Genomic DNA, 53,720 nt, shown 5'->3' on the forward strand with positions numbered 1-53,720 from the left:
TGAAATTGCTCGCCTCGACATCAATAAAGTCGACAACCCGCTGCGCTTCCAAGGCCAATACTTCGACCAAGAAAGCGGGCTGCACTACAACCGCCATCGCTACTACAATCCAGATATTGGTCGTTACCTGACGCCTGATCCGGTGAAGCTGGCGGGTGGCATCAACGCGTACCAGTACGTGCCCAATCCGACGGGGTGGGTAGATCCACTGGGGTTGAACTCGTGTCCAGGTGGGGATGGTTGTAAACCCACTACAGGGTTCGAAAATCCGGTTGGAAAAACGAAGGTTGATGAGCGACAACCAGCAATACCGCAACTGTCACAGGAGCATCGACAGGCGCGAATAGATGCACTAGCTGAGGCAAACGCCAAACGGCGTGTGTTGGAGTCAGAAGATAGATATGACATGCATACTGTCGCCAAACACGGTCCCGAAATCACTGATCCGGCGCTGAAACAGAGGGCAATTGATGGAACCGATCCAAGCACTGGATTACAAAAGCCAGGAGCGAAGGGAAATTTAAGCTCCCAGTTTCATAGTTGGAAAATGCAACTAAGCGCTTTGAACAAAGCGTTGACACGCAAATCGCTTGGATTAGAGCCCTTCAATGGAAAAGACCACAATCAAAACCCCATACTCAAGCTGCAATTACCTGGAGCAGGACGAGGCTATCGACCTAACAAAGCAGACGCTGCAAACCCACACCTTAATGAAGACCTGGATTGGTTCGAGGTGAAATTCGATAAAAAAGATAACGACAGGCCATTTACTGCCTTTCCTGCGGAGAAAAAGTAATGTTGAAAGATCCGTTCCTAAATGAACCATTCGATCCCAACCTCAAATGGCTTATAGGCGTATTTGATGTTTATGATCGAGAGCACGAGCTTGGTAAAGAGCTAGAAAAATACAACCCGAATGAAAAACTGAGCAGAGAGGTGCTCATAAGAAATCACGCGTTGAATTTGGATTACCTTTCCTACAGACATAAATTCGCTTTGATTCAGGCCCTAAAAAGCAGCCTGGATGCTGAAAATTATGACTTTCAAAGCTTATTCACGATTGGCGAAGACGAGGCAGCTTCATGGCCAAGAGCGGAATGGTACGAGCTGGAGAGTCCTAGGGACTTTTTAAATGATGTTTACCAGCTCGCACAGATTATTTGGAAAGACGACCTCCAAAAAGCCAGCCTCGAAGACCAATCCACATGGTGAGTACCACCTGCCTCAATGACGCGCCACAAAGCCAGGCCCACTCGTAGAGAATGGGTGAGCCCGGCAACCAAATCACCGTGTCGAAAGCTCCATAATCATCCGGCTAAGCAGATAAATCCGCGGTGCCACACTCTCCACTTCCGCATATTCCTCTGGCGTATGTATGTTGCCACCGACAATCCCGAACCCATCCAACGTCGGCGTCCCTACCCCAGCGGACAAACTTGCGTCGGCTGCCCCGCCGCTGCCTTCAATGGTCAACTTACGCCCCAGTTCCCCATAGATTCCCTGGGCAATTGCCACCAACTTGTCCGACTCCGGCGTCTGCGGCATTGGCGGTAAACCGCGCAGCAAACGGGTCTTCACTTCGGTCTCCGGGATCAACTTATTCGCTGATACACGGGCCAGGTCTTTCTCGATCCGATCAAACTCTTCCGGCAATGCCGCGCGTACATCCGCCTTCGCAGTGGCTTGGTCGGGGATGACATTGGTGCGGTCACCGGCCTTGATGACCGTGAAGTTGATGGTGGTTTTCTTTTCTTCATCGCCGAGTTTGCCCAGTTGCAGGATCTGGTGCGCCGCTTCCATAGCGGCGTTGCGGCCCAGTTCCGGGGCGACGCCGGCGTGGGCGGCTTTGCCTTTGACTTCGACCACGGCGGTGGCGCTGCCTTTGCGCCAGACCACCAGGCCGTCGGCTGGGCGGCCGGGCTCAAGATTAAGGGTGACGTCGTGGCCTTTGGCGGTGGTGCGGATCAGCTCGGAGGCAGCTTCGGAGCCGGTTTCTTCGCTGGCGTCGAGCAGGAAGGTGATGTGGGCGTAGTCCTTGAAGCCCTGTTTTTTAAGGACTTTGAGCGCGTAGATGCCGGCAACGATACCGCCTTTGTCATCCATCACGCCGGGGCCGTAAGCGCGGCCGTCCTTGATGTGGAACGGGCGTTCGGTGGCCGAGCCTTCCTTGAATACGGTGTCCATATGGGCCATCAGCAGGATCTTGGCTTTGCCGGTGCCTTTGAGGGTGGCGATCACATGGCTGTTGTTGGCGGCCTTATCCGGCACCAGTTCGATGCTGAAACCCAACTGCTTCAATTCATCCACGGCGATGTCGCGCACTTGGGTCAGGCCGGGCTCGTAGCCGGAGCCCGAATCAATATTCACCAGACGTTCGAGCAGCTTAAGGGCATCGGCCTTGTACTGTTCGGAATCGGCCTGGATCTGCTTGTGGGGTTCGGCGCTGTAGGCCGGCACGGCGAAGGACAAGGCCAGGGTCGCGGCCAGGAGGGTACGGGAGAAGGTGAAGAGCATAAACCGATCCTTGTTTTTGTTGGGAGGGGCTGCAACACCCTACCCCACTAGACCGAATGCAACCAACTCCCCTGCACCGAACTCACGCGGTTACGCCCGCTGCTCTTGGCCTCGTACAACGCTTGGTCAGCGTCGTTGAGCCAACGGGTGGAATCAGCATGCGCAGCTTGATACGGCGCCAGGCCGATGCTCAAGCTGGCGCGCAGCGTCGGGTCTTGGGTATACGCCAAGGCGTTGAAGCGATCGCGCAAGGCGTCCATCACTTCGGTGGCGCGGTTCAGGGGCATGCCCGGCAGGATCACGCAGAACTCATCGCCGCCATAGCGCCCGGCAAGGTCGGTGGCGCGCAGGTTCTGGCGCAGCACTTTGCTCAGTTGGCGCAACACGATATCGCCAGTGACGTGGCCGTAGGTGTCGTTGATGGTTTTAAAATGGTCGATGTCGATCAGCGCAATGGCGGCGCCCACCTGCTCGCGACGGCAGCGTTGGAATTCGATTTCCAGATGATCCTTCCAGGCACCGTGATTGAGCAGGCCGGACAAGCTGTCGGTGCGGCTCAGGGCCAGCAATTCGCGTTTGTGTCGGGCCAGCGTCACGGCCTGGCGGTAGCAGATCCAGCCCAAGGCCAGCGGATACAGCATCAAGATTGGTAGGCAGGCATAAAGCTGTACCTCGGTGGTCACCGCGATAAACGCCGGGGCGAACAGCAGCAACGACGTGCCGATGCCCAACGCCTGCGCCACCCAACCGGCCAGCATAAAGCGTGGCCCGCCGATGGCGACGTTGTTCATGGTCATCATGGACAGCGTGGTGACGCTGGGCAGCGGGTTGAAGTGCATCGCGCCGACCCAAAAACCGCCGCAAAAGGAATCGAACAGCAGGTTACGCCGTTCGTTGCGCAGTGAGTTGCTGGCCCGGCGCGACGATTGATAGGCAATGTGCGGCCAGACGAAGGCGTTGATCACCATCCACGCCCACACCCACGCCGGTGGATGCAAGGGGTACATGCCAAATACCACGCACACAAAGCCGAGCGTCAACCCCAGGGCGCGCGATTTATACAACCGTGAAGCGAGCGCAAGTCCATTTGCTCCGGCGGCTGACATGGTCTGGTGTGATCCTGGACGAATGCCTGGAGTCTATCAGGGTAACGGCAATGCGCCACTACCGCTCATAACCCCGTGCTGAAGCGCATCAGTGCGAAAAACCGCGCGCCAACATCAACGCCACACCCAGCAACAGCAGCGCCGTGACCCGCTGCAACAACAGCCGCCGCTTGGGGTTTTCCAGCACGTGCTTGATACGCTGGCCGAAATAGCAGTACAGGCAACCACTGGCAAATTGCAGGGTCAGGAACGTCAGCCCGAGGATCGCGATATCCGCCGCAGATGTGTGCGCCCCGCCGCCTGCAAACTGCGGGAATACGGCGCTGAACATGATGAGGGTCTTGGGGTTGGAAAACCCAGTCAACAGGCCTTTGCCGAACAGGCTGCGCGCGCCCTCCACGTCGGCACCCCGGTTGATCGAGACACCGCTGCTGGTCCACTGTTTATAGGCCAGGTAAAGGATGTAGGCCACCCCCACACACTGGAGGGTCTGGGTGATGGCGGGATTGCCCTTGATCAACGTCGAAAGGCCCACGGCAAAGATCAGGATCGAAATCAGGTACGACACACTGGCGCCGAGCTGCGCCGGGATCGAACTGCGCAGCCCGTCCTTCAAGCCCAGGCCCAACAGCAGTAAGGTCATCGGGCCGGGGCTGAAGGTCATGGTGGCGCAAAACAGCAGAAAGTAGAGAAACGAAGACAGCGTTAACGCACTTGTCATGGCTGGACCTTGGTTGAAAGAAACAACAGTGAATGCAATCCCGCCCCGAAGCCCGTCAGGCATCAGTGATTGCGGTGGACAGGGCGTTGCGATACATCAGCGCCAGATCAGCCAGGGCGGCCCTCGCGGTCTGATGACCGGTTTCAAAACCCACCAGGCCTTTCCAGTGGGTTTCGGCGATGGCCTGCACCACCGCGGCGTAGTCACAGTTGCCGGCATCTTGCATAGCCGCGTTGTAGCTAAAGGAAATGCCTTTGATCAGGGCGTGATACGTGCGCACCACGTGCGCGGGCAAACCGTTGTCGATGTGGGCATGCCCGGCGTCGAGCAAGCAGTAGACGTTACTGTGCGCTTGCAGGTGCTCGAACACCCTGGCGAATTGCGCTTCATCGGTGAAAATTCGGTAGTTGACGTAGTTGGACAGGCTCTCCACGTAGATATCCGTGTCTTTGCCCTCGGCATACCGCGCCAGTTTCTGCACCGACTCCAGATAGTGTTCCAGCGCGACCTTCTTGGCCTCGGGCGCCCTTTGCGGCCCGATGATGCAGCCGCCATGGATGATCAACGGTGCCCCCAAACGGCTGGCAATTTCGATCTCTTTTTCTACGTATTCCACAGCCGCCGCGCGGAAAGCCCCGACATCGCTGCCCAACGGCGCCTTGAAGTTGCTGTGGAACAGCGGCTGAACGCCGCTGACTGCGATCCTCTCCTGCAGGCTGGCGATGCGCGCATCGGTCCAGTCCTCGACACTCTCGCCTGGCAGGCTGCCGTCGATGTACCAGTGGGTGCAGCCACCTTCAATGGCGCTTTGCAGGCCTTTTTCAGCGCCCAGGTATTTGTGCTGGGCCACTGCGATACAAAACGGCGCGCCGGGATTGATCAGTTGGCCTTGCATGGCGTGACTCCTGTCTTCAATGACGCGCAGTCTAGGGCGCTAACCTTGCGCAAGGCAGGTGAAGTAATGCCTAATCCGGCCTAACTTCACCGGTAAAAATGACCGGTAAAATTTCCGAAAAAACCAGGGAGGCTTATGTTTGTATCCGCCATCGCTTTTGAGCCAGGCACGCCCAAGGTGCAGCAGATTGTCGAGGCGTTCAGCCAGGCCATCGAGAACGGTGAGTGGGCACCGGGCAGCAAGTTGCCATCGGTGCGTGAACTGACCCAGACCTTGGGCGTCAGCAAGTTCACCCTCAATGAGGCGCTGGACCGTCTGCGGGGGCGCAACCTGCTGACCTCAAGCCAAGGGCGCGGCTACTTTGTGGCGGTGGACACCGCCCGCCCCGCTTCGGTGGCCTGGGTCGACCTGTTACCTCAGGATTTACTCAGCGTGTTGCGCCGCCCCTTGGTCACCGCCAGCGGCGAGCTGCGCCCCGGCAGTGGCCACTTGCCGGAAGACTGGCTGAACGGCGAAGCCATCCGCCACGCCATGCGCAGCGTGGTGCGCGCCCCATCGTTGCGCATCGCCGGGCTGGGCACGCCCGCCGGTTTTTTACCGTTGCGCCAGGCCTTGCAACAGAAACTGCACGCCGAAGGTCTGTCCGTGCCGGTGGAACAAATCATCACCACGCCCAACACCGTGCAGGGCCTGGACATGCTCATGCGCCTGCTCGTGCGCCCCGGCGATACGGTGCTGCTGGACGCGCCCTGCTACTTCAACTTCCACGCCAACCTCGCCCTGCATGGCGTCAAGGTGGTGACGATCGAGCGGCGCGCCGACGGCTTTGACTTCGCCGCACTTGAACACCTGCTGGCCGAGCAGCGCCCCAGCTTGTACCTGACCACCAGCGTGCTGCATAACCCCACCGGGCACTCCTTCAGCCCCAGCCAGGCGTTTCGCCTGCTGCAACTGACCCAGCAATACCACTGCCATATCGTCGAGGATGACCTCTACGGCGACCTGCACCCCAACCCGCCACCGCGCCTGGCCGCCCTCGCCGGCCTGGGCCAGGTCACCTACTTATCAGGCTTCTCCAAGATCCTCAGTGCCAACAGCCGCGTCAGCTACGTGGTGGCCGCGCCGCAACTGGCGGCGAACCTGACCAATATGAAGTTGATGAGCGGCGGCGTGACCTCGGAACTGCTCGAGCAGATCGTCTATCGCATGCTCAGCGAAGGCAGCTATGCCAAGCACCGCAAGCGCATGGTGCAGCGTTTGACAGAGTCAGCAGGGCGCGTCGAGCAATGGCTCAAACGTTGTGGCTGCGAGCTGCCGATGGCGTATGAAGGCGGGATGTTTATCTGGGCGCGCCTGCCGCCGGGAGTGAACGGTGAGCGGCTGGCCCAGGAGGCGTTGAAACACAGCATGGTGTTGGCGCCCGGCGCGTTGTTCGGCTACGACCCGGCGCACCTCAACTCGATGCGTTTTAATGTGGCCCACAGTGATGAGGCGCAGTTGCAGCGAGTGTTCGAGGCGTTGCTGCTCAAGGCCCTAAACGCCCCTTGAGCATGCTGTGATTGAGCAGTGAGGTGTTGTGTCAGTGACTCAGCAGCCGCCCGCCAGGCGTTCACGCAAGAATTCCACCAGCGCCTGCACCGGCCTGGCGCTTTGCCGATGTTGGGGATACACCGCCGACAGGGTCAGGGCTTCGGGGGCGAAGTCTTCCAGAATGGTCACCAAACGCCCGTCCCTCAATGCCTCGGCGACGATAAACGTCGGCAGGTAGGTGATGCCCAGCCCGGCAATCGCCGTGTCGCGCAACAACTCGCCGTTATTCACGCGCATCCGCCCGCTGACATTCACCGAGTGCAACTTGCCCTTGGTCTGGAAACGCCATTGCACCTGGCGGCCGTGGCCATAGGGCAGGCAATCGTGGTCGGTCAAATCTTCGGGCTTGAGCGGCGTGCCGCGCTGGGCCAAGTACTCGGGGCTGGCGCAATACACCCGCTGCACGCTGGCGATGCGCCGCGCGATCAGGGTGGAGTCTTCAAGCGTGCCGATGCGTAACACCAGGTCGTAGCCTTCGCCAATCAGGTCCACCGGGCGGTCACTCAGGTCGACTTCCACCGACACGTGCGGGTGACGTTGCAGGAACGAGGGCAACAGGCAGCCCAGGTGGGCCATGGCAAACGAAAGCGGCGCGCTGAGGCGAAGGGTGCCGCGCGGTTCGCTGTTCTGGCCGGCAATGCCCTGCTCCACTTGCTCGACGTCATTGAGCAAGCGCATGGCGGCTTCGTAGTAACTCTGGCCCAGTGGCGTGACGTCCAGGCGGCGCGTGGAGCGGTTGAGCAGGCGTACGCCGAGGCGATCTTCCAGCTGGATCAAGCGGCGGCTGACGAACTGTTTGGACAGGCCCAGCTGCTCGGCGGCGGCGGTGAAGCTGCCGGACTCCATGACCTGGCAGAACAGGCGCATGTCTTCGTAGGGGTTCATTGTCGCTTCTCAGTGGACGATGGCTTGTTTTATAACCGGCCCGTCGCAGCACCACAAATCAAATGTGGGAGGGGGCTTGCTCCCGATAGAGGTGGATCAGTCACTGTGACTTTGGCTGACACACTGTCATCGGGAGCAAGCCCCCTCCCACAAGGGATTACCTACCTATTCGGATCGTGAGCAACGTAGGAAAGCGTAGTTGCCGAAGTGCTGGTATTTGACCTGCGCCTCAGGAACGGCCGCAGATGCCATAAATGTGTCCACGATGGCCCACCGATCACGGACCATCGCTGGCGTCGATAGTCACCATCAGCGCAATGAAGTTCTCTTAAAAAAACCAACGGGTAACATCAACCCCATGCCAAACGGCACCCAACTAAAACACTTGGAGCACACCCCCATGAAACGCCAACTCTTGCTTAGCCTCGCTTTCTCAGTACTCGCTGCAAACGCTTTTGCTCACCCTGTTGTCGCTGAAGGCGGTGCGGATCGTCTGCAGGAGCGCGGACTGGCTGAAGGCGGTGCGGATCGTCTGCAGGAGCGCGGACTGGCTGAAGGCGGCACGGATCGTCTGCAGGAACGCGGCCTGGCTGAAGGCGGCGCGGATCGTCTGCAGGGCAACAATGCATAACCCCGCACTGTTAGCGGGGCACCCCAAACCGGCCTGATCAGCCGGTTTTTTTCGTCTGCGATTAATCCAGGTTGCGGTCTATCCACAACACCGCCTTGCCGATCTGTTGCCGGGCCTCAATGCGCGCATGGACCTGCTGTACAGTCTCAAGGCTGTAATACCCCTCAATGTCCACCGTCAGCGCCCCCTCGAGCATCGCTGCAAATACCGCATTGGCACGCCGTTGCACGGTCGCCCCATCGGCCATATGGTCGGCCAGCCGTGGTCGGGTCAAAAACAGTGAGCCCGCCTCCCCCAGTTCAATCGGGTCCAGGTCCGTCAACGAGCCCGAGACGTTGCCGTAGTTGACGATCAACCCGCGTGTGCGACAGGCGCGGAAGCTCTCACGCAAGGTGTTTTTGCCGACGCAATCAAAAACCACGTCCACCCCTCGCCCATCCGTTGCGTGCAGTACCTGATCGGCAAACCGGTCATACATCCACGCTTGGTGGGCGCCACGCTGAAGCGCAATCGCACATTTCTCGACGCTGCTGCCGGTGGCAAACACTGTCGCCCCCACGCGTCTCGCCATTTGCACCAGCAACTGGCCGATGCTGCCGGACGCGGCGTGAATCAGGCAGGTGCTGCCCGCGTGCAAACGGGCCACATCGTCCATCAAGTAGTGCGCCGTGCAGCCCTGAAACATCGCCGCCGCTGCTTGATCGAAGCTAATAGCATTGGGGATTTGTACGATCTTTTCGACAGGCACACTGGCGTATTCGGCATAGGCGCCCCAGGCAATGCACCAAGCCACACGGTCGCCCACGGCCAGGTGACCCACGCCCGGACCGACTTCCACCACCACACCGGCGCCCTCCATGCCCAAGGTGCACGGCAGGCGCACCGGGTAAGTCACTGAACAGGCGTATTTGCCCTGGCGCGTGTGAATATCCATGAAATTGATCCCGGCGCAGGCCACTTTGACCAGCACATGGCCCGCCGTGACCTGGGGTTTGGCAACGTCGTGGCGCAGGTGGGCGACTTCGGGGCCGCCGTAGGCTTGCAGGGTGATGGCTTTCATCGGGGAACAACTCCGTTTGCACTGGGAAGCGGCCATGGTAAAAGGACAGACTCGGTAGGAATATTCCCCAATCTCTCCCAGCCTCTGTGCGGAAATAACCCGATGTTCGACTGGCAGGATCTGTATTACTTCACCGTCTTGGCCCGCACCCAGTCACTGTCGGCGGCCGCCCGTGAGCTGCAGGTGGAACACGCCACCGTTGGACGGCGGGTCGACGCCCTGGAAAAAGCCCTCGGCGTGAAACTGATCGACCGCCTGCCACGCAGCCGGCCACTCACCGCTCAAGGCCTGGCGCTAGCCGGATTGGCCGCAGGCATGGGCGAGATGGCCACCGAAGTCATGCGCCTGTCGCGCGTGGCGTCCATCGAACTGGCCGGCACCGTGCGCGTCAGTTGCCCGCCGTCCATTGCCAACCACTGCATCGCGCCTCATGTGGCGCGGTTGCGCGCCCAGTACCCGCAGTTGAATCTGGTGCTGATGCCATCCACGCAACTGGCGGCACTGGACAAAGGCGAAGCCGATATCGCCTTACGCACGGTGCGCCCCGACGAAGACGCACTGGTGCGCCGCAAGGTCGGCGCGGTGCGCTTCGGGCTGTATGGCGCGCCTGAATTCAAACAACTGCCGGCCAGTCAATGGACCTTCATCGCCTACGACAGCAGCCGTAACCACTTGCCGCAGCAGGCGTGGCTGCACCAATTGCGCGGACAACGCCCGATCGTATTTGCCGCCAGCGACCTGATCACCCAACAAATGGCCGCCCGCGCGCACGTCGGCGCGGTGGTGTTGCCGACTCTGGTGGGTGATCACGACCCGCTGTTGGTCCGGTTGCCCACGGCCAGCGAAGGGCCTATGCGCGATATCTGGCTGACGGTGTACCCGGATATACGCCGTTCGCCGTCGGTGAAGGGGGTGATGGAGTTTCTCGTGAGGTGCATCGAGGGCGAGGATCAGCTGCGCCGCTGAATCTTATGCGGCCCATGAACCCTCGGGTATGACCGGATAAAGCCTTCCGGCTACCCACTCAGCGCTTGGACGGTCAGGAGGGAGGGGATCGGCACACACAACAGGGCGCGCAATGGCGCCCTGTTGTGATACCCGGTTTATAGATCAAGTACAGTGCGTGTCAGCAAGGTACGTCGTTTGAGCAGGAGAGCGTGTTCTTTCACGTTACGGATGTATTGGGCAGCGGAGCCATCATGTCCTCGCGAATAACCTGGAGCGTAGGGCTCAGCGACCGGTAATGATTGTTGGGAACACCTCTGACGGTAATCACTTTGCCATCTTTGGTGAGGAGTGTTGGCAATGCAATATTGCTTCCTTCTGCGCCAGACCCAGACAAGGGCACCTTGAGTGCCGACTTGAACACGACCGTCCTTCTGTTAGTGCCAGCCGTTTCACTCAGAACGAGAGTTACATCGCCGGAGGCATTCGTAGACGTTAAGACAACTTCCGCGTCAGTGTAATCAAGGGTGACTAAGCTCTTGTTGGCATCGTAGATGATAACGTCCGCGCTGCCCTTCATGACGACGTACGAATTGCTCTCGCCTGTCCAGTTTTCCGCCGTGTCGATCGCAGCATTGTAGGCTCCCCGGACGACCCCTCCGCCATTAATAACTATCGTATTCTTACCCCTGCCAGTACTGACATAATCATTCTGTCCGTTAAGGGTTATTTGATTATCTCGGTCGCTGCCTATCACGCGACTTTGCCCGCCCTTCATCGTCGCCACATTGGAAAATGACTGGATGTTTCCTGAACTTTGATAGGGTTGTCGGGCTGGCTCACGCGCGCCCACTGAGATTAACGATTCGGCGAGGTCAATCGTCAGTTCAAGGCGTTCTCCTCTCAGATCGGAAATACCCCGGATGGCGCCTGGATCGACGGCGGTCATAATCAATGTATTGTTTCCATTGCCAGCGTCCAAGTCAGGCATAAAGCGGGGGGCATTTAAAACCCTGTGAACAGGTTCGCCCTCGAGCACACTTTTATACTGGCTGATGAATCGGGTAAATAGATCATTGGGGCTCATCATAAAGACATCATCTTTATCTCCGCCCTTGATTGTCTTTTTGCCCCCGCCCAGTAAAAACAGGTTAGGTCTACTCTTTACGCCCTCCACGGTATCATTGCCTCCACCGAGGCTCCATATCAGGCCCTTGCCAGGCCCGGCGGTGCCATCAACACGGTTGAACTCATTGCCATTGCGCGATACCGGCACCAGAGAAACAGCTTCATCCGGTAGGGTAAGAGAGTCGTCGCTATCATTCAGCGCGGTGACCGCTGACGGCGTAGAAGGCGTAAAGGAGTTTACGGCTCGGGTAGGGCCGACTAAGACGGCGGAAAGATCATCAAAAAAGGACGTTGACTCTCTGACAGGCTGGGAAACCACCACGTCCACATTGCCAAAATAAGCAGTTTGATAGGTTTGTTTCAAATCGCCATTGAGTAATTTTGTCAACTCAACACGACTGCTTTCTATGTAGCGATCCGTGTGGAGTTTATCAAAGTACGGTTTCATAATATCGTAGTCGAGAGGGACTCCCCAGAACGCGTTCCAACCGGCGTTCAACCGTTGCCCTGGTGTCAAATCTATAACGTCGTCAATATCGTCAACCGCACGCACCGCGGTGTAAATCGCCTGCCCTGTCATCAATGCCGCAGCTATCCCAATACCTACAGCCCCAGCATGCGCAGAACCTCTGTACATGGCGATGGTCAAGGCAATGGATGACAGCGTGCTAGCAATCGAGAGTGCGCCAGCAACATAGTGATCCTGTTTTATTTTTGGTTCTGTAGCGGCGGCGGCGGCGTTAAAAGCGTTAACCGCACTCCTGATGTCAAATACAATGCCGGCTAATCCTACTCCCGCACCACCTAGCTTTAGGTTTTTGCCAATGCTGGTAGCGGCGAATGCCTCGGCTGATTGCCCGGCCTTTTCAGCCAATTTGCTCGATAGCTTATTCAACGCAACCTCAGCGGCCATGCTCCCATAGTCAGTTGTCAGCGCCCCGGCATCAAAAAGGGCGTCCGTCGTATTCCCGTTCTTGAAGTTATCGAAGATGCTTCTAATACTTTGATAGGTGCCAAACATCTGCATTGCGGCCCCTGATGCTGCGGTCTTCGAATCGCTCGAAGGCGCTTGCGAGCGCTTAAAATCAGCAGGCAGTGTTTTAGTAAGAGGGTCCAGCAGCGTAGTTAACTCAATCACCTCGCGAGACGCATCGGCGGGCACGTATATCAACGCGGGGCCCGTGGGATCGCGATGCGTTCCTAGCTCGACGTATGCAGCAATCAGGCGCTCTTTGGCGGGCCCCTGAACGGCCTTGATGCGGCTTGAATATTCGACGACATTCAGTTGGGCAGCATTGATTAGCTTCTTGCCATCCGGGTCATTGGGGAGCGCTGCTTCAATGGCCTTGCCATTGATGCGCAAACCCATCTGATAAGCCTCCACGCGGGTGATCTCGGCAGTGCCGATGCGTAAGGCGGGCAACGTGGCGTCGAGTGCTTGTAGCCTCTGAACTTCAGATCGGGCAAAGGGAGCAGGCTGCGGACGATGAGGTGTACGGCCTGTATCGATAGCGTTATCCAGTTGACCATCTAAAGGAACGAAGTGGGTCACTGCCAGCTTCGACAGTTCTGCAGTCACTGCGGGATCGAGTTTGCCGTCGTAGATCAAGGCGGTTAACGATTCCGCCATAAAGTCCTTCGGACTGTTGCTTGCCACGTCACTGAGTTTCGCACTCGCTGCGGCATCAATACTGGGGGGCGAATGGGCGGCATTCAGATAAGCGACCGTGTTGCTTTCGTAGTTAAGGACAGTGGCCAATTGGTTGACCAACAGCGCTTCTTGTTTTGCCAGGGCAAAGTCGTTACCTTTTTTGGCACGCTGCTCGGCTACCCGATCAGCAACGCTTTGCTGACCTTTTGAGGCCATTTTTGCATCAAAAAAATCTTCACCTATTACCAGGGTAGGGGGAGAGCCTAAATACAGTTTAGTATGACTCTCGGTATTCTCCGGGCTGATAATTACCTCGAGTTTACTGATGTGCCTGGCCAGCGTTGGTCGGGCAGTAACAAGCGTCGCCAAAGCACTGTTGAGTGCGTCGGCCACCTTCTTCTGCCTGTCGGGGCGAGGCTGGGAGTAAAGTTCCTTAGTCGTGACTTCTACGCCGTCGATTGTGGTGGAAGGTAAAAACTTTAGTCCACTCATCCCGCCGACTTTGTCGACGCTTTGTGCCAGACGAACGCTCTCCATCCATTCGAAAACATGGGCGTAGCCACCAGGCGGCGGCAGCGCCGCACTAACCGCTGCGCTTAATTTGGAATACAGCGTACTCATTTCAGCGTCGTGAATGGAGTTGGCGTAGTCGGCACGATAATGCTTAATCGAAAGTAGAGCCTGCACCCCATAATCGTACTGCTGAACGCCGCGGGTGGAATGAAGTTTGCTCACACGGCTGAGCACATTATTAAAGTCATCAAATTGGCGGCCTGCGTTTTTTGCAAGGTCGGGATCACGGGTGAGCGCTCCGCCAGTGGGGACATCGGCCGTATCGATCAATGTGCCCGTATCTAAGTCTTTGAGGGCCACTGAATACATGCCTTCAATACGCTTGCGGTCAATACGGTGCGCGGTTGGCAATACGCCGGAAAACTCACTGAGTTTAACTTCTGGATCGGCGCGATTTTCGCCAAAAAAACGATAACTAGGAGGTTTAAGCACGGTAAAGAACACCTTCATTCCCTTCGCCATGTCGGCCGACGACGTGAAGGTTGCATAGCCAAAGTTAGGATCATAGAAATAATACGAACGTTCACCTGTGGGGCTGATACGGACCCCGGTCACCATCGCATGCCCCTCTATCTCCAACATCAAACTTGTTGTTTGAGTGGCCGCCTCCAGTCGTGGTGCAATGACGGTGTATGAACGTTGCTCTATGACGGTCGCTCCGCCCATGGGGTTATGATAGGGATTCTCACGTTTAACCACCTGGTGCAGGTCGATAATTTGCTTAATCATCAATCGAGATTCAGGATGTTCTGGGTTGGCCGCAGCGAAATGAAGGTTTTCAACAAACGCTTTCTGTTTATTATCGAGCGTCGCAAGCGCCATCACGTACGAGAGGCCAGCACAATTACCGTCGCTAAATAAATCGGCCCGGCTGAGATAGTGAGATTGGGTGTGAGGCATTACTTCAGCCCCAGCCCCTTTCATCATGTCTCGATATTTTACAACCCCATCCGTGACCCAACCCGTTTGTAAATATTCTATGCGCTTTACTGCCCTGCCGACTTCCTCTGGTGTCGGGTTGCCGCCCACGACCTGGTCGACGATTTGATTAATCGTTAGATCAGAGGCGTACCCCTGTACTGTCGAGGGTCCCGTTTCAAAGCCCCTGTTATAAGCTACACGATCGTCATTTTTTGCCATCTCCATCTTTACTTCGAAAAGACGTTCTTGACCTTCCCGTACCGCCCTTTCTTGCTTTCTCTGTGCAGCTCTTTGTTGTTCTGTCTGAGTGGCGGTTTTGCGCCAAAACTTCCAATCATTAAGCGGCTGGCTTGCGCGCTGCCCCTGCGTATTGCCTAGATCGCCCCCGCTTTCCCGATAGCTGTCTTTCGCCGCCTGAATCTCTTCCGGGTAATAAATACCGTCGGGACGGTTCTGGAGCACACCTCTGACCAGCGCCCAATGCGTGAACGCGCGATCCTGGGCTTTTTCCTGTTCGATACTGTCGGTCGCCGTCACCGCATCAGTATCAGCAAATGCCATGATCGCGTTAAAACTCATCACAGCACTGGCGCCGGGTTGCATTTTCTCTATTCGATTGACGGCCGCACTCAGCACGGTCCATTCACGTGACCCGTAGACGATGTCGAAAGGCAGGCCTTTGACCAGGAATTCTGGGGCTGCGGTAGCCAACAACAGACGTGCCGCCACCGGAGCAAAAGAGGCATCAACGTTGTGCGCTGCCCTCAGATGGTCCGCCAGCCGCTGGACAATGGTTGCAGGTGTCGCGCCCCAATTGGCAGACTGGCTCAGTTCATAGCCTGCAACTTTTTCCGGGTTTTTGTCGGCGTTCTCGCGAAGTCGGAGCATGGTAGTGCGCTGATGACTGTCGAGTGCCGCAAGCTTGTCATTTACCACAGGCACCGGCAGAGGATTGCTCATCACCTGGATCAGGTTGCGAAGCTGCGCCTGACTTTGCGGTACGTTGATCCCTCTGTCGGTGAGGAACTGTTTGGTACTAACCCACCGCTCCGCGGGCAGCGAGAGGTGGGTGCTGTGGGAAGAGCCAGCGCTAAGTCTGACGTGGTGAAGCTCTAAAATTGCAACGATGCTAAGGGCAGGAGAAGTCTCGACCTTGGCCAACAGTTGTTTGAGACCGTCCACTACCTGTTGCTGATTACCTCTCTCTTCCAGCGTTTGTCGTTGGGCTTCCAACGCCTGCCGCGAACGGGCGGCAGACGGTGTCATCAGGTCAAACGTTTTGCCTGCGGTTAGCGCTTCAGCACGCTGCCGAGCCGCCTCAGGCGACACACGGAACGGCTCCCCGTAGAAGGTGGCAACGGACTCGGCAGGTGCAGTTTCATGCTTGATGTTAGCCAGTAGTATTTTGTCATCGGCGTAAGCGGGAACCACCAATCGACCGGCGTGAAGTAATGGCCCAGAAACCTGAGCCCAGCCCGAATCGTCATCCAGCGTGAATGTTTTAATTTGGCCGTCAACAAGAGCTCTTAGCGTTCCTCCACTAGGATATAGGCGGAGTATGGCGCTGGTGTCCAGTTTCTGTTCTTTAACCCACGCCAGAAAATCCGGGTTTTTCAGCGCGTCATTGTACAGGCGCCACCATTGCCCGAATAAGGAACCGGCAGGAATATCTATGCGCGCGCTCTGAGGCGTTGTTCCTCCTCGTGCGGTTAATAGCCCCGAGGCATAACGAGCGACCAACTCGGTTTCGCTCGCGCTGTCCGTCGCATTGATGTCGTTGCGCCCCTGCGTCTGCATTTGTTGAGTTTGCAGAGCGGTTAGCGTGCGGTCTGCCGGCCTTCTCAACGGATTGTCGAGGTCGGAGTCAACAAAGGTTTTGCTGGCCGCAAGTGTTGCGGCGCGCCGGTTGGCGGCGTCTGGGCTGAGTTCGGGTGTTTCGCCATAAAACTCGCCCACCCGCTCAAACGGCACACTGCCTCGGCTAAACGCTGCGTCCGTGTGGATCGTTGATGCCTTAGGCGCGGCGACCTTTGCGGCAGCCCATATAGACTGCGAGACGTAGGCCCATTCAAAGTTTTGCGCTTGAGTGAATGTTTTGAGTTGCCCATTGACATTGGCTGAGAGCGTTCCGTCCTGAGGAGAGAAACTCACCGTGGCCATATCGATACCATTTCTCTGCGCCCAACCCACATAGATCGGGTTCTGGAATGCAGTACGCAGCTGTTGCCACCAGCGGCCAAACAGCGAGTCGGGAGGAATCTGCGCAATGTGAGCTTCACGAGGCGTTTGCCCGCCCCGTGCATAGCTCAGCATTTCACCATAGAGAACAGCCAAGTCACTGTCAGCTGCGGCCTGCACTGCGTAGCGTGCACGTTGATCGAGGAGTTCCTGGCTACGCTGTTCAAGCACCTGAAGGTTGCGCGAGGCAGGCGACCTCAGTGGATCATTGGCATCCAGAGGGACAAATGCCGAGGTTGCTTCAAGTTGTGCTGCCCGCGCTGCAGCCTGATCCGGGGTGATGTCGTGTTGCTCGCCATAGAAGTCGGCGATGACCTCAAAGGGCGCGGTACTGGCATTGAAGGGAGGTTGGGTGCTCAAACTGTCTGTTTGAGGCGCCACCGCTTTCGCAGCTTTCACTATAGGCTCGGATATTTGAGCCCAGCCGGAATTGTCAGTTTGGGTAAATCGTTTGAGTTGGCCATTGACCGTGGCAGAGAGGCCACCATCTGCGAAAAGGGTCACTGTAGAGGTGTCAATACCGGTTTTTTTTGCCCAGTCGAGATAGTCGGGGCTCTGGAGCGTGTCGTAAAAGTGCCGCCACCATTGGCCGAAATTGGACTCACGGGGAATACCTGATATCACGCTACTGTTACGCTGTTCCCCGCCCCGCGCTTCGAGTAATGCCAAACGGTAGGCGTCCGTCAGTTCTTTATCGGCTGCTTGCATCGCCACGTATTGAGTGTATCGCTGCTCACGGGTATGGAGTGCATTCTGCTGAACCTCCAGCGCCTCCCAGGTATGCTCAGTCCCTACGCTCGCCGAAAATGTTGGGTTACGCCTCAACGCTAACATGTGCACTCTTACAGCTTGCTCCGTTTCGAAGCTGTAGTCCTCGCCATAAAAAGCGGCCACATACTTAGAAGGGGCTGCGTCATTGCTCAATGACGGAGGAATATCGACGTGGGGAGCCCCATGAAACATATACTTACCCGCCGCAACAATCTGCTGTGACACATCCCCCCAACCCGTGTTATCCGATGGGCTGAAACGCGTCAATACGCCGTTGACTTTCGCTAGCAGAGTTCCGTCGCTCGCCAACCTCATCTGGGTGCCAGGGTCAATCCCATTGCGTGATTTCCAGCCCAACAACTCCGGACTCTGCAGTACGTTGTTGAAGTGCCTCCACCACTGACCAAAGCTTGACTTGGGCGGAATGTTTTCGACCGTAGTTTGCTTCCAACTAAGGCTTGGGTTGTTCTGCAGAATCGTCAGCGTAAACAGCACGACAAGCTGATTATCAGCTCTTTTTTGATCGGCATACCTGACCTGATGTGTGCTCAGTGCTTCTTGAAAACGCTTGAGCGCTTGTGAAGAGCGATCGCCGGGTTGCCGGGACAAGTCATTGAGGGCGAGCGCAGAAAATGCGTTATTTCTGGACAACTCATCGGCCCGCTCCCGAACGACGTTCTGCGTGATAACGGAGGGGAGTGGCGGACCATAAAAATCGCAAATGACAGCGGCGGGGGCTGCATTACTTTTAAACGAGGCGTCTACAGGCAAGGCCGTGGCACCAGGCGCAACGATTTTGCCGGCAGCCCGTATGGGCGTGCTCACTTGCGTCCAGCCAGAGTCATCACCCAGCTGGAAAAGCGTGTGCTTGCCATTAACCTGCCCGCTGAGGCTGCCGTCCTTGGGCGAATAGACCACAGTGGACATATCAAGCCCAACACGCCCCACCCAGTCCAGGTAATCCGGGCTTTGGAACGTGCTGAAAAAGTGTTCCCACCAGGCTGTGAACGTAGCGTCTTTTGGCAAAGAAACAGGGGCAGTCAGAGACGGCGTCGGTGAGTTTGCCGCTTGGGTCAGTACCGAGCTTAAGCGCAGTGCAAGAGCACTGTCACCTTTGGCCTGCGCCTGAGCCGGCGCGCGGGTCGAGTCGGCACCCGGCAGGACCAGGGTCTGGTCCGTGTCGGCAAAAGAACGCTTGGAGCGCAGAATTGTTTTCTCGCGAGCGTCTCCCTCGGGAAGCGCCGGTTTACCCTTCGCACCGGGTGTTTTCTGCTCATCTGATATCGAAGTTTGCGATGGAACCTCAGCCCCACCCTCTGGCAAGGGCGTGCTGACATCAGCCGATTGAGGAGGTAATTTATCCACCGTTTCAGGTGTTACAGCGGGAATTGTTTGCGACAGCTGGTGAGTATGGGCAGTGCGAGTCGTCGTGGAGATCATTGATTTATTACCGAGATATGAAAAATCGCTGTTGGAGGCTGAATTCGCGCCTCCATGCCAAAAATTCATACGACAGAGAATCTCTATCCGCACTCGAGAAAACCAGCAGATACCATTGTCTAGATATGTCCTACTGAGGCCATTGCCAACGCCCACGGCCGCTCGCCGAAACTCCTGCTTTTTCTTTCGGAAATTCCCTACCTCTTTCCCCCAGTTTCACCAAAACCTTCGTCACACTTAATTGTGAAAATCAGCCAGCCCCAGACGCTCACGGCGAAATACCTGTCAATTATCACAGTAGATGGCCCCTGCAATGCTGTTGAGTCCGTAGCGGTAAACCCACCACGCAAGGAGCATCACCCTGGCAGTCGTCGAAACCTACAAGGGATATCAAATTGAAGAGGGGCTAACGGGAGGCCGTTACGAATGGAAGGAGAAAGGGTTCATTTGGCAACCCCACCGGGTTGCCGACGTGACCGAGCGTCTCGCCGCCTGGATGCGCAGCTGTTGCAGCACCGCTGACCACAAAAAGTCGGCTTTCCAGGGGCTTGATGGATTATCGAGCGGGTAAACAAGCCGTCCAGGAAGTGGTACAACAGGTGCCCTTGCCTACCCTTCCTTAAGGCCGCCGCTCATGACGTCCAAGCTCGAACAACTCAAGCAATTCACCACTGTGGTCTGCGACACCGGTGACCTGGAAGCCATCAGCCGCCTGCGCCCGGTCGACGCCACCACCAACCCGTCGCTGCTGCACAAGGCCGCCGCTATCCCCGAATACGCCGAACTGCTGCGCAATGCCGTGACCCTGTCCAAAGGCGATGTAGGCCTGGCCTGCGATCACTTTGCTGCATCGGTCGGTGCCGGGATTCTCAAGGTGATCCCTGGGCGCATCTCCACCGAAGTCGACGCGCGTTTGTCCTTCGACGAAGACGCACTGTGGGCCAAGGCCAACCAGTTGATCGCGCTGTACGACCAGGCCGGTATCGGCCGCGACCGCGTGCTGATCAAGCTGGCCTCCACCTGGGAAGGTATCCGCACCGCCGAACGCCTGGAAAAGGCCGGTATCCAAACCAACCTCACGTTGCTGTTCTCCTTCGCCCAGGCCGTGGCCTGCGCCGATGCGGGGGTGTTTTTGATTTCGCCGTTCGTAGGGCGCATCTACGACTGGTATCGCAAAAACACCGGTCTGGACTATACCGGCGCTGAAGATCCAGGCGTGCAGTCGGTGACACGCATCTACAACTACTACAAGGCCAACGCCCTACAGACCGTGGTCATGGGCGCCAGCTTCCGCACCCTCAGCCAGATCGAACAGCTGGCGGGTTGCGATCGCCTGACCATCAGCCCCGACCTGCTGCAAAAACTCGACGAAGACCGGGGCACACTGGAACGCAAACTGGTGCCGGGTGCCGAAGGCGAAGCGCGTCAGCAATTGACCCAAGCGCAGTTCCGCTGGGCATCGAATGAAGATGCAATGGCGACCGAAAAACTTGCGGAAGGCATCCGCCAGTTTGCGCGGGACCAGGAGAAGTTGGAGGCGGTATTGACCGCTTTATAAGCACTGAGTGTCGCATGACGAAAGGGTTTAGAACGGCCCCATCGTCATCACCCGCTCATCAATAAACCCGCGCAGCATTCCAATCCGTTGCGTGTAAGCATCACTCAAGCAACTCACCCGTGCGCCGCACGTTCGCCGCAGTTTGAGCCAGGCAGCCTGCCCGTCCATCAGTGAGCCGCGCGTTTAGTTGCGTTCACCCAACCCACGGGCGGCCAGCGCACCGAGTATCCCGCCGACGATCGGCGCCAGCCAGAACAGCCAGAGTTGCGACAGGTACTCACCGCCGGCAAACAACGCCGGGCCAGTACTGCGAGCCGGGTTGACCGAGGTGTTGGTGACGGGGATCAACACCAGGTGAATCAGGGTCAGCGCCAGGCCGATGGCGATCGGCGCAAAGCCGGCAACCACACTTGGCACAGTGACCCGCATGATGATCAGCACAAAAAAGAACGTGGCGATCACTTCGGCCAGCAACGCGGCCAGCATGTCGAACTTGCCTGGGCTGAGCGGGCCGTAACCGTTGGCGGCAAAACCGCCCACCGCGAAATCCGGCTGCCCGTTGGCGATCTGGTACAGTGCCGCCGCGGCGACAATCGCGCCGACCACCTGCGCCGCGATGTACGGCAGCACATCAACGCTGCGAACGCGGCGCCCCGCCCATAGGCCAATCGTCACCGCCGGGTTGAAATGCCCACCGGAAATGCCGCCTACCGCGTAAGCCATGGTTAACACGGTGAGACCAAACGCCAGGGAAACGCCGACAAACCCAATACCCAGCTCCGGGAATGCCGCCGCCAGAATGGCGCTGCCACAGCCGCCGAACGTCAGCCAGAAGGTACCTAGAAACTCTGCGGTCAAACGCTTTTGCACAATCGACTCCATTGCTTTCCAAGTGCCACGGCCCTGGTTCAAGGTCGTGGCAATCGCCGTCGCCACGGGATGTGGCAGGCCCGGCGCGACGGTAGCAATGGGCATCAAAACGCCCTGTAAGATTTTCCTGTTTTTACTCAATATGCGGCGTTTTGCGCATCAGTTGCGCGCCACACCCTGCCCATACCGGTGAATCGCCAGGCAGTAACCCATCAACGCCACCGCAGCCAGCAAGCCGCCCGCCGCGCCGATCCAGGCGAAGCCGAAGTGGCTGCCGACCCAACTGCCCATCAGAGCGCCGCCGCCGATACCGATGTTGTAGATACCGGAGAACATCGCCATGGCCACGTCGGTGGCGTCGGGTGCCAGCACCAGCACTTTGGATTGCATGGCCAGGCCAAAGCCCATGATTGCCATGCCCCAGAACACGCTCAAGCCGACCAGGTACGACTCGGCACCGCTCAACGGCAGCATCAGCGCCAGGCACGCGGCGAGCAGGAACACCGTGCTGACCACAAACAGGTGCGGGTTGAAGCGGTGCACCAGGCTGAACAGCAGCGAACCGATGATGCCCGCGCCGCCGAACACCAGCAGGAACAGGGTCACCACATTGCCGCTCAGGCCGGCAACGCCTTCGACAAAGGGCTCGATGTAGCTGTAGGCGGTGAATTGCGCGGTCACCACCATCGCGGTCAGCACGTAGAGCGCCACCAGCGCCGGGCGCTTGAACAGCAACGGCAGGCTGCGCAGGGAGCCGGAGTTCTGACTCGGCAGCGCCGGCAAGGTACGCGCCAGCCAGAACACCAGGGCGGCGGCGAAGGCGGCGATCACCAGGAACGTGGTGCGCCAGCCCATGGCTTCGCCGAGCAGGCGGCCCAGCGGAATGCCCAAGACCATCGCCAGTGAGGTGCCGGTGGCCAGCAGGCCGAGGGCTTGCACCTGTTTACCTTCCGGCGCCAGGCGCACGGCCAGGGAAGCGGTGATCGACCAGAACAGCGCGTGGGACAAGGCGATGCCGATGCGGCTGACCATCAACAAGCCAAAGCTGGTGGCGACGCTGGAAAGGATATGGCTGGCGATAAACAAGCCGAACAACACGATCAGCAGCTTACGCCGCTCAACGTTACGCGTGAGCAGCATCACCGGCAGCGAGGTCAGCGACACGATCCAGGCATAGATGGTGAGCATCAGGCCAACGCTGGCGATGGGCATGTCGAAGCTGGCGCCGATGGCGCTGAGCAGGCCAACAGGCACGAATTCGGTGGTATTGAATACAAAGGCGGCCAACGCGAGGGCGATGACCGGTTGCCAGTTGGCTTGGGGCGTTGCGGCTGAAAGGCTCATTGACGGGCGAGGTACTCTGGCGGTGATCAAACGGCCACGCAGGACAAGCGCCGCCGCCGAACATTCTATAGGTTTCTCACCCCGCTGTTGACGCGGATCGTCGCCCGCAGGCTTAAGGCGACGTCATAGTGATCACATAGTTACCCGACTGAATCGGCTGACCCGCGTTGTCGACCAGCAGGTATTGCTGGTCGTAATAGCGCCCGTTGCCGCTGTCTGCCACCAGCTTCACATGGGCAGCATTGACGCTGGGCACCGGCGCCACATTGCGCACATCGAAGTGGCTGCCCCGGCTGGAAATGGCGCACCCGGTCAGTTCCATCACCGCGCCGCTGCGCGCATTTGTCGCACACCCAGGCTCCACGATAGCGCCGGTGAAGTGAAGGGTGCCCTGCCCCACTGTCTGTGCCGCCGTACAGGCACCCGCCCAGAGGCAAAACAGGCCGGTCACTACCGAAATACCTTTAACGTTCATGCCGACACTCCTTATTGGGCTCTCAATAAGGGTAGTCGTCTGCCCGGGCGTTAACTTGAGGAGATTCGGCCAAGGGTGTGATCTAGATCACGGATCCACCTGCCCCATCATCTCGGGAATGCTTTGCGGCCGATTGGCATAGCGCTGGGCCAACGCCGCACACACCATCAGCTGGATCTGGTGAAACAGCATCAGCGGCAGGATCAACACGCCCATGGTCGCGCCAGCAAACAGCACCTGGGCCATCGGCACGCCGGTGGCGAGGCTTTTCTTCGAGCCGCAAAACAAGATGGTGATGCGGTCTTCCTGATTAAAGCCAAAGGCCTTGCCCAACAGCGTGGACGCCACCAGCACCAGCGCCAACAGCACGCAGCACGCGATCACCAGACCGCCGAGTTCCCACAGCGGGATCTGGTGCCAGATACCTTGGTTGACCGCTTCGCTGAACGCGCCGTAGACCACCAGCAGGATCGAGCCCTGGTCGACGAATTTGAGCCAGGATTTGTTACGGCCCACCCACTCGCCGATCCAGCGGCGGGCGATCTGCCCGGCAACAAACGGCAGCAGCAGCTGCACGCTGATTTTCAGGATCGCATCGACGGTAGAGCCGGCGTCACCGTGCACGTTGAGCAGCAGCGTCACCAGCAACGGCGTGAGGAAGATGCCGAACAGGCTGGAGGCCGCTGCGCTGCAAATCGCCGCCGGGATGTTGCCACGCGCCAGGGAAGTGAAAGCAATCGCCGATTGCACGGTGGCCGGCAATGCGCAGAGGTAGAGCATGCCCATGTACAGGTCTTTGCCGATCAGCGGCGACAGCAGCGGCTTGAGCGCCAGCCCCAGCAAGGGGAACAGCACAAATGTCAGGCTGAACACCAACAGGTGCAGGCGCCAATGCCCAGCGCCGACGACGATGGCCTGGCGCGACAGCTTGGCCCCGTGCAGGAAGAACAGCAACGCGATGGCCAGGTTGGTCACCCAACCGAAGGCCACGGCAGTCTGGCCGCTGGCGGGCAGCAATGAAGCGAGGATCACCGTGGCGATCAACGTCAGGGTGAAGTTGTCGGGCAAAAAACGTGGGCGGGTCATAAACAAATCTTCCAGGGGTTGCCAAGCGCATCGCTGCGACTCTAACGTAACCCCTTATTACCGACTAACGCCAATGAGCCAGTAAATGCCGCCTAAAGGACATGAAAAGACAGTCCGCCGCAGTGTGCCCGGGCTTTCCAGCCTGCCACGGCCGGTGTATGGGCGCACTGAATCGTTGCCCAATCGTGCGCTGACCCGGCGACACAGCCACCCGTGGGTGCAACTGTCCTACGCGATTTCCGGGGTGCTGGAGATCCAGACCAGCGTCGGCCGCTTCGTCGCGCCCCCCCAGCGTGCGGTGTGGATCCCGGCGGGCATGCCGCACCGGGTGTTCAGTTCACCGCACACGGAAATGCGCAGCCTGTACCTCGACTGCAGCGTTACCGCCTGGGCGGCCGAGCGTTGCCAGGTATTGGCGGTGAGCAGTTTATTGCGCGAGTTGATCCGCAGCTTCAGCGAGTTGCCGGTGGAATACACCGAGGATGGGCCCGATGGGCGTCTGGCCCAGGTGGTGCTGGACCAACTTGCGGCTGCGCCCCAGGTGGACTTGATGCTGCCGCTGCCCCACGACGTGCGGTTGCGGCAGATCTATCGCAGCTTGAATCTGCACCCGGAGCAGCAGACGACTTTGGGGGATTGGGCCTGCAAGCTGGGGGTGAGCGAGAAGACGCTCAGCCGGTTGTTCTTGAACGATACCGGGCTGACATTTCGCGCGTGGCGCCAGCGGCTGCGGCTACTAAGTACCCTGCCGGCCCTGGAACAAGGTGAGCGGGTCACGGATGTGGCGTTGGGGTGTGGGTATGAGTCGACGTCGGCGTTTATCAATGCGTTTCGTCAGCAGTTTGATGCAACGCCAGGGGAGTTCTTCCGTTGATGCTTGGGCGATGAGGATCAACGGTGGGAGCAACTTGCTCGCGCCCATGCGCCTGTTCAAAAAAGTAATCCTTCCAACTCGCCGCCTTGTTCTTCCCCCAGTTCCTGCAATTTCTCGGCATTGATATACGTACGCTGCGGCACGAAGGTGAAGTCGATTTCCGGGGCCTCCTGCTTCCCACCGCCGCGAGTCGCCCAATGCCTTCAGGCGCCGCATCATCCTGGCGCTGCTCAATAGCTAGTTGAATACTTGGCCGACGTCCTTGAGGACAGCGTTAAGCATGTGGGAAAACGGCCCAGTGATAAGAATCGTACCGTTGACGCTGTTGCCCTCTTCCCAGGCCACGCCACAGTTATAGATACACGTCTGGGTGGGCCTCTGCGTTTCCTGTGGGGTTTGATGGGGGAAACGCTAACAAGGCCATTGGCGAATGGACGTCGACACTGAAGCGAGCGCCTCTCGCGCAAAAAATCCCCATGGGCGCCGCTCGGCTGGTATTGTGCCGCGCTTTGAAATGCACCTGCCGACCTGCGAGGAAATGGACGTTGAACACTGACGATAAAATGACCGGGGACCTGTTCGAGGTGGATAAGCGCCTGTCACTCAAGCCCGTGGTGGACTTCAATTCCTACCTGCGCAGCGCGTTCGGCGACGGCCCCTGCACCTGCGTGCGCTGCGCCGCCAGCCATGGCGATGAAACCGGCTACGCGTTCCAGCACACCTTCAATTTCGACGGTAAACCGACCCACCGCCGCTTCGCCTCCACGGCGGGCAGCGATGTGTTGATCAAGCTCAAACAAGCGTGGCTGTCGTACACCAAGGCCGAGTTGCCGCTCAGTGGCGTATTGGTGCTGGACACGGTGAAGGAGTTCGTCGAGCCGCCGTTGCACAAGCGCCTGGCGCCGCTGTTTCTGGCCAGTGGGTTGGTCAAGGATGTGGAGGGCAACTTGCACATCCAGCCCCAAGCCACTGCCTAACCCTCGCTTCCCCGACCCTTGTGGCGAGGGAGCTTGCTCCCGCCGGGCCGCAAAGCGGCCCCAAAACAAAGGGGCCTGCCGTGCAGTCCAACGGGAGCAAGCTCCCTCGCCACAGATACCGCGTTGTCGCCTATCCGTTACTTACGTGCCGCCTCCCACGACTTGAGCAAATCGTTGTAACTCACGGTCTCCCCTTTCGGCTTCTCATTGGCCAGTTTCGGCTTCGGCGCGCCCGGCTGGTCGAACCAGTACTGCGCGTCACGCTCGGGGTTCATTTTCGGGCCGCATACTGGCTGCACTTTGGAGCGTTCCAGGCGCGTCATGATCGCGTCTTGCTCCTTGGCCAGGTTGTCCAGCGCCTGCTGCGGGGTTTTCTCGCCGCTGGCGGCGGCCGCGATGTTGCTCCACCACAGTTGCGCCAGGCGCGGATAGTCCGGCACGTTGGTGCCAGTCGGGGTCCACTCGACCCGCGCCGGGCTGCGGTAGAACTCCACCAGGCCACCGAGTTTTGGCGCCAGGTCGGTCATGGCCTGGGAATTGATATCGGACTCACGAATCGGCGTAAGGCCGACGATGGTTTTCTTCAGCGAGACGGTTTTCGACGTCACGAACTGCGCGTAGAGCCAGGCCGCGAGTTTCTGTTTCTCGGGGGTGGATTTGAGAAAAGTCCATGAGCCCACATCCTGATAGCCCTTCTTCATGCCCTTTTCCCAGTAAGGCCCGACGGGCGATGGGGCCATGCGCCATTTCGGCGTGCCGTCGGCGTTCACCACCGGCAGGCCCGGCTTGGTCATGTCGGCGGTAAACGCGGTGTACCAGAAGATCTGCTGGGCAATGTTGCCTTGGGACGGCACTGGGCCGGATTCGGAGAACGTCATGCCCGCCGCTTCCGGTGGCGCATAGGCTTTCATCCAGTCTACGTATTTCTGCGTGGCATAGACCGCGGCCGGGCCGTTGGTGTCGCCACCGCGGGTCACGCTGGAGCCCACTGGGTGGCAGTCTTCTACGCGAATGCCCCACTCGTCCACCGGCAAACCGTTGGGCAGGCCTTTGTCGCCGCCACCGGCCATGGAAAACCAGGCATCGGTGAAACGCCAGCCCAGGGATGGGTCTTTTTTGCCGTAGTCCATGTGCCCGTAGATGCGCTTGCCGTCGATTTCCTTGACGTCTTCGCTGAAGAATTTGGCAATGTCTTCATAGGCCGACCAGTTCACCGGTACGCCGAGGTCGTAGCCGTATTTTTCCTTGAACTTGGCTTTCAGCTCCGGGCGCTCGAACCAGTCGGCGCGGAACCAGTAAAGATTGGCAAACTGCTGGTCGGGCAACTGGTAGATCTTGCCGTCCGGCGCGGTGGTGAACGAAATGCCAATAAAGTCCTTGATGTCCAGGGTCGGCGAGGTAAAGTCCTTGCCTTCGTTGGCCATCAGATCAGTGATCGATTCGGTCTTGCCATAGCGAAAATGCGTACCGATCAAGTCGGAATCGTTGACCCAGCCGTCATAGATATTCTTGTCAGACTGCATCTGGGTTTGCAGCTTTTCCACCACATCGCCTTCCTGCAGCAGGTCGTGGGTCAGCGTGATCCCGGTGATTTCGCTGAAGGCCTTGGCCAGCACCTTGGATTCGTACTCGTGGGTGGTGAGGGTTTCCGACACCACGTTGATCTTCATCCCACGGAACGGTTCGGACGCCTTGATAAACCACTTCAACTCCTCAAGCTGCTGGGCTTCGGTAAGCGTGGACGGTTTGAACTCGCTGCCGATCCATTTTTTCGCCGCATCTTCGTACGCATCGGCCCAGGCCGTGGCGCTCAAACCGCTGAGGGCCAATACGCCAGCCAATGAAATGCTATGTCGCAGCTTATTGTTTTTATTCAACATAGAGACCTCCTGGTTGTTTATTCACGGAGCATTAGCCCCAACGCATCACACACAACAGCCACACCAGGGAGAGCGCGGTCGCCACCCAGATGCTCCAGCCGGTTACGCCGATCACCAGTAAATGCAGGTAGGCGCTGCCGAGAAGACCGATAAACAAACGATCACCACGGGTGGTGCTGATCGGCAACAAACCGCGCCGAGAGATGCTCGGCGAGCGCAGTTCCCAAGTGGTCATGCCTGCCAGCAGCAGGCCAATCGCCACAAAGAACAACGCGGTGGGGGTGGTCCAGGCCATCCATTCCATCATCGACTCCTCAGACCCGGCCCAGGGCAAAGCCCTTGGCCACATGGTTGCGAACAAACCAAATCACCAGCATGCCGGGCAGGATGGTCAACACCCCCGCCGCTGCCAGCACGCCCCAATCAATCCCCGAGGCCGAGACCGTTCGCGTCATCACCGCCGCAATGGGCTTGGCGTTGACCGAGGTCAGCGTGCGCGCCAGCAACAGCTCGACCCAGGAAAACATGAAGCAGAAAAACGCCGTCACACCGATGCCAGAGCCGATCAGTGGGATAAAAATCTTCACAAAGAACTTGGGAAAGCTATAGCCGTCGATGTAGGCGGTTTCATCGATTTCCTTAGGCACCCCGGACATGAAGCCTTCAAGGATCCACACCGCCAACGGCACGTTGAACAGGCAATGGGCCAGGGCCACGGCGATGTGGGTGTCGAACAGGCCGATGGACGAATACAGCTGGAAAAACGGCAGCAGAAACACTGCCGGCGGCGCCATGCGGTTGGTCAGCAGCCAGAAGAACAGGTGTTTGTCACCGAGGAATCGGTAGCGCGAGAAGGCATACGCCGCTGGCAGCGCCACGCTCAGGGAAATCACCGTATTCAAGCTCACGTAGTACAGCGAGTTGAGGTAGCCGGTGTACCAGCTCGGGTCGGTGAAGATCACCTTGTAGTTTGCCAAGGTGAAATCCTGCGGAAACAGCGTCAGCCCGCCGAGGATTTCGGTGTTGCTCTTGAAGGACATGTTCAGCAACCAGTAAATCGGCACCAGCAGGAACAGGATGTAGATCAGCAGCGGTATCAGCTTGCGCTTGCTCATGTTGGCGGCCTCAGCGGTTGGCGTCGGAATGGGTCATGGCGGTGTAGAACAGCCAGGACACCAACAGGATGATCAGGAAATACACCAGAGAAAACGCCGCCGCCGGGCCCAGGTCGAATTGGCCGACAGCCATCTGCGTCAGGGTCTGACTGAGGAAGGTGGTGGCGTTACCCGGCCCGCCACCTGTGAGCACAAAGGGCTCGGTGTAGATCATGAAGCTGTCCATGAAGCGCAGCATCACTGCGATCAGCAACACGCTTTTCATCTTCGGCAACTGAATATGTCGGAACACCGCCCAGGCAGACGCCCGATCAATCCGCGCGGCCTGGTAGTACACGTCCGGAATCGCACGCAGCCCCGAGTAACACAGCAGCGCCACCAGCGAGGTCCAGTGCCACACGTCCATCACCAGCACGGTGACCCAGGCGTCCATGGTGTTGGCTGCATAGTTGTAGCTGATGCCCATGGCGTTGAGGGTTGAACCGAGCAAACCGATGTCGGCACGGCCGAATATCTGCCAAATGGTGCCCACCACGTTCCACGGTATCAGCAGCGGGATAGCCAGGATAATCAGCACCAAAGACGACCAGCGGCCCTTGGTCGGCATGGTCAGGGCGATGGCGATACCCAGCGGGATTTCGATCAACAGCACACAGGCCGAGTAGATGAACTGGCGCAGCAAGGAGTCATGCAAACGCGGGTCGAGCAGCACCTGCTTGTACCAGTCAGTCCCCACAAAGTAGCGGCTGGATTGGTCAAAGATGTCCTGCACCGAATAGTTGACCACCGTCATCATCGGGATCACCGCACTGAACGCCACCAGCAGGAACACCGGCAACACCAGCCACCAGGCCTTGTTGTTTTGCACCTTGTTCATGGCTGCACCTCCAGCAGGTAGTCATCGGCGTAGACCATCAGCCACTGCGCGGGGAAGCTGATCGAGGCGTTGCCTTCAGGCACCGGTTTGTCTTCGGCCAGGCGCACTTTCAACGGCGCACCGTCGAGGTTGAGGGTCATGATCTTGTAGGTGCCGAGGTCTTCAACATGAGTGACATCGGCCTGCAACGCGTCAGGGTTGTACTCGTCCCACACGTGGATAAATTCCGGGCGGATGCCCACCTGCAGTTTCTTATAGTCGGTGCCTCGGAGGCGCTGCTGCATGGCCCCGGACAACGGCAGCAACGTCCCGGCAAACCGCACCCCACCCGCCTCGGCCTGCACTTCGATCAGGTTCATTCCGGGACTGCCGATGAAATAGCCGACAAAGGTGTGGCTCGGCCGCTCGAATAATTCGCGCGGCGTGCCGAACTGCACGATCTGCCCGCCGTACATCACCGCGATCTTGTCGGCGAAGGTTGAGGCTTCGAGCTGGTCGTGGGTCACGTAGACCATGGTGATATTGAACTGCTCGTGGATCTGCTTGAGTTTGCGCCGCAGCTTCCACTTCAGGTGCGGGTCGATCACCGTTAACGGTTCATCGAACAGGATCGCCGACACGTCATCACGCACCAGGCCACGCCCCATGGAGACTTTCTGTTTTTCATCGGCGGTGAGGTTGCGTGCCTTTTTGCTCAGCAGGTTTTGCAGGTCGAGGACTTCGGCGATTTCCTGCACTTTGCTGTGGACTTTCGCCTCATTCATGCCTTGGTTACGCAGCGGAAACGCCAGGTTATCGAATACAGTCATGGTGTCGTACACCACCGGGAACTGGAACACCTGGGCGATGTTGCGTTTTTCCGGGGTGAGGTCGTTGACCACTTTGTGGTCGAACAGCACCTGGCCTTCCGACGGGCTGAGCAGGCCAGAGATGATATTCAGCAACGTCGACTTGCCGCACCCCGACGGCCCGAGCAAGGCGTAGGCTCCGCCCTGCTCCCACACGTGATTCATTTCCCGAATCGCGTAGTCTTCGGGGCCAGCCGGTGTAGGGCTGTAGCTATGGGCGAGGTTCTGCAAATGGATCTCGGCCATCAGGCAACCCTCGCGACACGGCGCCCGGGCGCCTGGACCAAACGCCCCTGGCCATCGAACACAAACAGTTTATGGGTGGGGATGTACACGCGGATCGGCGCGTCGACGTCGTACTCGTGCACGCCCGGCAGGTGCAGTACCAGCAAAAAATGCTCGCTGCGCACGTGCAGGAAGGTTTCCGACCCGCTGATCTCGGCCACTTCCACCGTCACCGCGAGCTCCAGGTCATCGTCGTTGCTCGGCACCAGGCTGATATGGCTGGGGCGCACGCCAAAGCGGAACTCGCCCTCGCCGATCGGACGCAGGTCGACGTTGAGCGGGAAGTGCACGAAGTTGGCGAAGCTCACTTCATTACCGCTGATTCGTCCCGGCATCAGATTGATCGGCGGCTCGGAAAACAGCTCGGCTGCCAACACGGTCTGCGGTTGGTGATACACCTCGGCGGCCTTGCCGCTCTGGATCACCCGGCCCTCATGCAAAATCGTGGTGGTGCCGCCCAGGGCCAGGGCTTCGTTGGGTTCGGTGGTGGCGTAGATGGCGATGGTATGGCGCGCCTTGAACAGTTCGCGCATTTCCTGACGCAGCTCTTCGCGCAGTTTGTAGTCCAGGTTCACCAGCGGCTCATCGAACAGAATCAACTCGGCGTCTTTGACCAGCGCGCGGGCCATGGCCGTGCGTTGCTGCTGACCACCAGACAGCTCTAACGGATGGCGCTGCAGGAATTTCTCGATGCGCAGCATCTGCGCCGTTTCAAGCACCTTGCTCTGGATCAGCTCATTGGACACACCGGCCTGGCGCAACGGCGAGGCGATGTTCTCGAACACGGTCATGGTCGGGTAGTTGATGAACTGCTGGTAGACCATCGAGACGTTGCGCAAGCGCACCGGCTTCTGCGTGACATCCACGCCATTCATCAGGATGCGGCCGCTGTCGGGCTTGTCCAAGCCGGCCATCAGGCGCATCAGGCTCGTCTTGCCGGACAGGGTGCGGCCGAGCAGTACGTTGAAGGAACCGGCTTCGAAACGCAGGTTGGCGTTGTCGATCCAGGTTTGGCCTTCTACGACGCGGGAGACATGTTCCAGGGTCAATGACATGACACGCCCTTTTTATTATTGGAATGAATCTGGTAACGATGCACAGCGAGTTTCGTGCCAGAAACGGCAGGTGGTTGATCTGTAAGGAAATGGGCCAACTGCCCTGTTTAGGCGTGACCACCAGTGAACAGCTGGGGCTGAACAACTGAACACTCAGCGGGTTGACAATGAACAGTTCTGAACAACAATTGATGGACTCGATTAAACCAGCAGCACAGGTCCAATGTGGGAAGGGGCTTGCTCCCTCCCACATTGACCCGGCTCCAACCGTTAGATCGTGCATGGCCCCACAACAATAAAAAGAAGGTCGCCCCCATGGCCGAACCCTTGGCTCACGACACCCTTATCCAGGATTCCTGGCGCCGTTGCCGCGCATTTGGCCTGGACCACCAGAGCACGCCCAGCTTTGATCAACTGCCCGCCGAAGGCATCAGCCAATTGCTGGAAAGCCAGCATTCGCTGGTGCAGACCACCCACCAAGAAGTGCTGCCCTACTACGAAAACATCCTGAGCAACTCCAACTGCCTGATCATGTTGGCCGACAACCAGGGCCAGGTCCTTACCTCGTGGGGTACCCAGCGGTTTATCGAGCCGAAACTGGCGCGAGGTTTCAGTGCCGGTGCCAGTTGGATGGAGCGCAGCAGCGGCACCAACGCGATCGGCACCGCGCTGGCCTGTGCCCAGGCGGTGCATATCGAGCACGACGAACACTTCCTCAAGGCCAACCGCTTCATGACCGGCTCGGCGGCGCCGATCTTCGATGCCCAGCGCGAAATCATCGCGGTGCTGGACGTGTCCAGCGACAGCTACCTGCCGCCCTCCCACACCCTGGGCATGGTCAAGATGATGAGCCAGACCGTGGAAAACCGGCTGATCCTCAACCTGTTTCGTGACGAGCACTTCCAACTGACCTTCAACACCGGCTTGAACAACCTCGACAGCCAGTGGGCGGGCCTGCTGATTTTTGATGAGAGCGGCCAGGTGCTGTCGGCCAACCGCCGCGCGGATAACTTACTGGGCATCAGTTTGTCGCGGGTGCTGATCGACAGCTTGTTCAAGGTGTCGTTGCTGGAGTTGTTGAACCAACCGGAAGGCTTGCCGTTTTCGCTGCAGGCGGCGGGACGCAATCGGTTTCAGTGTTTAGTGAAGCGGCCGAAGAAAATGCCGGTGCAGGCGCGGGTCTTCAGTGAGACCAAGCCCAGCCAACCGGCACCCGCCAAGCCGACCTCGATTGGCCTCACTACCTTGCATTTTGGCGACGCACGCGTGGAAAAAGCCGTGCGCCAGGCCAAGCGCCTGCTGGAAAAGGACATTCCGCTGCTGATCCACGGAGAGACCGGCGTCGGCAAAGAGGTGTTCGTCAAAGCCCTGCACCACGCCAGTTCGCGCAGTGCGCAGGCGTTTATCGCGGTGAACTGTGCGGCGATTCCGGCGGAATTGGTCGAATCGGAACTGTTCGGCTACGAAAAAGGCGCCTTCACCGGCGCCAATCAGAAAGGCAGCATCGGCCTGATCCGCAAGGCGGATAAAGGCACACTGTTTCTCGATGAAATCGGCGATATGCCGCTGCCGACCCAGGCCCGTCTGCTGCGCGTATTACAGGAACGCTGTGTGCAACCGGTGGGCAGCAGCGAGGTGTTCCCGGTGGACCTGCGAATCATCTCCGCCACCAACCGCGCGCTGCGCGAGTGGGTGCAGGCCGGGCGCTTTCGTGAGGACTTGTATTACCGCATCGGCGGCCTGACCCTGGAGCTGCCGCCGTTGCGCGAGCGTACCGACAAACAGGCGCTGTTCCAGCAGTTATGGCAGCAGCACCGCGAGCCAACCCAATGGGCCGGGCTGAGTGCCGAGGTGCTGGCGTTGTTCGAGCAGCACCCGTGGCCAGGTAATTTGCGCCAGGTCAGCAGCGTATTGCAGGTGGCGCTGGCGATGGCCGAGGAACAACCGGTGCGCGCGGAGCACCTGCCGGACGACTTTTTCGTGGACTTGAACGGGGCAGCGCCATTGCCTGCCAGCGAGTCTGCGGATAAAGGCCTCGACCTGACGCAACGCTTAAAGGCAGCCGGTGGCAACATTTCGCACCTGGCGCGAGAGCTGGGTGTCAGCCGCAACACGTTGTACAAGCGCCTGCGCCAGAGCGAAAACTGACCTAGCGCGGCGTGACCACCACCAGCAAGTCGGTGAAGTACTCCACCTGGATCGGCAGGTTATCGGCCAGTGCCGCGAACGCTGCGGCCGTGTCGTCGAGCTTGAACACGCCGGACACCCGCAAGTTTTGCAACGCTTGAGCATCGAAACGCACCAGGCCATGGCGATAGCTTGCGAGGGTTTGCAACACATCGCTCAGGGGTTGGTCGTTAACCTTGAGCAGGCCACGGGTCCAGGCGGCCGGGTCTGTGTTACCCAGCGCTTGCGGTGGCTGGGCGCGGCCATGGTCAAGGACCGAACGCTGGCCAGCAGCGACCTTGACGCCTTCGCTGCCCTCGCCTTTGACCGCCACACTGGACTCGATCACCGTGACCACCGTGGTGCCATCCACCGCGCGCTTGACCAGGTAACGGGTGCCCAGTGCGGTGGCCGTGCCTTGGTCGGTACGCACCACGAACGGCCGCTGCGCATCCTTGGCCACTTCGACCCACAGCTCGCCCTGCAGCAATTGGATCACGCGCTGGTGGCCGTCGAATTTCACATCAACGGCCGAGTTGCTGTTGAGCTGCAACTGGCTGCCGTCCTCAAGCACGACTTGGCGGCGCTCGCCGACACCGGTGCGCTGGTCAGACATCCATACGGGCGCGCGCTCCAGCCCCAGCCAACCGCACAGCAAGACGCCGAGCAAACCCAACGCTTGGGCGCCACGCGAGCGTTGTGGTGTGAAGGCTCGATTGAGGGCGATACGCGCCGGGCGTGCCGGCAAGGTGTCGAAATGGCCCCACAGCGCGCGCATGCGCTCGATGGCCACGGCATGGCGCGGATCGGCCTGGCACCACGTATTGAAGGCTTGGCGCTCGGCATCGGTGACGTCTTCATCGTGCAGCCGCGTCAGCCAATTCGCCGCTTGCTGGATGATATGTTCGCAGTTCACGACAGCGAGTCCGTCACGTGCAGGCTGTGGTAGCAGTGCACCAAGGCGGTGGAAATGTAGTTTTTGACGGTGCTGGGCGACACGTCCAAGCACGTGGCGATTTCGCTGTAGGTCAGCCCATCGAGGCGGCTTAACAGGAAGGCTTCACGGGTTTTCGCGGGCAGCCCGGCGAGCATTTCGGCGATGCGTTCCAAGGCTTGCAACGCCACGTGGACCGCGGCAGGGTCAGGCATGCCGGCGTCTTCGCACTGGATCACCAAGGCGTCCATGTAGGCCTTTTCGATACGGCGACGCCGCGCGCCATCAATCAGCAGGCGCCCAGCGGTAGTGGCGAGAAAGGCGCGGGGCTCCTTGATGGTGTGCGGCTCGGCCAGCATCAATACGCGAATGAACGCATCGTGCGCCAGGTCGGCGGCGTAATGGGAACCCCCGAGCTTTTTGCGCAGCCAGCCGTGCAACCAGCCATGGTGCTCGCTGTACATGGCCGTGAGGGTCTGCTGACGGGCGCAATCGCCCGGCGAGGCCGGAATGTCATGCATGCGCAAAAACTTCTCAAATGGGAAATATTACCAATTGAGCGAACAATGCCAGCAAAACGGTGTGGGAGCAAGGGCCTGCCATTCTCTGAAATCACCACGAATAAAATGTGGGAGGGGCTTGCGCCCGATTGCGATGCAGCCGCTACAGATTCATTGGCTGACACGCCGCCCTCGGGAGCAAGCCCCCTCCCACAGGCAGTGTGTGTTCTCTCAGCGCCAGTTCCACGACACACCGGTATAAATACCCCGGCCATCGGCCGGAGTAGACCGCGCCATATCCATGCCCTTGTCGTCGTAACCCGGTGTGACGGTGTTGGCATAGCGTCGGTTGGTGAGGTTGCGCACATCGACCCAGGCTTGCCAGTCCTGCTTCGGCGCGTCATAGCCGAAGGTTGCGCCGAGGGTGGTGTAGGCCGCTGCGTAGTAGGAATTGGCGTAGTCCACCGCCACACGCGATGAGTGCTCGGCGTTGAGGCTGGTGTAGAAACCCGTCGGGTGGCTGTAGCGCAGTTGCGCCTGGTAGTAATGCTGGGGAATGCCCGGCAAGGTGTTGTCGCCGAAGCGGTCGTCATCGCGATAGTGGAAGTCGCTGAAGGTGTAGGCCTGGCGCAGGGCCAACTGGCCGTTGCGGCCGCCGTCCCACAACGGGCTGAGCAGGCTCAGTTCCACGCCCTGGTGAACGGTGGGGCTGGCGTTGGCTTCGGCGATGACCGCGCTGCTGTTGGCGGTTTGCGCCTGGGTTTCGACGATGAGCAGTTCATGGCGCACTTCGGAGCGGTACAGCGCCAGGTCCCACTGGCCGAACCACTGTTCGCCACGGCCGCCGATTTCCAGCGTGGTGGCGGTCTGATTGCGCAACCTCACGCCCTCGCGCGCCAGCCCTGCGGCAGGGCCACTCGCAAAATACTTGTTGGAACCCCAGATCATCGACCATGCATGTGGCGGCTCGACCGAGCGGCTGAGGTTGCCGTATACCTGCAATTGCGGGTTGAAGTCATAGCGCAGGCCGATGCGCGGCGCGTAATCCCAATCATGTTGACTGAGCGGCGCCTGCCCTTCGGGGTAAGTAACCTGGGTTTCGCGGCGCGTGTAAATCGCCGCCAGGCCGGTGGTCAACCAGAGGTCCGGGACCAGTTCCAGGTCATTGCCGATATGCAGCACCGTGTCAGAGCCGAGATAGCTGTAGTCGCGGGTCTTGGTGCCGGGCGCGTAATACTTTGCGGGATCAGTGGAAGGCACGCGCACGTATTCCGAGGCACCGTTATTCGGCATCGCCTGGGTGGTGCGCAGGCCAAGCGTGGTCTTACTGTCGTGGCCGAACAAGGTGTCCTGGCGAATGTAATTCAGGGTGCCACTCACGTCGGTGTAGGCGACTTTCAGGCGGTTGAGGCCTTCACGCAGGTCCATCGGGTAGTCGTGATAGGCCAGGCCGACCTCGACGCGGGAATGGTCATCCAGCTGCAAGGTGGTCTTGTTGGCGATCCAGGTCGAGCCGGGTTGCAGGCGCTTTGAATCGCGGGCGGCGTTGAGGCTGTTGGCGGCCGTTGGATGGTGGTTGATCTGGTAACGCGTCAGCTTGCCGGGTGTGTCGTTGGTGGTTTCGCGGTAGCGCAAATAAAACCGCGTCTCCAAGTCCGGGTTAAAACGGTAGCCGAAGTTGGCCGCCACCCCCTTGCCGCGTCCAGCGCTCTGGTGCTGGTAGCCGTCGGATTCAGAGTCGGTCAGGCTGATGTAATAGTCGGCGTCGCCCAGTACCTGGCCAGAGCTGATCTCGCGCTGGGCATAGCCGCGACTGCCCATTTCGTAGCGCACGTGCAGTTTGGGCGCGTCATAGCCGGTGTGCGTAACGTAGTTAACCGAGCCGCCCAAGGCCAGCGCGCCTTGATCAAAGCCGTTGGCGCCGCGCAACACTTCCACACGGCTTTGCCACAGCGGGTCTTTGAGCTCATAGGGCGTGCCGCCGGGGCCGGTCAGCGGCAAACCGTCGAACATTTCATACAGGCCGGAAGCGTGGGCACCCGGGCTGCGGTTCAGGCCCGAGCCGCGAATCGAGAGCTTGACGCCTTCATTGTTCGCCGCCTTTGCGTACACCCCGGCCTGGTACTTGAACACCTCTTCATTGGTGCTGACTCGTCCCTGCTGCACGCGGCTCATGTCGATGTAATTGGTGCCACCGGGCACGCTCTTGAGTTGCGCCTCGGCCACCTCGCCCACGCTGGCTTCACGGGTGGTGACCTCGACCGGCGCCAATTGCAGTGCTTCGGCGTGCACCAGTGAACTGAGGGTCAGAGCGATAAAAAGCAGGGGAGATTGGCGCAACAGCATGGGCAGGTCCTTGGAATTCAGAGGCGTGAAAGGCCTGAGCCAAGGTTGGGGGCCATCACGCGAACAGTGATGGGAAGGCAAGCAGTCGCGGCAAGTCACGCGTTATTAACGGACCAGACCCTTCCCACAACAGCATCGGACGTGATGTATGTGTTAATTCCAAAATCAAACTAACGGGTGAAAAATCAGCCTTTAAACAAATAACCGCAAAGTGCAATTAAGGTCTTAGGACCCCTCGCAAGGAAATAAACGCTCGAACTGGCGTTAAGTCACACCGCCACTCGCCTGAGCGGGCGTCGATCCCAACGACCTCATCAAATCATCAGCCTCCGTGCCCTGTGGGAACCTGAACCCATACATCTCATCGCACGCCAGAATGTCGGCGAGGGCTGCGCGCAACCGCGCCTCCGTTGGTGCGTCACGCAGCAGTTTGTGGGCGGGCAATAACACCTCAGCGCAGACGCCTTTGGCACTCGCCACGTCGATCACAGCAAATAGGATAAATCGCAGACGGATTTCGCGATCAGTAGGCCAAACGGTTTTTTGCTTACCCAAGGCAGGCACTCATCGTTAAGAAAAGTCCGAGGCTATTGCCGACCGCAGGGTGTTTCAAGCACAGCCAAGCAACATAGGCCACTTCCTACAGAATAAAGGGAAAAACCGCACCAACTTAAACAATGCGTTTTTTGCCTATTCAGACCCAATCGATGCCACGCGACGCATGCCCCCTCACTGCACCGGCAGAAAGTTCATCAATAACAAGCTCTGCGCGTAATTGAGCGCGACACGCCGGTAGCGCTCGTCGAGCATCTGGGCGAGCAGGTCAAGGCGCGCAACCACTTTGCCGAACTCAACGGCAAAACTTAAGTTGCTGCCCTCCTCCGATATCTCGTTGGAGAACAACAGCAATACGCCGTTGGCGTCCTGACGCTGGCTGAGCAGCCAGGTGGCTTTCTCGATATTGCGCGCGGCATTGCTGACAAACTGCGGGTTGATTGAGTCGGTTATATAAAACTGGGTGCGGCCGCCGTGCGCGGTCACGATCATGCTACCGATGGCGTAGATAAACGCCCCGACCCGGTCGCCACGAAACTCCGGGCTCAACGAATAGCTCAACGCAGCCAGGTCACGACGGTCGCCCAACGCAGGCAAGGGTTGACGATTCTCGATGGCCTGGCGGATCTCCCGCGCCGCACTCACCGCATCCGGGTAACCCGATTGCCGCCACTGGTTAGGGTTGCGCAGGTAGAGCTTGTTCATCAGCAGGTACAGGCTTTTGAGGTTGTCGCGCATGCTCAGGGTCGCCATGCGGTCGACGCTGGTTTGAAAGAATTCATCGGGCTTGCCATCGCTGAACTGCCTGGCGATATCGCGGCTCTGTTGTTGGCTGCAACCGGTCCCACAGAACATGAATACCGCAGCAAACAGCAGCGGCCATCGGGTAATAAAAGCAATTAACGTTCGATCCATCGGCACCGGGTCTGGCTGCTGTCCACGCGCAGGATGAGCGCGGTCGTGACAGGGATAGATCAGAAGAATGAAAAAAAGTGCGGCGCGTAGGCGTAGATCAGCAAAGGACTACAGGTCGGTGACCATCGGGAGTGGTGCAATCCTGTTGAATGCTTGCCTAATCCTCCGGACTTATCGGCGATTGGATAGATAGGCCTTGCAGCGTGGTCTAGAGTTCAACGATGGGCGACTAATCGCCCGGCACTTATAAGAAAAGCCACACCAACCGTTGATCAGCAGGTGAACCATGCAATTACGTATCAACCAAAAGGCCTACGAGGTCGATGCCGACGCGGACACACCACTACTCTGGGTAATCCGCGACGACCTGGGGCTGACCGGCACCAAGTACGGCTGCGGCCTGGCCCAGTGCGGCGCCTGCTCGGTGCTGGTGGACGGCAACGTGGTGCGCTCCTGCGTAACGCCGGTAGCAGGTGTGGTCGGCCGCGAAATCACCACCATCGAGGCGATTGAAGCCGATGACGTAGGCAAACGCGTGGTCGCCGCCTGGGTCGAGCATCAAGTGGCGCAGTGCGGTTACTGCCAGTCCGGGCAGGTGATGGCGGCCACCGCGTTGCTCAAGCACACCCCGGCGCCCAGTGATGCGCAGATTGAAGCGGCGATGGTTAACCTGTGCCGCTGCGGCACGTATAACGCGATCCGTACCGCCGTGCATGATTTGGCCAAGGAGCGCGTCTGATGAGCACACCCAAGGCATTCTTCGACGCGCCACTGAGCGAACCGGTCAACCTGTCGCGCCGGCACTTCCTGGCCAGCACCGCCGTCGGCGCACTGGTGATTGGCTTTGGCCTGCCACTGGGCTCGGCCAGGGTTTACGCCGCCACGGCCAACCCGGCAGAACGCGGCACCCAGGTGCCGGCATTTTTAGAGATCCGCCCCGACGGCACTGTGCGCCTGCTCAGCCCCTTCATGGAAGGCGGGCAAGGCACCCACACCGCGATGGCGCAGATTGTCGGTGAAGAACTGGACGCCGACCCCGCCACCTTCGTGGTCGAGGCCGCGCCGCCCGGCGAGGCGTATGTGGTGATGGAAAACGGTATGCGCATCACCGGCGGCAGCATGTCGGTACGCATGAGCTACCCGACCATGCGCCGCCTCGGCGCCCTGGCCCGCGCGATGCTGCTGCAAGCCGGCGCCGAGCAGCTCGGTGTACCGGTGGCGCAGTTGACCACCCAACCCGGCCGCGTGGTGCATGCCGCGTCCGGTCGCTCGCTGGGCTACGGTGAACTGGCCGGGCGCGCCTTGGACATGCCGGTGCCCGATCCGGCCACCATCACCTTGCGCGACCCGAGCCAGTTCCGCTGGATCGGCAAGCCGGTGAAACGCCTGGATGCCTACGACAAATCCACCGGCAAGGCGCAATACAGCATCGACCTCAAAGTCGACGGCATGCTCCACGCCGCCGTCCAACATGCGCCGCGCCTGGGCATGACCGTGGGCAGCCTGCGTAACCAGGCACAGGTCGAAGCCATGAAAGGCGTGCACTCGGTGCATCAACTGCCCGGCGCCGTGGCCGTGGTTGCCGAACGCTGGTGGCACGCCAAGCGCGCGGTGGAAGCCCTACAAGTGGAATGGCTGGAAGCCGCTGCGGATTCGACCGTACGCGCGATGCCGGCGGATTTCTCCAGCGACAAATACCGCGACTTCTTAGCCGCCCAGCAAGGCCCGGCCCGCGACGATGAAAACGAAGGCGATGTAGCTGGTGCCCTGGCAAACGCCAAAACCAAAGTCGAAGCCACCTACCATAACCAGTACGTCAACCACGCCCAGCTGGAGCCGCCGTCGGCCCTGGCACGCTTCAACCCCGACGGCACGCTGGAGGTCTGGCTGCCCAACCAAGCGCCGGACATGTTCCGCGCCGACATGGCCAAGCGCACCGGCCTCGACCCGGCGAAGATCACCCTGCATTCACCGCTGCTGGGCGGTTTTTTCGGCCGCCACTTTTTGTATGACTCGGCCAACCCTTACCCGCAGGCCATCGCGCTGGCCAAGGCGGTCGGCCGCCCAGTCAAGCTGATCTGGAGCCGCGAGGAAGAATTCCTGCGCGACGTGCTGCGCCCGGTCGCCGTGGTCAAGTTCCGCGCGGCGCTGGACGCCCAAGGGTTCCCGCTGGCGATTGAAGCCGTAAGCGCCACCGAAGGCCCCAGCGAAGCCATCGCCGGCAAACAGGGCGACAAAATCGACCCCACCGCCCTCGAAGGGCTGTCGGGCAAGAGCTACGCGATCCCTAACAAACGCATTGCGCAGATCTACGTCAAAGGCCCGACCATGCTCGGCTACTGGCGTTCGGTGGGCAATTCGCTGAATGACTTCTTCTACGAAGCCTTCCTTGATGAACTGGCCGACAAAGGTGGGCATGACCCGTACGAGCTGCGCCTGCACTTGCTACGCGACAACAAGCGGCTGACCACCCTACTGCAAGCGGTGGGCGAGTTGTCCGGCGGCTGGAAGCGTGGCCCCTACACCGCAGAAGACGGCAGCCGCCGCGCGCGTGGCGTGGCCATGGCCTCGCCCTTTGGCTCGCATGCAGCGGTGGTTGCCGAAGTGTCGATCGAAAACGGCCAGGTCAAGGTGCATCACATCTGGGAAGCGATTGACCCTGGCAGCATCGTCAACCCGGCGATCATCGAGGCCCAGGTCAATGGCGCCGTAGCGTTGGGCTTGTCACAAACGTTGGTGGAAGAAGCGGTGTACGTCGACGGCAAACCACGGGCGCGCAACTACGACCTGTACCCGATTCTGTCTATGTCGCGGATGGCGCAGGTGCACGTCAAGATCGTCGAGAGTGGCGAAAAAATGGGCGGTATCGGTGAACCACCGCTGCCTGCCGTGGCGCCGGCCGTGGCCAATGCGGTGGCGCACCTGACCGGCCAGCGTATTCGTAGCCTGCCTTTGAGCCGATACACTTTCGCCTGACCGACAAGGAACGCGCATGAACAACCGCCGATTCGCAAGAACCGCAGGCTGGCTGGTGCTGGCCGGCGCGGTCGCAGCAGGCGTACTGGCCTGGTACGTGACCCGCCAGCCCGCTTCGCCTTTAGAACAAGCCCCCGCCGCCAGTTTTGACCCTACCTTGGTCAGTCGCGGCGAGTACGTCGCTCGCGTCAGCGACTGCGTGGCCTGCCACAGTTTGCCGGGCAAGACGCCGTTCGCTGGCGGCCTGGAGATGGCCACGCCGTTGGGCGCGATTCACGCCACCAACATCACGCCCGACCGCAACACCGGCATCGGCGCCTACACGCCGGCCGACTTCGACCGCGCCGTGCGCCACGGCATCGCACCGGGTGGGCGCAGGCTTTACCCGGCCATGCCCTACCCGTCTTACGCCAAGCTCAGCGATGACGACATGCGCGCGCTGTACGCGTTTTTCATGAAGGGCGTGGAGCCGGCTAATCAGCCCAACATCGAAAGCAGCATTCCCTGGCCGCTGAACATGCGCTGGCCTATCGCCCTGTGGAACGGCGTGTTCGCACCCAACGCCACCTACGCCGCCAACCCCGCCCAGGACGCGCTGTGGAACCGTGGCGCCTACATCGTCCAAGGCCCCGGCCATTGCGGCAGTTGCCACACACCGCGCGGCCTGGCCTTCAACGAGAAGGCGCTGGATGAGTCCGGCGCGCCCTACCTGGCTGGCGCTCTGCTCGATGGCTGGTATGCACCGAGCCTGCGCCAGGACCACAACACCGGGCTGGGCCGCTGGAGCGAGGACGAGATCGTGCGGTTCCTCAAGACCGGGCGCAACCAGCATACGGTGGTGTATGGCTCGATGACCGAGGCGTTCAACAACTCCACGCAGTTCATGAGCGATGAGGATTTGAACGCCATCGCCCGCTACCTCAAGTCCCTGCCCGGCGACCCGCAGCGGGACGGCTCGCCGTGGCAGTATCAGGCGGCCACCGCCCGCGCGGACGCCCCTGGTGCCCACACCTACGCAACCCGTTGCGCGTCCTGCCATGGCCTGGACGGCAAGGGCCAGCCGGAGTGGATGCCACCGCTGGCGGGCGCCACCTCAGCACTGGCCAAGGAAAGCGCCTCGGCGATCAACATCACGCTTAATGGTTCACAACGTATCGTGACCGCCGGTGTGCCGGACGCCTACCGTATGCCGGCGTTTCGGGAGCAATTGTCGGATGCGGAAATTGCGCAGGTGCTGACTTACGTGCGTGGTACGTGGGGCAACAACGGCGGTGCAGTCGATGCAGCGGCGGTGAAAAAGCTGCGCGGGCATACCGACCCGGCGAGCAGCAGCCCGATTATTCTGCATATGCGTTAAGGCCTGGATCGCAGATCGTTCCCACGCTCCGCGTGGGAATGGCGCCCGTGACGCTCTGCGTCACCCATACGCCGAATTCAAAACGTGCGTGGGCTGGCGGGACGCGGAGCGTCCCAGGAGGCACTCCCACGCAGAGCGTAGGAACGATCTGAACGGCCATGAGCTATTCCCAACGCATCGTCGAGCTACGTAAAAAGCTCGGCATGACACAACAAGCCCTCTCGGCGGCAACAGAAATTCATGTGCAGCAGATAAAGCGCTACGAGGCTGGTAGCTCCTTGCCTACAGCCGACGCACTGAAAAAGCTGGCTATCGCGCTGCATGTGACCTCGGACTTTTTGCTATTTGAAACCGACGAACGCGGGCCGGATGATCGACTGCGCTATCAGTTCGAAGCGATTTCACGCATGCCGATGGAAGAGCAAGAACTGGTACGGGGCCTGCTCGATGCGGTGATTGTGAAACACCAGGTAGCCGGGGCCATTGCTCGTGCAGCAGGGCCAGCAGCTAAAGGAAAAGAGTCATGACGACAGCCAAATACAGCCTGTAGTCGCTCAAACACAGGAATGGCGTGGCCTACAGCCAAAGCTGTAGTCGCTTGGCAATACAAGGAAGAATCCAAAATCCGGATTAATCTTATATAGATCAAGACATTACGATCACCCGCAGGGTGCGTATGGTGTATAGCCAAATCACCAGGGCTTAAGGGCAGCCAAATACCGCGAAAAATGCACTGATTTAAGGGCAAACACTGCCCAGAGGGTCAAAACCTTCGCCAGCGGCCTGACCGCTGGCAGCGGTAGCCGAGAAGTAGCAGAAAGATAGCCGCTCGATAGCACAAAAGTAGCAGCTCACCGGCGTGATGCAGACATGATGCAGCAGTGATGCAGGCATGTGGCAAAAATGATGCGCCGATGATGCAAAACGGCTGCTACCGGCCGAGTGGGGCAACCCCAGGACGCCATTGCCCCAAGTATGGGACAGGGCACAGGGGAAACCGAGCCGATGGGACGTAAACAGGACAAGGCTGGGACAGCCATGCCCCTGAGTGAGACCGAGCGAGCCGAACGCCGCCAAACCGTGGCCAATGCCCTCGCCAGTCAGCGCCTGCAAGGGCTGGAGCCCGGTGCCGAGGTAATCCGGCAACTGGAGGCCTTTGCCGAGGGCACGCTCGGCATCGCGGCCATTCTGGAATGGTTCAGGTGCAGGATCGTGGATGGGCGGCTATTGCCCGGCGCTGACCTCGAATTGAAATAAACGTGCTCAATTAGACAGGAACTTCTTTGAGTATCGTTCTTCTAATATTTCAGCAGACCTTAGAACACCCTCCCCCTCATCAGGAAAGAAAGCAGAGTAAACATCAGCTGCAACTTTCATCAGAAGAACGTAGTCAGGTACTGGGATACTTGAAGTTTCCACTTCGCCCAAAAAGAAACTGACCTCATTGAAGTCTTCCGGGTCGTCCCAGTCCTGATCAAGAGAGTAGAAAAAACCCTCACTTACAGAGAAGCCAACTCCCCGCGAAGCGTCATAGATAAACGCAGGGAAATTAGTTCGCCCTCTCACTATAGATGCCTCTATCAGCTCATAAAGGTCCTCATAATCCAGACCAGTGGAAGCAAATGATTCCTTGAGGCTTTCAAGCCAAGCCAAGCTAGCCATCAGTTCGTCCTCGGCGGCATAGTAATGAAGGAGTTTGTTATTTCTCCAGTTTTGCTATTACGTGTCACCTGGAAGTAATAGCCGTCAACCTTAATACTAGCCTCTCTCAACGCCGGACTGGTTTTGAACAAGGCATCGGCCTGAACTGCCGCGCGACTAGACATATCAGCCACCTTGCTATCCGGCAGCACCTTGGGATCGTAAGTCGTTTTCGTGGATGTAGGCTTATACCCACCAATCAATTCGCCCTTAGTGTTGGTTCTAGGCAACTGATAGCGGTACTCAACAAGACCTGGAAAGCGGGCGTCCGTGATTTTGTTGGAGATTTTCGCGCCGGTTATTTCAACCGACTCTAGGAAGGCACCGCTATTGTGAGCCCCAGAAATCGTGCCCGCCTTGCTATTTCGCACGCCAATCTGAGTGTTATGACTGAGAACTGACTCGCCAAACTTCTTCGGAAGTGTGGAAGCTGCTTGACCTCCTGTCGTGGCAGTTCCTTTTGCACCAAGTAAAAATTACTCTTTTCGACGATAAACGACCCTCTCAGCTTCCGACAAGCTAGGTAAGTCTTCGTTGCCGACCAAAATTTCCGACTTGCATTTTAAATTTGAGTCCTGATAAGCAGTATATTGACATATGATATCTTCGACCTCACCAATATCATCCTCTATATTTTCTTCAAGATAAAATCTAATTAACCAAACATCATCTTCACAAGACAATACCACCATCCTGAAGTTTGGAGTAACTGCCCCCAGCATCGCTTGAACAAGCATTAAGACTTGGAAATTCCAAGTTTTCAATTCGGCTTCTGCATTCATTTCTGAGTCCAATTAGGGTTAGCAGGGACAATACTTGGGCTTTTTGTACCTTTGATGATAAAGACATTAGTTGGCTGAGCGATTATACCAACGCCAGCGTTAACGTTGGTGCCGGTTACGCCTTCAAACTTGACCACCGGAAACCCTTGAGCATTCTTACCTAAAATCTTAACCTGCCCTATGCGGTAAGCATCTAGTACTTTTTGAGCATCATCAACGCTGTTCAAGAACCCACCGCCTCCTCGAGCTTCAAGCTCAGGCCTTCCAGCGATATGCCGAAGCTGTTTCTGGCTGATTTTGCCAGCCACCTCTGGAAAGTCTCTAGGTGTAAGAATGCCTTTTGGACCAAATCAATTCGACACTACAAAAAAGCTCATACTACTGAAACAAAATCCGGCCGAGGTACTTTAGGCATGTTTTCGTAAGCTTTCAAAACAGTTTGTAAAGGTGTCAGAGTTTCATCGTTGTGCCAGTAGACAATCTTGAGCCATGTAGCTGCACGAATATATTGCCCACCCCCCAACCAAGTTTTTTGCAAATTGGCCTGAAGCATTTTTCTGCCAGCTTTAAAAAGTTCGTCTTCATCAAACTCCTGACGGGCCGTTCGATGAAGGCACAAAGCATAGCCAAAGTCTCGGGGCTTCAAAGCGCTGGATAGCAATATTTCTCTTTTACCACTCCAACGTTGATACATCTCAATACCTGCCTCAAAGCCTTCGTCGTGTTCGCCGCTCTGATATGCAAAAGCCATGTAGTCATCTAGGCCAGTTTTGACAATATCATGCGTTGACCAAGGGCGTTTTTCGTAACGCCAGCGAGCTTCCTCATACACACGAGCCGCGCCCCATTCGCCTTCAGAATTCCAGCCCGCGTCCATCCACTCACCCAGAGCTTTTGCCCAGTGCAATGCTGTCCTGTGAGCATTAATGTCTGGCCCGAATTCCTCGTCGTTTTCTATGGCCTTATCTATCCATTCCAGAGAGCGGGGAAGTACCGGTGCAATCTCGCCTTGGAGGCCTACTAGCCATGCTGAAATCACATCGGACAAATCAGACTTGGCAACATTCCCCATTGGCCGCTTTGGATCATACTGCGTCTCCAATTGCCATTTAAGCATTGCCTCACTGAAACCGTTAAATCTGGTTTTGACTGGATCAAAGAGCATGAATTATCCTCAACAAGGGTTATTTCCGCAAAACCTAACAGGTGTTGAATTTTTCGCAGCACCCGAGCCCACTGTATTGGCATTGAAATTACCATCTCTCAAATTTTGAATGGCTTGCTGCTTTACTGAATCCGGCAAATTTGAATTTCTGATTGCTGTCTGCGCGTCGGAAACTGCTCCATCCAGCGCATTCGAACCAGGCGTAAACGTTGGAGAAGATGGCACACTTTGAGCGCTGCTACGATACTTATTATCCCACAAAGTGACTTCACCTGTAGCTGAGTTGACAGACACCACATCCGCGCCGTGCGTACCTATAGCATCGCCGTACCGGACTACCGTTTGATTGGGAAAGGCGGCAATATCATTTGCCAATTTCAACTCGCCGACATAGCCGTTAACCTGGGAGTTAGCAATGTTAGGATTGGAGGAGCCCAGCGTTTTTGGGGTGTACTCCAGACCAGCCACTGGATCAGGTAGACGCGGATCAAGTGGAACACCGTTGCTCACTCGAGGTAAAGCGGCGCCGACGTCACCTGTCAGGCCCTCCGAGACTTTTGCCCCGCGTTACTTTGTGTTCAACAACCTATATTTTCAACCACAATTCCGTGCGCAGCTTTCATATAAAAGCAATATTCTTCTCCTGCACGAATCAATACACCTCTCTCCCACCATTTCTCACCCGCCCTTATAAAAAGGTCGGGCTGCAGCAGACTCTTAAACATATCATCAAGGCAAGCCAGCTCATAAAAAATCTCTTTAAACTCATCTGCGCTAGCAATTTTTGGCTCTTCTAGCAAGCGCTGCAGCAAGGACCTACATCTAATATCATTAAGGTATTCAGAATAATCCCAACGATATCCATCTTTGCACTCCTCAATAAAAAACCTCCACTTCTGAATTAAAGACACCAGACTTTCACCACCAAACCCAAGGCGCGTTAAAACACTCGCACATAGTTCAAATATACTTTCATCTTTCATAACTGATCCTTAAAGTATTTTAACTGTGCGGCAGCATCACCGCTTGGCCTAAAGAAGGTATTTATTTTTCCTCCTCTCATAACACCAAAGTATCCAGTCGACGGTTCGAATCTAAGCATGGAGCCATCTGCCCGAGTTCCTTGCATTACTCCTCCGCGAGCAGCGGGAGACCAAAAAGATCGTGCAGCACTAACGTAAGAGTCTAACGAAGTAAATTCTGGTACATCCGCACCATCTGGCTTCGCTGTTGCTTTACCCTTTCCGCCCAGTATGACCCCTTGAGAATGTTTGGCATAATGCTCAAATGCTTTTCGCCCATTTGAAAAATCAGGTAATAACTGAAGTTCTTTAGGTCCTTGGCTGGCAACAACATCTACACCTTTAGCAGTACTTGGGCCGACTTCGCCTGTCGCTTTTGCACCTAGTCAATGACTTGAAAAAAGGTAACAGTAGGACCGTAATCCTGATCTGAATTCGAAACATCAACAGAAAATTTACGTTCTGGGAATTTGTCTTTTAGGACTAGCCGCCATGACAAGGCAATAGTTTCAGCTAGCTGTTCAAAAACAACATCATCAACCTCATCAGTACAGCCTGAAAAAACATCGTACAAGTGAGTATGATTCATTATTTTTTCAACTGCGCGCGCATCACCGTCAAACTTTTTTAGCCATACAACGAAAACATCATGATCGTATTTAGCGCTTAAAAAAATCGCGCCTTGGCTAACAAAAAAATCAGGAAACAACAGCCTGCAAAATAGCAGACAGTCTTCAGGATTGCACATGGCGCTAACATAAGAAAATATATCTATATTATCTTTCTTAGCCCAGCCTGACGCCCATAACTCGTATCTGCTTAAACCACTAAACTGTCTAAGAGTATCAACTTTCATCATGGAATCTCATTCGGATTGGTAGGCCGCGGAGCCAGTTTCGTAGAAGGCGACTGAACTCTTATTGTCCCGTCCGGCAACGTATTTCTACCATACTCTATTACATGTGGTGTCGACACATCAGCATGAGCTGCACCTGTAACGTCAACCCGCTTAACAATCATCCCAGCTGAATCATAGACAGCGTAGCTGGTGATATTTCCTTGATTATCGGCCCGATACACAGCTCCATTCGCTGGGCCACCGTCTAGCTTAAAGCGGCCGCTAATCTGAGTAGCGTTTTCAAGCGGACCTCCTGCAAGATCATTTGCGTTGCGAGGAACAGAATTGAAGCTCGTCGACCCTTTTGGACCAGCCTCCTTTACCGGGTGGGCATACGGCATGCCAGCCTCAGCATCCGGCGAGACAGTCGAGGTGTATGGCGCCTTACCTGTGCCCGTCCCTTTTGCCCCCAACTCCGGCACCTGAGGAACATCTGGATCCGGCCCAAAACGCTCCAGCTTCGCAAGTTTAGCCTCAATTCCACCGGCTTTTGCACTTTGCGCCACTTTTTTGAGTGCGGCGCTCGACATATCCAGACCCATTCGCGATAGCAACAACGCATCTTTGGCGGCGTTAGTACCACCGCCTGCTACCATCGCCACAACCAAGGCAACCGTTTGTCCTAATTGGTTACCCAGGTTTTCGGCGTTGGCATCCCCACCTTTTTGGAGCGCTTCACCCATCTGGTCGATTTGCGACCCAAGAGCCGCTGCCGCAGTAGCGCCCAATAGCTTGATGCCTTCAGGCGAAGACACAAACTCCTTCATTACCACAAGATTTTTTACCGGATCGCGCATGAAACTCACTGCACCGTCCAGCGTATCGAGCCCAGCGCCGGCCATGCCCTCGGTGAAGCCTTTGACGATTCCAGAACCCGTCAGGGCATCTTGACGAACCGACGTCAGGCCCCACTTTATAGCGACCCGCAGTTGCTCAATGGGGCTTGTGGCCGCTTTCATCTCCTCGTACGCCTGCACTATCTGCTGCGTCGCTAGCCAGTTGTTGTCGACATTCGCAATCGCGGCGTTAGTGGCCGAAGCCGCTCCGTTGGGGTTGCTCATCGCGGCAATGCCAGTCACCACCGACGCAATGATGTTGCGTTTCGCCTCGCGCTCCTCGCTGGTTTCGTTAGGGCTGGTTTCATTAAAGAGGCCTGCCAATACACTGCTGGCCGAACCACCCAACGCCCCTGCCGAGCAGCTTTGACTGCTGGCAACAGCGCCGGCACAGCCAAGGATGGCATGCAGGCCGGCATGTTCAGGGCTACCTTCTTTCAGGCCGTTGAGTACCAGCTTGCCAATATAGTCCGAGCCTTGCTGCTGGACGTAATTGACGAACATGTTTTGGGCGAACTGCCCGCCGCTGCCGGTAACGTTGCCGCTGGCACCCGCCACCAACGCAGTCGCTATCTGCCGGTAGGTGCCACCAGCCCCCCAGTCGTTAGCGATAGCTTTGGCCTGCTGATCAAGCGCCAAGTAGTTATCGCGATGGATCAGACGTTGCGTAGCACTCAAGGCTGGGTTATTCGCCGCCAACCGTTCTTTTTCTGCGTGTTTGCGCTTGTCATCCACCTCCCTGGCGCGAGACTCCAGATATAGAGAAACGTTCTGCACGAACTTGCCAGTAATCTCAAAACCGACCTGAATTTCCTTGGCGTCGAAGATCGGCTTGAGCTTGTTGCTGCCGTCCCGATCACTAGACACATCGGTGTTGATCGCAGCGACTGCTTGCTCGGCCGTCTGGCCGGTCAACGCCTGTTGTTTGGCACTGTCAGTGATCGTCACTGCTGCGCCGCTGATACCGCTCAAGGTTTTGCTGCTGGAGCTATCACCCGCGAAGAGCGCAACGGGGGCGTTCACTCCAAATCCGCCTTTGTCGGCTACCGGCGTCCCGGTCTTGGTGGCGTCTACATTGCCGTCTGCATCCCTGCCAACCTTCCCGCCTTTGCTATAGCCACCGCTCAGATTGATACTGGTCGCGTCATAGTCGGCCTTATTCTTGATATCCGAACTGGTCAGCGAGCCTGTTGTGAGGGTGTTCTTGCCATCGGCTACCGCTTTATCGGTGCTGGCAATGATCGCGCCCTTAAGGTCGGTATTACCCTTGACCTCAACCTGGAAGCCACCATCGCGCGCCTTGATGCCCGATTGATCGCTGACACTGGCGTAGTCGCTGTGCATTTTTTGCTGACCAACGCCACCACTGACGCTACTCATCCCCACACAGAATGGCGGTACGCAAATGCTGACTCCGACGTTTGCGTTCAGTTGCTCCGAGCGATAGGTGCTGGTGTCTTGCAGGCTTTCGATATTGAGATCACCGCCCACCTTGGCCTGAACTTGCTGACCGGTAACGACTGCACCTTTGAGATTGGTATCTCCGGCGCTATCAAGCCGTACTGTCTGCCCAGCCTTGACGGAGGTGTTGGTTTGGGTGACATCGTCACCATCGGACATCCCTCGCCCTTTATTGGCGGCGAGGTCCAATGTGAACCCGTTTTGTTGCCCGCCAAAACTGAACCCGACACCAGCGCTCCAGCCACTGTTGTTGTTGGAGCTATCCTGATGTGCAGTGTTTTGCGCAGCCAGGAGGTTGATCTTGCCATCCGCCTTGAGGTTGGCATCACCTCCAGCGTCGATACGACTGCCCACCACATTCAAATTGCTATCAGCGCCCGCGCCCTTGGCTGTGATATTGACGTCACCACCTGCAACCACGCTGCTGCCAACCACATTGCGGCCACTTTGGCTGCTTTCATTGTGACTACGGCTGTCGCTCAAGTTGACGCTGATCTTCACGCCTGTGAGGTCTTTTTTCATCAGCGCCTGGCCGCCGTCGAGCGCTGCATTGGCACTCATGGCAGCATTCACAGCGGACAGCGCGAGCATGCGGCCATCACTTGTTTGTTGGGCTGACTCAACTGTCCCCTGAAGGCTTCGCAGTGCATCAACCATAGGAACACTGACGGTGCCGCCAACCGCCGTGCGACTGGTGCTCGCGGTGTTGTTGGCTTTCAAGGTATCGAATCCAGCCTCGATATCTACATGTTTGGCCTTGATATCGATATCGCCTTTAGGTGCAACAACCTGGCTGGCAATCTGGGTGTAACGCTCCCCAGCCGTAAGGCTGACATCGCCGCCCAAAGAAGCGATCTGGCTGCCGGCCTGACGGGTAGTCTCGCTCTGATCAGCCTTCTTGGTCTTGACGACACCTGTCGCACTTTGCCACCAGGAGCCCACCTCCCCAACCTTCTTGCTGTTGGACTTGGAGCTTGCGCTTGCGGTGTTTTCAGCGCTAACCACTTCAAGATTTCGCCCTGCGTCGATCTGTAGCTCACGATCCGTAACCAACGTACTTCCACGCACGGTGGTATCCCGTCCGCTGGTGATCTGCAAGCTGTCGGCGCTGATATCACTGCCGATGCTTTGCGAGGCACTTTGCTGGGCCTGCTGCCCCTTCTGTGACGCAGACATTCCAACGGTGAGCGATACGCCGACCTTGCTGGACTGTTTGGATTGGCTTGAGGCCTGCTGCACTTCAGCCGTACCGATTTCCACATCATTGCCAGCGTTGAGCTTAACCACGCCTTCTGCCCGGAGAGCCGCTGCTTCCAGAGAGATATCGTTATCCGCTCGCAGATCAATTGACTTGGCCACAAGCTCGGTACTATTCAACGTTGTCTGGATACTCGAGTTACTACTGGACTTACTCGAAAACAGGCCTTTCTTGGATGAAGAGCTGGCCTGGCTGGCATAATTTTCGGCCGCAACTAGATTGATGTCGTGCCCCGCGGTAGCCAGCAGTGCCCCGCCACTATTGATCTTGGCGCCCTCGGCATTAATATCCTGAGCCGCCGAGATAACAACTTTCTTGCCCGCATCAATGGATGAGCTGGCAGCAACATTACTGTCACTCTCATTCATCTTCGTACTCTTCTTACCCCACGACCCCTTCTTGGTCTTGGAGTAATACGAGTAATCGGTGTCCTCGGCAGTCATGAGATTCAGATCATTTCCAGCAAACAGATACGCTTCATCCCCTGCGGAGACCCGACTGGCTGTCAAAGCCAAGTCCTGTCCAGCACTCAAGG

At 58.0% G+C, this 53,720-nt stretch carries 45 protein-coding genes and 1 pseudogene; 14 read left to right on the forward strand and 32 right to left on the reverse strand.

The window, feature by feature from the left end; translation table 11 throughout:
* Both FW764_RS25950 and FW764_RS25955 read left to right on the forward strand, forming a co-directional pair.
* A partial coding sequence (locus FW764_RS25950) for an RHS repeat-associated core domain-containing protein (RefSeq protein WP_446436370.1) occupies positions 1-796 on the forward strand: 796 nt, incomplete at its 5' end.
* Positions 796-1,212, forward strand: a complete 417-nt coding sequence (locus FW764_RS25955) for a hypothetical protein (RefSeq protein WP_083358963.1) — start codon at positions 796-798, stop codon at positions 1,210-1,212. The genes FW764_RS25950 and FW764_RS25955, both read left to right, overlap by 1 nt.
* Positions 1,213-1,284: 72 nt before the next feature.
* Here FW764_RS25955 and FW764_RS25960 read toward each other — a convergent pair whose 3' ends face one another.
* The 4 genes from FW764_RS25960 to FW764_RS25975 all read right to left on the reverse strand — a co-directional run bounded on the left by FW764_RS25960 (position 1,285) and on the right by FW764_RS25975 (position 5,236).
* Positions 1,285-2,514: a M20/M25/M40 family metallo-hydrolase gene (locus FW764_RS25960; RefSeq protein ID WP_446436371.1), complete on the reverse strand. Its 1,230-nt coding sequence runs from the start codon at positions 2,512-2,514 to the stop codon at positions 1,285-1,287.
* A 47-nt stretch (positions 2,515-2,561) separates the two neighbouring features.
* Positions 2,562-3,620: a diguanylate cyclase gene (locus FW764_RS25965; RefSeq protein ID WP_446436372.1), complete on the reverse strand. Its 1,059-nt coding sequence runs from the start codon at positions 3,618-3,620 to the stop codon at positions 2,562-2,564.
* An 88-nt stretch (positions 3,621-3,708) separates the two neighbouring features.
* Entirely contained in the window at positions 3,709-4,341 is a 633-nt protein-coding gene (locus FW764_RS25970; RefSeq protein ID WP_446436373.1) for a LysE family translocator, read from the reverse strand.
* A 55-nt stretch (positions 4,342-4,396) separates the two neighbouring features.
* On the reverse strand, positions 4,397-5,236 hold the full coding sequence (locus tag FW764_RS25975; protein WP_446436374.1) for a sugar phosphate isomerase/epimerase family protein: 840 nt from the start codon (positions 5,234-5,236) through the stop codon (positions 4,397-4,399).
* Positions 5,237-5,371: 135 nt separating this feature from the next.
* On the opposite strand from FW764_RS25975, the gene FW764_RS25980 reads away from it, so the two are divergent.
* Positions 5,372-6,784, forward strand: coding sequence for an aminotransferase-like domain-containing protein (locus FW764_RS25980; RefSeq protein ID WP_446436375.1), 1,413 nt, complete (start codon positions 5,372-5,374; stop codon positions 6,782-6,784).
* Positions 6,785-6,823: 39 nt separating this feature from the next.
* Here FW764_RS25980 and FW764_RS25985 read toward each other — a convergent pair whose 3' ends face one another.
* On the reverse strand, positions 6,824-7,711 hold the full coding sequence (locus FW764_RS25985) for a LysR family transcriptional regulator (RefSeq protein ID WP_446436376.1): 888 nt from the start codon (positions 7,709-7,711) through the stop codon (positions 6,824-6,826).
* A gap of 400 nt (positions 7,712-8,111) precedes the next feature.
* On the opposite strand from FW764_RS25985, the gene FW764_RS25990 reads away from it, so the two are divergent.
* Positions 8,112-8,342, forward strand: coding sequence for a hypothetical protein (locus FW764_RS25990; protein ID WP_446436377.1), 231 nt, complete (start codon positions 8,112-8,114; stop codon positions 8,340-8,342).
* A gap of 61 nt (positions 8,343-8,403) precedes the next feature.
* Here the strand turns inward: FW764_RS25990 and FW764_RS25995 are convergent, their stop codons facing one another.
* Entirely contained in the window at positions 8,404-9,402 is a 999-nt protein-coding gene (locus tag FW764_RS25995) for a quinone oxidoreductase family protein (RefSeq protein WP_446436378.1), read from the reverse strand.
* A 102-nt stretch (positions 9,403-9,504) separates the two neighbouring features.
* On the opposite strand from FW764_RS25995, the gene FW764_RS26000 reads away from it, so the two are divergent.
* Complete coding sequence (locus tag FW764_RS26000) at positions 9,505-10,368, forward strand: LysR family transcriptional regulator (RefSeq protein WP_446436379.1); 864 nt, start codon at positions 9,505-9,507, stop codon at positions 10,366-10,368.
* A 199-nt stretch (positions 10,369-10,567) separates the two neighbouring features.
* On the opposite strand, the gene FW764_RS26005 is transcribed toward FW764_RS26000, so the two are convergent.
* Positions 10,568-19,138, reverse strand: coding sequence for a hypothetical protein (locus FW764_RS26005; RefSeq protein WP_446436380.1), 8,571 nt, complete (start codon positions 19,136-19,138; stop codon positions 10,568-10,570).
* A 565-nt stretch (positions 19,139-19,703) separates the two neighbouring features.
* Here FW764_RS26005 and tal point away from each other — a divergent pair.
* A complete protein-coding gene (gene tal, locus FW764_RS26010; protein ID WP_446436381.1) occupies positions 19,704-20,627 on the forward strand; it encodes a transaldolase in 924 nt (307 codons plus the stop codon).
* A 183-nt stretch (positions 20,628-20,810) separates the two neighbouring features.
* Here the strand turns inward: tal and aqpZ are convergent, their stop codons facing one another.
* From aqpZ to FW764_RS26030, 4 genes are all read right to left on the reverse strand, one after another.
* Positions 20,811-21,509 carry an aquaporin Z gene (aqpZ, locus tag FW764_RS26015; protein WP_446436409.1) on the reverse strand — a complete coding sequence of 233 codons (699 nt, stop codon included), beginning with the start codon at positions 21,507-21,509 and terminating at the stop codon, positions 20,811-20,813.
* A gap of 147 nt (positions 21,510-21,656) precedes the next feature.
* Positions 21,657-22,841, reverse strand: a complete 1,185-nt coding sequence (locus FW764_RS26020) for a sugar transporter (protein ID WP_446436382.1) — start codon at positions 22,839-22,841, stop codon at positions 21,657-21,659.
* A 112-nt stretch (positions 22,842-22,953) separates the two neighbouring features.
* Positions 22,954-23,316, reverse strand: coding sequence for a type 1 fimbrial protein (locus FW764_RS26025; protein ID WP_446436383.1), 363 nt, complete (start codon positions 23,314-23,316; stop codon positions 22,954-22,956).
* An 87-nt stretch (positions 23,317-23,403) separates the two neighbouring features.
* A complete protein-coding gene (locus tag FW764_RS26030; protein WP_446436384.1) occupies positions 23,404-24,402 on the reverse strand; it encodes a bile acid:sodium symporter family protein in 999 nt (332 codons plus the stop codon).
* A gap of 85 nt (positions 24,403-24,487) precedes the next feature.
* Between FW764_RS26030 and FW764_RS26035 the strand changes: the two genes are divergently transcribed.
* A complete protein-coding gene (locus FW764_RS26035) occupies positions 24,488-25,276 on the forward strand; it encodes an AraC family transcriptional regulator (protein ID WP_446436385.1) in 789 nt (262 codons plus the stop codon).
* A 43-nt stretch (positions 25,277-25,319) separates the two neighbouring features.
* On the opposite strand, the pseudogene FW764_RS26040 reads toward FW764_RS26035, so the two are convergent.
* A pseudogene (locus FW764_RS26040) lies at positions 25,320-25,440 on the reverse strand (ABC transporter substrate-binding protein); the annotation flags it as partial.
* A 381-nt stretch (positions 25,441-25,821) separates the two neighbouring features.
* Here FW764_RS26040 and FW764_RS26045 point away from each other — a divergent pair.
* Positions 25,822-26,253, forward strand: coding sequence for a hypothetical protein (locus FW764_RS26045; RefSeq protein WP_446436386.1), 432 nt, complete (start codon positions 25,822-25,824; stop codon positions 26,251-26,253).
* A 137-nt stretch (positions 26,254-26,390) separates the two neighbouring features.
* Here FW764_RS26045 and FW764_RS26050 read toward each other — a convergent pair whose 3' ends face one another.
* Genes FW764_RS26050 through FW764_RS26075 form a run of 6 tightly spaced genes read right to left on the reverse strand, consistent with a single transcriptional unit; the run spans position 26,391 to position 32,313 of the window.
* Positions 26,391-28,133 carry an ABC transporter substrate-binding protein gene (locus FW764_RS26050; protein ID WP_446436387.1) on the reverse strand — a complete coding sequence of 581 codons (1,743 nt, stop codon included), beginning with the start codon at positions 28,131-28,133 and terminating at the stop codon, positions 26,391-26,393.
* Positions 28,134-28,164: 31 nt separating this feature from the next.
* Positions 28,165-28,437: a DUF2160 domain-containing protein gene (locus FW764_RS26055; protein ID WP_446436388.1), complete on the reverse strand. Its 273-nt coding sequence runs from the start codon at positions 28,435-28,437 to the stop codon at positions 28,165-28,167.
* A 10-nt stretch (positions 28,438-28,447) separates the two neighbouring features.
* Entirely contained in the window at positions 28,448-29,248 is an 801-nt protein-coding gene (locus FW764_RS26060) for a carbohydrate ABC transporter permease (protein WP_003232361.1), read from the reverse strand.
* Positions 29,249-29,258: 10 nt separating this feature from the next.
* Positions 29,259-30,125 (reverse strand): carbohydrate ABC transporter permease, encoded by an 867-nt coding sequence (locus FW764_RS26065; protein ID WP_046487164.1) that lies wholly within the window; start codon positions 30,123-30,125, stop codon positions 29,259-29,261.
* Positions 30,122-31,219, reverse strand: coding sequence for an ABC transporter ATP-binding protein (locus FW764_RS26070; RefSeq protein ID WP_446436389.1), 1,098 nt, complete (start codon positions 31,217-31,219; stop codon positions 30,122-30,124). The genes FW764_RS26065 and FW764_RS26070 overlap by 4 nt, the downstream gene beginning before the upstream one ends.
* Positions 31,219-32,313, reverse strand: coding sequence for an ABC transporter ATP-binding protein (locus tag FW764_RS26075; protein WP_446436390.1), 1,095 nt, complete (start codon positions 32,311-32,313; stop codon positions 31,219-31,221). Before FW764_RS26075 ends, FW764_RS26070 begins: the two co-directional genes overlap by 1 nt.
* Positions 32,314-32,628: 315 nt before the next feature.
* Between FW764_RS26075 and FW764_RS26080 the strand changes: the two genes are divergently transcribed.
* The gene (locus FW764_RS26080) at positions 32,629-34,461 is read left to right on the forward strand and encodes a sigma-54-dependent Fis family transcriptional regulator (RefSeq protein WP_446436391.1); all 1,833 of its coding nucleotides are present in this window, start codon (positions 32,629-32,631) and stop codon (positions 34,459-34,461) included.
* 1 nt (position 34,462) lies between these two features.
* On the opposite strand, the gene FW764_RS26085 is transcribed toward FW764_RS26080, so the two are convergent.
* The 5 genes from FW764_RS26085 to FW764_RS26105 form a co-directional block, all read right to left on the reverse strand.
* Positions 34,463-35,395 carry a FecR family protein gene (locus FW764_RS26085; RefSeq protein WP_446436392.1) on the reverse strand — a complete coding sequence of 311 codons (933 nt, stop codon included), beginning with the start codon at positions 35,393-35,395 and terminating at the stop codon, positions 34,463-34,465.
* Positions 35,392-35,934 carry a sigma-70 family RNA polymerase sigma factor gene (locus FW764_RS26090; protein WP_446436393.1) on the reverse strand — a complete coding sequence of 181 codons (543 nt, stop codon included), beginning with the start codon at positions 35,932-35,934 and terminating at the stop codon, positions 35,392-35,394. The genes FW764_RS26085 and FW764_RS26090 overlap by 4 nt, the downstream gene beginning before the upstream one ends.
* Before the next feature lie 210 nt (positions 35,935-36,144).
* The gene (locus FW764_RS26095; RefSeq protein ID WP_446436394.1) at positions 36,145-38,259 is read right to left on the reverse strand and encodes a TonB-dependent receptor family protein; all 2,115 of its coding nucleotides are present in this window, start codon (positions 38,257-38,259) and stop codon (positions 36,145-36,147) included.
* Between the two features lie 264 nt (positions 38,260-38,523).
* A complete protein-coding gene (locus tag FW764_RS26100) occupies positions 38,524-38,814 on the reverse strand; it encodes a hypothetical protein (protein ID WP_446436395.1) in 291 nt (96 codons plus the stop codon).
* 174 nt (positions 38,815-38,988) lie between these two features.
* Entirely contained in the window at positions 38,989-39,729 is a 741-nt protein-coding gene (locus FW764_RS26105) for a hypothetical protein (RefSeq protein WP_446436396.1), read from the reverse strand.
* A 286-nt stretch (positions 39,730-40,015) separates the two neighbouring features.
* Between FW764_RS26105 and FW764_RS26110 the strand changes: the two genes are divergently transcribed.
* From FW764_RS26110 to FW764_RS26130, 5 genes are all read left to right on the forward strand, one after another.
* Positions 40,016-40,468: a (2Fe-2S)-binding protein gene (locus FW764_RS26110; RefSeq protein WP_083359000.1), complete on the forward strand. Its 453-nt coding sequence runs from the start codon at positions 40,016-40,018 to the stop codon at positions 40,466-40,468.
* On the forward strand, positions 40,468-42,705 hold the full coding sequence (locus FW764_RS26115) for a molybdopterin cofactor-binding domain-containing protein (RefSeq protein ID WP_446436397.1): 2,238 nt from the start codon (positions 40,468-40,470) through the stop codon (positions 42,703-42,705). The genes FW764_RS26110 and FW764_RS26115 overlap by 1 nt, the downstream gene beginning before the upstream one ends.
* A gap of 16 nt (positions 42,706-42,721) precedes the next feature.
* Complete coding sequence (locus FW764_RS26120; protein ID WP_446436398.1) at positions 42,722-44,062, forward strand: c-type cytochrome; 1,341 nt, start codon at positions 42,722-42,724, stop codon at positions 44,060-44,062.
* Between the two features lie 158 nt (positions 44,063-44,220).
* A complete protein-coding gene (locus FW764_RS26125) occupies positions 44,221-44,589 on the forward strand; it encodes a helix-turn-helix domain-containing protein (protein WP_446436399.1) in 369 nt (122 codons plus the stop codon).
* Between the two features lie 478 nt (positions 44,590-45,067).
* The gene (locus FW764_RS26130) at positions 45,068-45,319 is read left to right on the forward strand and encodes an antitoxin VbhA family protein (RefSeq protein WP_446436400.1); all 252 of its coding nucleotides are present in this window, start codon (positions 45,068-45,070) and stop codon (positions 45,317-45,319) included.
* Between the two features lie 6 nt (positions 45,320-45,325).
* On the opposite strand, the gene FW764_RS26135 is transcribed toward FW764_RS26130, so the two are convergent.
* From FW764_RS26135 to FW764_RS26175, 9 genes are all read right to left on the reverse strand, one after another.
* The gene (locus tag FW764_RS26135; RefSeq protein WP_122689352.1) at positions 45,326-45,724 is read right to left on the reverse strand and encodes a hypothetical protein; all 399 of its coding nucleotides are present in this window, start codon (positions 45,722-45,724) and stop codon (positions 45,326-45,328) included.
* Positions 45,724-46,134, reverse strand: coding sequence for a CdiA family toxin C-terminal domain-containing protein (locus FW764_RS26140; RefSeq protein WP_446436401.1), 411 nt, complete (start codon positions 46,132-46,134; stop codon positions 45,724-45,726). Before FW764_RS26140 ends, FW764_RS26135 begins: the two co-directional genes overlap by 1 nt.
* A 105-nt stretch (positions 46,135-46,239) precedes the next feature.
* A complete protein-coding gene (locus FW764_RS26145) occupies positions 46,240-46,545 on the reverse strand; it encodes a hypothetical protein (protein ID WP_446436402.1) in 306 nt (101 codons plus the stop codon).
* Positions 46,542-46,772 carry a hypothetical protein gene (locus tag FW764_RS26150; RefSeq protein WP_446436403.1) on the reverse strand — a complete coding sequence of 77 codons (231 nt, stop codon included), beginning with the start codon at positions 46,770-46,772 and terminating at the stop codon, positions 46,542-46,544. The genes FW764_RS26145 and FW764_RS26150 overlap by 4 nt, the downstream gene beginning before the upstream one ends.
* Before the next feature lie 146 nt (positions 46,773-46,918).
* The gene (locus FW764_RS26155) at positions 46,919-47,710 is read right to left on the reverse strand and encodes a hypothetical protein (protein ID WP_446436404.1); all 792 of its coding nucleotides are present in this window, start codon (positions 47,708-47,710) and stop codon (positions 46,919-46,921) included.
* A gap of 9 nt (positions 47,711-47,719) precedes the next feature.
* Complete coding sequence (locus FW764_RS26160; RefSeq protein ID WP_446436405.1) at positions 47,720-48,220, reverse strand: hypothetical protein; 501 nt, start codon at positions 48,218-48,220, stop codon at positions 47,720-47,722.
* 68 nt (positions 48,221-48,288) lie between these two features.
* The gene (locus FW764_RS26165; RefSeq protein ID WP_446436406.1) at positions 48,289-48,693 is read right to left on the reverse strand and encodes a hypothetical protein; all 405 of its coding nucleotides are present in this window, start codon (positions 48,691-48,693) and stop codon (positions 48,289-48,291) included.
* A gap of 421 nt (positions 48,694-49,114) precedes the next feature.
* Positions 49,115-49,591 (reverse strand): hypothetical protein, encoded by a 477-nt coding sequence (locus tag FW764_RS26170; protein WP_446436407.1) that lies wholly within the window; start codon positions 49,589-49,591, stop codon positions 49,115-49,117.
* Positions 49,588-53,700: a hemagglutinin repeat-containing protein gene (locus FW764_RS26175; protein ID WP_446436408.1), complete on the reverse strand. Its 4,113-nt coding sequence runs from the start codon at positions 53,698-53,700 to the stop codon at positions 49,588-49,590. The genes FW764_RS26170 and FW764_RS26175 overlap by 4 nt, the downstream gene beginning before the upstream one ends.
* Positions 53,701-53,720: the final 20 nt, after the last annotated feature.

The sequence above is a fragment of the Pseudomonas sp. 1152_12 genome (assembly GCF_052850675.1).

Coding starts and splice junctions, on each gene's coding strand:
- FW764_RS25955 (WP_083358963.1), top strand. CDS start 796: ATGTTGAAAGATCCGTTCCTAAATGAACCATTCGATCCCAACCTCAAA.
- FW764_RS25960 (WP_446436371.1), bottom strand. CDS start 2,514: ATGCTCTTCACCTTCTCCCGTACCCTCCTGGCCGCGACCCTGGCCTTG.
- FW764_RS25965 (WP_446436372.1), bottom strand. CDS start 3,620: ATGTCAGCCGCCGGAGCAAATGGACTTGCGCTCGCTTCACGGTTGTAT.
- FW764_RS25970 (WP_446436373.1), bottom strand. CDS start 4,341: ATGACAAGTGCGTTAACGCTGTCTTCGTTTCTCTACTTTCTGCTGTTT.
- FW764_RS25975 (WP_446436374.1), bottom strand. CDS start 5,236: ATGCAAGGCCAACTGATCAATCCCGGCGCGCCGTTTTGTATCGCAGTG.
- FW764_RS25980 (WP_446436375.1), top strand. CDS start 5,372: ATGTTTGTATCCGCCATCGCTTTTGAGCCAGGCACGCCCAAGGTGCAG.
- FW764_RS25985 (WP_446436376.1), bottom strand. CDS start 7,711: ATGAACCCCTACGAAGACATGCGCCTGTTCTGCCAGGTCATGGAGTCC.
- FW764_RS25990 (WP_446436377.1), top strand. CDS start 8,112: ATGAAACGCCAACTCTTGCTTAGCCTCGCTTTCTCAGTACTCGCTGCA.
- FW764_RS25995 (WP_446436378.1), bottom strand. CDS start 9,402: ATGAAAGCCATCACCCTGCAAGCCTACGGCGGCCCCGAAGTCGCCCAC.
- FW764_RS26000 (WP_446436379.1), top strand. CDS start 9,505: ATGTTCGACTGGCAGGATCTGTATTACTTCACCGTCTTGGCCCGCACC.
- FW764_RS26005 (WP_446436380.1), bottom strand. CDS start 19,138: ATGAATTTTTGGCATGGAGGCGCGAATTCAGCCTCCAACAGCGATTTT.
- tal (WP_446436381.1), top strand. CDS start 19,704: ATGACGTCCAAGCTCGAACAACTCAAGCAATTCACCACTGTGGTCTGC.
- aqpZ (WP_446436409.1), bottom strand. CDS start 21,509: ATGGAGTCGATTGTGCAAAAGCGTTTGACCGCAGAGTTTCTAGGTACC.
- FW764_RS26020 (WP_446436382.1), bottom strand. CDS start 22,841: ATGAGCCTTTCAGCCGCAACGCCCCAAGCCAACTGGCAACCGGTCATC.
- FW764_RS26025 (WP_446436383.1), bottom strand. CDS start 23,316: ATGAACGTTAAAGGTATTTCGGTAGTGACCGGCCTGTTTTGCCTCTGG.
- FW764_RS26030 (WP_446436384.1), bottom strand. CDS start 24,402: ATGACCCGCCCACGTTTTTTGCCCGACAACTTCACCCTGACGTTGATC.
- FW764_RS26035 (WP_446436385.1), top strand. CDS start 24,488: ATGCCGCCTAAAGGACATGAAAAGACAGTCCGCCGCAGTGTGCCCGGG.
- FW764_RS26050 (WP_446436387.1), bottom strand. CDS start 28,133: ATGTTGAATAAAAACAATAAGCTGCGACATAGCATTTCATTGGCTGGC.
- FW764_RS26055 (WP_446436388.1), bottom strand. CDS start 28,437: ATGGAATGGATGGCCTGGACCACCCCCACCGCGTTGTTCTTTGTGGCG.
- FW764_RS26060 (WP_003232361.1), bottom strand. CDS start 29,248: ATGAGCAAGCGCAAGCTGATACCGCTGCTGATCTACATCCTGTTCCTG.
- FW764_RS26065 (WP_046487164.1), bottom strand. CDS start 30,125: ATGAACAAGGTGCAAAACAACAAGGCCTGGTGGCTGGTGTTGCCGGTG.
- FW764_RS26070 (WP_446436389.1), bottom strand. CDS start 31,219: ATGGCCGAGATCCATTTGCAGAACCTCGCCCATAGCTACAGCCCTACA.
- FW764_RS26075 (WP_446436390.1), bottom strand. CDS start 32,313: ATGTCATTGACCCTGGAACATGTCTCCCGCGTCGTAGAAGGCCAAACC.
- FW764_RS26080 (WP_446436391.1), top strand. CDS start 32,629: ATGGCCGAACCCTTGGCTCACGACACCCTTATCCAGGATTCCTGGCGC.
- FW764_RS26090 (WP_446436393.1), bottom strand. CDS start 35,934: ATGCATGACATTCCGGCCTCGCCGGGCGATTGCGCCCGTCAGCAGACC.
- FW764_RS26095 (WP_446436394.1), bottom strand. CDS start 38,259: ATGCTGTTGCGCCAATCTCCCCTGCTTTTTATCGCTCTGACCCTCAGT.
- FW764_RS26105 (WP_446436396.1), bottom strand. CDS start 39,729: ATGGATCGAACGTTAATTGCTTTTATTACCCGATGGCCGCTGCTGTTT.
- FW764_RS26110 (WP_083359000.1), top strand. CDS start 40,016: ATGCAATTACGTATCAACCAAAAGGCCTACGAGGTCGATGCCGACGCG.
- FW764_RS26115 (WP_446436397.1), top strand. CDS start 40,468: ATGAGCACACCCAAGGCATTCTTCGACGCGCCACTGAGCGAACCGGTC.
- FW764_RS26120 (WP_446436398.1), top strand. CDS start 42,722: ATGAACAACCGCCGATTCGCAAGAACCGCAGGCTGGCTGGTGCTGGCC.
- FW764_RS26125 (WP_446436399.1), top strand. CDS start 44,221: ATGAGCTATTCCCAACGCATCGTCGAGCTACGTAAAAAGCTCGGCATG.
- FW764_RS26130 (WP_446436400.1), top strand. CDS start 45,068: ATGGGACGTAAACAGGACAAGGCTGGGACAGCCATGCCCCTGAGTGAG.
- FW764_RS26135 (WP_122689352.1), bottom strand. CDS start 45,724: ATGGCTAGCTTGGCTTGGCTTGAAAGCCTCAAGGAATCATTTGCTTCC.
- FW764_RS26145 (WP_446436402.1), bottom strand. CDS start 46,545: ATGAATGCAGAAGCCGAATTGAAAACTTGGAATTTCCAAGTCTTAATG.
- FW764_RS26155 (WP_446436404.1), bottom strand. CDS start 47,710: ATGCTCTTTGATCCAGTCAAAACCAGATTTAACGGTTTCAGTGAGGCA.
- FW764_RS26165 (WP_446436406.1), bottom strand. CDS start 48,693: ATGAAAGATGAAAGTATATTTGAACTATGTGCGAGTGTTTTAACGCGC.
- FW764_RS26170 (WP_446436407.1), bottom strand. CDS start 49,591: ATGATGAAAGTTGATACTCTTAGACAGTTTAGTGGTTTAAGCAGATAC.